The following is a 57,671-nucleotide window of genomic DNA, read 5'->3' on the forward strand; positions in this document are numbered from 1 at the left end:
GTTTTTACTGCTGAATTATTTTAATCTACGCTTAATTTAACAATGTATCAATTAATTTATCCTAAGTTTGGCTAATCCAGATGTTTTTTTCTCGCTCGTGAGAAATCCGGGTCTTAGCGCCTGGCTCACCGCGTTGTCTCCTCTTGGCGTTGAAATTTCCACCCTCAATTCGCTAAGGTTTTACCCAAAGCTGTACAAGCAATTCCAACTTGGCAATTCACTATTTGGAAACTATTAGTTTTTGCTGGCACCTGCTGAAAGTTCTTCTGATTCTTGTGCCTCAGATGTAAATCTTGATGATTGTTCAACTTGTTCAGGTAGAGAAACAATAATATCAGCGCCATTGATAATTGTTCCTAATAACCCCAGTTCCGATTCAACCAATTGATCAATAGCCTCATTTAGCATGTTCTCTTCTGTAAAATGTGGTCGCGCCACTAGTACGATCCCATCGCTGTAGGGTTGGATTAACAAAGGGTCATTGGATATGCTCAGAGGACTAGTGTCTAAAATAATTAAATCAAAACGTTCGCGGACATCTTCGATCAGCCGCCGCATTTCGCTAGATTCAAGAATAGCAGCTGATTGCCGCACAGGGCCAGGGCTGGGAAGAATGTATAAATTTTCCACATCAGGAACTAAACGAATACATTCACTTAAGTTAGCGTAATAACGCAAGGGTTCAATAGTGGCGTAGGGGTCAGGAATTACTTTCAGGGATGTACAACGGGAAGGCGATCGCAAATCTGTTTCGATAATCAAGGTTCTTTTACCAGCACGGGCTGAAGCTATACCCAAGTTATATGCACTTGCCGTTTTCCCCTCTAGTCTACTGGTGCTAGTAATCAACACCACCTTTAAGTTTTTACCACCAATCCGGCGCAGATTACTACGGAATTTCTCATAAAATTCTAAATAAGGAGAATCGGCAGAAAGTAGCACAGGCACAGCTTCAAGATCCAAATCATCAACTGGCATTAAAGGCAATTCTCCCAACAGTGCCACTTCCCGTTGCTTGAGGCTATCGCGGATATCTTCCCTGGTTTTGAAAGTACTTTCCATCGCTCCCAACAAAAATATCACCCCGCCACCAATCAACACACCTAAGAAACCACCCACAGCAAGTGTAATAGGCACACTCTTAGGAGGTTTGAGATCGGCAACGACTGTGGGGCGTCTGGCAATGCTGAGGCTGCTAGTAGTTTCTGCCTCTGCGGTTTTAGCATCGGTTAGCTTCGCCTGCATTTGGTCATAGATGGCTTTTTTGAGTATAACCTCCTGTTCTAAACGCGATCGCTCTAATTGCTTATTCGGTATCAGAGAATACTCTCGCCGGAGTCGCGCTTCTTGTTGAATTTCTTGGGCTAGTTGTTGTTGCAGCGTCTCCCCTTGGGTTTGCAACGTCACCATTTGGTTTGCCAGCTGCTGACGTGCTGGATCTAAGCTACTTTGGGCGCGAATACCTGCAATCCTACCCGGAAGCGGAGCCGCCGTACCTTCACCGCCTAACACCTCACCTGCACGTTGTTGCAGCAATTCCTCAGCAGCTTCTTTCTGACGCTGCAACTGAACCATCGTTGGATGTTCCGGTCGCAAATCTTTTTTGAGTACGGCGATTTGCGACTCACTTTGATAAATTTGCGTTCGCAAGCTACCAATAATTGGATCGGCACTCAAAGCAGAAGAAGTATAAGCCTGTCCGACTGTCAAGCCTAACTTATTTTGTAAACTGCGAACTTGACCATCAACCCCAGAAATAGTTAATTGAATTTGCCGTTGCAGATTTTGGCTGGCAGTAATGGCGCTTAACAAGCTGCCATTCTCTGCTGCCAATATTGCTGTTCGCTCTATGCGATCGTACTGTTCCAACTTCTTTTCAGCAATTTGCAATTCCCGTTTAGCTTGTGGTGTGCGATCGTTAATCTTTTGAATAATTGCCTGTAATCGCCCAGTATTGAGATCGCTGCTCAACTTGATCATTGCTTGCATCAATTCCGCCAAGACCTGTATAGCTCGTTTGGCGTCAGTATCTACATATTTCAAATCCAAGATACTAGATTCATATTCTCCAGTCCTGGGGTTTTTTTTAGGTAAAGTAAGGGCAATACTGCTAGCGAGCTTTTTCGGTTGGACACCAGCTTTTTCTGCCACTCCTGCAATTATCTGGTTTGATAGTAAAGCTTCCTCATTCAGTTCCTTTCCTTGCTGTTGGATTTGAGTACCAGTTGTAGAGAAAGAAACTGGTGGGCCACTATAGGTAAGTGCAGCAGATCCTATATAACTAGTAGGTGGCTCTGGTTGCATAGCCACCACAGTTGACCCTGCTATAACTAAAGCAAAACTAGCTAGTCCAATCCACTTGTACTTCTCAAAAGCAATAAGATAGCGCTTAACAATTGGTGGGGTCATGGTCGCTTCGCTCCAATTCAAAATTCAAAATGACGCTCTTTACAAGACGCGCTCTCTACGCGGACTCGCTAACGCCGGGCTAACAAAATTCAAAATTAGGAAGCACCAAACTAAAGATAGTGGCTTTGATACAAGAACGCTCTCAACTTCCTACTGTATTTATCGGTTGATATCTTTAATATTTTTCCATTAATCAATTCAAACAGAAATTCGAGATGTACCTTTCTCCTACTCACAACTATTTCCAGATTGTATCCTTATTTTATAATTACTAATTTGATCCATTGCCACCGACGTTTCTAAAAAATTGGAGAAAGGATTGGACATTGAAGAAGGGTTGGGTAATCGTAGTCAGTAAGTTAGTAATCTTACCGATGAGGTTCCGACCAACAACAATAACATCATTATCTTGAAGCGACACATTTTGAGATGCATCACCGCCTAGAGCTTTTTTAGCATCAAGTTTCTGGGTAACAGCTTTACCTTGTTCAGAATCAAAGCGAACCAGAGCGATATCCCGGAGGTTAGCAGCGTCGAGATTTACTCCTCCCAAAGCATCTACAAATGTACTGCCGTTAGGCAACGCTTGAGTGGAAAGACCTCCCCCAGCGTAGTTTAAAACTCGGACTCTAATCTGTGGTGTAGCTAAGGATGAACGTGCTACTAAATTGCGGTCATAAGCATCATCATTACCGACTTCACGACGCGGCACGAGTATTGCATCTCCATCTTGTAAGCGTAAATTAGGGATTGAACCGCCATTTTGCAATGCTGCATATAAGTCAATAGTTTGTGAAATCACCGAACCATCGATTAACTTCCGGCGTACTTGCACTTGTCGTAGGTCTGCATTCAACGTTGAACCACCAGATATTAGCAGGGCATCAGCAACGCGGGGTGTTGATGAATTAATCGGATAAATTCCTGGTTTAAATATTTCCCCGCTAATGGTAACTTGAACTGGTCGTGTCCCTGCCAAGGATACTACCACGATTGGATCTGGTAAAACGCGACTCAAACCCAAGCGAATTTTTTCTTGAGCTTCTTCCAAGGTTAAACCTTGTAATGACACGGTTCCCACTTGCGGCACCACAATATTACCTTCTGGACTAATTACAGCTTGAAAACTGATGTCTTGACGCTGCGTTGCTAAGGCTAAAACTATTACTGGGTCAACGACATAACGATTTAAACCCAAGCGGATTTTTTCTTGAGCTTCTTGCAAAGTTAAACCTTGTAAGGAAACTGTTCCTAGTAACGGCACCACAATGTTACCTTCTGGGTTGATTAAAGCTTGAAAGCTCAAATCTGGAAAGCGCTGAACCGAAACGCTAATTCCATCTCCTATTCCTAATCGGTATGGCCCAGGAGGACGCTGAAGCACAACGCCAATTGCATCTCCTGGCCCCAAGAGGTAACGGCTGAGTTGGGGGGAAATTTCGTCATTTGCACCTGGAGGCACAACCTCAGTACCTGGCAGAGGCGAGGGGGGTTGCCCTGGTGATTGTCCTTGAGATGGAAAAGGCAGGGCAACGACAAGTTGGATAGGTGTTGTTAAGAAAACTCCTACTTGAAGACTGACAAAACACAGGGCGCTGAATCCACGCATATAATAACTGGAATCCATGAACATCGGTGCAGGAAATACTGATATAGAAATTAGTCGCGCGGAATGGTTATTTTACTCTATCAATGTCCTAAATATGTCTTTTATCTGCAAGTATTTACCAAGAAGAACAGGAGAGTTTACCAAAATTTTATTTCTAACTTCATAATTAATATTGTTAACATCTTTTAGCTCAGTTTCAGCCTGAAGGCAATTTATTGAGATCCTGTTGATGAATCTCTGCACAAAGCTATCTATAACAGACTCTACAAAGGGCCTGCCATCAATACTGCTTGCACTGTTTCCCCAATAGACTGGGCTAAAGACCAAGATGTTTCTACCTGCCCCAAAGGTTCCATTGGAATCAGAATACTGACGGCTACCCAAGGAGTGCGTTGCTTGTGCCACTGTGCCAATTGATCCGCCAAGAACCAGTGTAAAGGTGATGGATTTCCACCGTCTGGCATAGCGTACCATTGCAAGACAGCGAAGGTTTGCTGTGGTGTGGAGGCGCGAAAGAACCTAGCTTCTACTTTGGTTTCGACATTAGAAGTCAACTTTGCAGGCGGTTTGACAGTAAATTCAGCAGAGCGAGATTGAGCTATATCCCACTTTCCCCAGCGTGACCTTCCCCAGCCGTTAACCTCTGTCCACTCTACCTCTGGTTGATCCATAGGCCCATTTTGCGGCAGCAAAAGCAGGATTGCCTGGGATTGGGAACCTTCTTTTTTAATTACCTGCAAAGACCATTTATGTTCGCCAATTTCCTGTTCTGCTTGTTCAGTCGTTTGCCAACCAGGAAGAGTTAACCCAGTGTTGCGGATCTGTTTTAATTCCTTGAGGGTAGTAACAGGTGGCGGTTGTTTCCATTGCCAGTGTCCTGTCAGGTATCCGGGAACCCCTCCTATTGCTAGCAGCAGTAGTAATAACAAAAGTGCTGCTATCTGACTCAATTGGTTTTCCTTGAAAAACTTGGAGAAGGAAATCATCAGTAAAAATTGTAATACTTAGGCAAAATTTTACTTTATAAAATCACACTATGAGTTCAGTAATATTTATGACTAACGGATCAGCGACGAAAAATTAAGGGAGTGGGGAGTGGGGAGTGGGGAAGGTGGGGTCCCCTCTGGGGATAAGGGGTAATGGGGAGTTAGGAGTTAGGAGTTAGGAGTTAGGAGTTGTTTATTGGAAAGAATTCAGTCCCAATACCCAATGCTCAATGCCCAACACTTCTCTACGAGAGGCTGCGCCAACGACTTCTCTACGAGACGCTCTGCGCGTTCGCTCAGTACAAGTGCCCAATGCCCAGTGATTCTAACTTTCTCCTTCTTGGTGTGTTTCTAGAGATGCTGAAAAATAGCTATTAATCCAATTCAGTAAGGGCACTAATGACACCAGCATACAAGCAGAGTAGAGATCACCACCCCAACCCTCATGCAGCCATTTAAAAGCCGCTTCTTGACCTGTGCCGTGAAAGAAAGTCAGTAAAGTATTACGGATGATATTGGCAGTAGTACTAACGATCGCAGCAATACATAAAAATGATATAGTTGTGCGACGTGAAGACAAAGCATCTGTCCAATAAAGCAGCATCAAGCCTACGTAGAGAGTAGTAAACAACATTTTCAGCCCTGCACAATAGGGGGCAACTTCCACAATCCGTCCTCCCACGTAGAGATTTGTCTCATACACGGTTACTTCCATACCAAATTGATTCAGTATGAAGCCTGCTGTGCCAGCAATGAAGCTTTGGAGAGGGAAGGTATAGGGAGCAATCAGATAGGGTACTGCTGTTGGGGTTGCCAAAAATACTAGTAGCAGGGGGAATCCTTGCGATCGCAAACCTGATATTCCCTTAAACCACAAGCATAATCCTGCCAGTATAACGGGCAAGGAAAGGTTAACCCACTCTGTAACACCGCTAAGATAAAACACTGCCCCTAATAACAAGAAAACAGCGCCCAAAGGATGGCTGGTGTCTGGCAAACGTTTCCATTTTTTCCGGTTCATCCAGCCCAGATAAGCAGCAAATGGTAAACCGATAATCCCGTGGCTGAAATATTCGTGTTCTGTACTGATATTTTTGTTTAGCCAACCATCCAACCAGTGCAGCAATATTGGAGCATAAAGCAGCAGCAAAACGCCTAAAATAGCTAGATTTAATAAGCCTGATGCGTCTCTGTTTTTAATCTGTTGCTGGAGTGCCATGATTTTAGGTAATTCAAAAACTTAGGTCATTTGTCATTTGTCATTTGTCATTTGTGATTAGCAAAGAATAAAGAACAAATGACACTGTTAACAAAAAAATGTGTAATTTAGACGCACATTAGGTATGAATTTATTTCAGACTACCACGCTGCTAAGGTCAGCAGGAGAGGGTTCATCTGTTTTATAACTCGTTGAGACTGCATGAGCGATCGCTGCTACAACTTCTTTGATTTGACTACTGCTCAAACCAGGATACATCGGTAATGATAATATCTGCTTTGACAGTTTTTCGGCTTGGGGAAAATCTCCAAGCTGATAGCCTAAGTTGGTGAATGCTGGCTGGAGATGACAAGGAATTGGGTAGTGAATGCCAGTTTGAATTCCCACTGCTGTGAGTTTTCCCTCAAGTTGCTGGCGCCCTATTGGGCAAGAATCATCAACTTTAATTACATAAAGATGATAAACGTGTCCTGTACCGCTTTGATTTTCCATCGGAATAATCCCAGCAGTTGCTAAGGGCGCTAGTTCACTATCATACTGCTGGGCAATAGCCAAGCGATCGCGATTCCATTCTGGCAAATATGGTAGTTTCTTGTGCAAGATTGCTGCTTGCAAAGTATCCAAGCGGCTATTCGTACCTGCTTCAGTATGAAAATACTTTTGCGATGCCCCATAATTTCGCAAGCGCCTCATCTTCTGAGCTACATCTGAATCTCGTGTGAGTAACATTCCTCCATCCCCAAATGCGCCCAAATTTTTGCTGGGATAGAAACTAAAAGCTGCTGCTATTCCGACTGAACCAGCGTGATATCCATCTCTTTGGGCGAGGTGTGCTTGTGCCGCATCTTCAAAAATTAGTAGTTTGTAGGTATCGGCAAAGTTCAATAACTGGCGTGGTGATACCATTTGACCATAGAGATGCACAGGGATAATTGCTTTGGTATGAGGCGTAATTGCCTTTGCTGCGGACTCTAAATCAATTAAAGCTGTTTGGCGATCGCAATCTACCAGAATTGGCTTGGCACCAGCGCGTAGCACCCCAATTAAGGTTGCTACAAATGTGTTTGCTGGTAAAATTACTTCATCACCAGCACCAATATTACACGCTTGCAATCCCAGAGCGATCGCATCTGTTCCTGATGCCACACCAACTCCATATTCTGCCCCAGACACTGCCGCAAATGCTGCTTCAAAATCTGAGAGTGCTTGCCCTAAAATAAAATCTCCCCGTTCCAATACAGATTGGATTGCATCTTGTAATTGCGTTTGAATTGGTTCGTGTTGTAACTTCAAGTCTACAAAAGGAACTCTAATAGTCATTTTATTCATTACCAGTTGTCCTCAAAAAGAGATTTACAAAGTATGCAAAAAAGAGAAAAGCCTGCACAATTTTCAGCGTTAAATTGTAATAGGTTCAATCTATCCGATCAAGAGTTATATAAACTATCTAGGATTGTCAGCGATCGGTCTAGCTGCCATCAGCAAAATTAGCTCTAAAGTTTACATAACTATACTAATTCTAAGTAAATTTACGCTGAATATGTCCAGAGGATTTTCCCTTCTGTACATAAAGAATGACAGACTTTTAGTCTTGTATCCTTAGCATTAGCTTACCCTGACTGAATCAAAATCTAACGCAGCCTGATGGCAAAATCTCAAGCAAGAGAAACTACACTCATGCTAAATAGAGAACATTCAGCACCAGTAAATACTAAGTGGTAAAGAGCGCGTTGCCGACTGAATCGAAGGGGTAAAAAATTTTTGTCCCAAACTTGTTTGTCAGAGGCAAAATTAGGGAATGCTTAAAGATAGGAATTGATAACCTAGAAATTAGGACTTGTATCAATTACAGGATCGAGAAATTATTAAGGTAGCAGTGGCAATGTTAGAGCCTGAAAACAAATTATTTGCCCTAAAGGATGGTTGGGATTCTCCTGAATCAAGAGAACAACAACGCCTCAAAGCTTTGTCAGATTTAGGTTTGCGGCAACCAGAAACGATTCCGGTTTTTGAAGAAGCCACGCAGACTGCTGCCCACTTTTTGGAAGCACCAATTTCCATATTGGGATTTGTGGATCAAGAACGCCACTGGTTTAAGTCGGCGGTGGGTTTATCTAGGCTGGGACTAATGAATCATTTGGCACAAAGCCGCCAACTGTCACGCCGGGAATCCTTTTGTACTCAGGTAGTAGAGAGTTTTCAAGTATTTGTAATTAATGATACACATAAGCTTACAGATCCAGTCCTTGCTAGCAGCAAGTTGGTGCAGGATTATGGTATTCGTGCTTACTTAGGAGCGCCACTGATTGATGCTGAGGGACATTGTTTGGGTGCATTGGCGGTGATGGATTTGATGCCGCGCAATTTTACACCGCGAGACATTGAATTTTTACAAATCATCGCCCGTTGGAGCATGAGTGAATTTGAGCGTAACCGACTCCTGCAAGGGAAACTCAAATCAAGGACTCCGGCGATCGCTCCTCTATTTTCACTCAATGAGGAACGTAACGCTGAGATTAAAATCACCCCACCCACTAAAGATAGCCAATCTGTTTCTACCAAGCAAGTGAAACTGGAACTTTTGGGTCAGCTAACTCAGGAGTTACGTACACCCTTAACATCTGTACTCGGTATGGCTAGTGTTTTAGGACGTGAGATTTATGGCCCTTTGACGAGTAAGCAGAGAGAATATTTGGAAATTATCCAACACAGTGGTCGGTACTTACTTTCCCTAGTAAACGAAATTACCGAACTAGGAGCTACGGATGAAAACTCCACTGTGCTGAATGTAGTTCCTGTGGATATCGAAATGCTGTGTCAACAAGCTATCAATACCCTAGAAGAAGTGGCTAATCGCCGCGAGCAAGATATTCGCCTCTCTATAGAACCGGGACGCAATCGCATTTTACCTTTAGATAAAGAGAAGGTGCGGCAAATGCTCTATCACCTGGTTTTCAGTGTGATTCAACTTGCGGCTACAGGTAGCATTGTTCGCATTCATGTCTCTTACAAGGAAGATACGCTCAACATTACTATTTGGGTTTCCCATCCTTGGCTAGGGGACGGCATAACTGAGGTTGATCCGTATTTCCGTCTTAATTCTTTATCGCTGCTGGAGCTAACAGGTGAGGTAGCAACTTACAATAGTCATGCAGAAAGCCAAGAGCAAGCAGATATTTCATCAGTAACAGTGAACAATTCAAAAAATTTGAGTGATTCCCACTCCAAATCCTTTGCTGCTAGTTCAGGTATAAATTTAGCTAAATCACATGGAAGTCTTTCTCGTGAAAGCTTGGGTCTATTACTAAGTTGTCAACTGGCAGAGTTGCATAGTGGACAAATTTTGATTCAAGGTTCGCCAGAATCAGGATATCGTTATGTGCTTTCTTTGCCACTGCAACTGACGACTCCCTCACAACTAATTAGCGATGTTTGATCACAATATATAAAGAACAGGTGACAGTTGATAGTCTATGGTAACTGGGAAGTAGGGATTGGGAAAAAGGTAATTTCCATCTATTTGTTGTGTACTAAGTACTTGAAGGGCTATCTTAACTTAGTATTGGCTAAAGTGGTTTCGGATTAAAGTAGTGGCTGATGGCTAGGAATAAGGGTGGATTACAGGATGTGCAATCTCTGTTATTACCTTTTTATAGCCATAGGCATTATGATCAATTCCAAGTTCTGCGTCGGCAGACTAATTGATCGCAATGTTTTTTATGAATTTAGTCTGGCAACGATTTACTTTATCATCTTTACCGCTCAAAGAATATCTTGCTACCAGTTACGTACATCGTTCTCTGGTCGGACTGTTAAGTTCTTGGCGGCAAACCAGCATCTTACTCCAGTGGGGAGATGCGATCGCAGCTGCTTTACTCAGCTTAATATATGCCCTTGCACCTTTTGCTTCGAGTACATTGGTGGGCTTGTTGCTGGTGGCTTGTGTGGGATTTTGGCTGTTGTTGACTTTATCTGATCAAGTCACACCAGCAAATGTCTCGTCAGTCACTCCCATTCACCTGCTGGTATTGCTTTACTGGGGAATTGCCGCAGTCGCAACAGCATTATCACCAGTGAAAAAGGCGGCGCTTAACGACTTGGGAACGTTGACCTTGTATTTGCTACTATTTGCCCTTTGTGCCAGGGTATTGAGGTCGCCTCGCCTCCGGTCTTGGATTATCATCCTTTACCTGCACGTATCGTTAATTGTCAGTGTATATGGATTGCGGCAATGGTTTTTTGGAGCCACAGCACTGGCAACTTGGGTTGATCCAGAATCTCCGATGTCTAAGACTACAAGAGTCTACAGTTATTTAGGTAATCCCAACTTATTGGCTGGATACCTTTTACCAGCAGTAATTTTTAGCCTAGTGGCAATTTTTGCATGGCAAAGCTGGCCTAAAAAAGCCTTAGCATTAACGATGTTGATTGTCAATACTTCTTGTCTGATCCTAACTTTTAGCCGTGGCGGTTGGATTGGACTAGTGGTGGCATTTTTGGCTGTGATGGCCTTGCTAGTTTATTGGAAAAGCGTGGAAATGCCTCGTTTTTGGCGTACTTGGTCGCTACCGATTGTCTTGGGAGGTTTGATTGGAGTATTACTGCTAGCAGTGATATTTGTAGAGCCAGTCCGCCTGCGGGTGTTGAGCATTTTTGCTAACCGTCAAGATAGCAGTAATAATTTTCGCCGAAATGTGTGGGATGCTGTTTTTCAGATGATTCGCGATCGCCCGATTTTCGGCATTGGCCCCGGCCACGGCTCTTTTAATAAAGTTTATCCCCTCTACCAACACCCTCGTTACACTGCTTTGAGTGCCTATTCAATTTTATTTGAAGTGACTGTAGAAACTGGCTTTGTTGGTTTAGCCTGCTTTCTCTGGCTGATAATTGTCACATTTAATACGGCATTTTTGCAAGTGCGACGATTGCGAAAATTGAGAAGTGTAGAGGGATTTTGGTTAATTGGAGCGATCGCTATTTTGTTGGGTATGCTAGCTCACGGCACCGTAGATACTGTTTGGTATCGTCCTGAAGTCAATACCCTCTGGTGGCTTATCGTTGCCTTAATTGCCAGCTACTGGACACCTTTAGCTCAAAACCAGACAAATTCATCTAACTCAGAACCAGCACTCAACTAAGATCAATAAGTTGTCAGTTGTTTTTCTACTGAACAACTGACAACTGACAAATGAGTGAATTTTGAATCGTCTAGTCTTTATAGGTGCTGGTACCTGGGGCGTTAGGGTCGCGATAAGCGGTCGGTTCCTGATCACGCTTTTTGCCTGTCAAACCAGCTAGACCAGCTAGACCAATTAATCCTAGCCAACCCCAATCAAAACCGTTGCGATCATCGGAAGTGGAAGTGGAAGTGGTCGTTCTTGGAGCAGTAGTGGCTCCGGGGTCAGCAGTCGTCTGAGCTTGTGCGGATAGAGTTAAGGGTAAAATTCCCATACTCAAGCTGAGAACGCCAGCGCCAACAGTTGTAATGAAATTACTTTTCATAAGTTGTGACAATTCTTTATGCCATCCGAAGTTACTCACTACTATATCGAGTTTCAACGTTAGCAAAATCAATCTATGGCTATAAACTAGGCATTCTCAGAACTCATGCTGTGGATATACAACATGCTTTTGGCAGCAATCCGCTTCTCACTCTCGTATGTAGTTTCGCTACACTAACCCTTAATAGTTTTTCATTGCCCGTTGAATGTCACGCTGGTCTTGGCGTCGTTTCAGGTCTTCTCGCTTATCGTGGAGCTTTTTACCTTTGCCAAGGGCTATACTCACTTTTACCCAGCCGCGTTTGAGATACATTTTCAAAGGGATTAAAGTTAAACCCTGCTGTTCTACTGTGCCAATTAGCTTGCGGAGTTCTTTGCGATGCAACAGCAGCTTGCGTGTACGCCGTGGTTCATGATTAAAATATTGTCCACTAGCGTTATAAGGCGAGATATGCACATTGATCAACCATGCTTCACCATTGCGAAGCAAAGCATAGCCATCTTGGAGATTGACTTTACCCGCACGAATTGACTTCACCTCGGTTCCTGTCAACTCAATTCCAGCTTCGTAAGTTTCTAGAATTTCATACAAATAACGGGCTTGGCGGTTGTCGCTAATAACTTTGTAACTGTCGCTCTTGTCGCTCATTGATAATTTTGTGTGCTTTAAATGTACCTAAAAAATTATTTCGATTGCCTTGTGAATTATAGGCTGTATCTTATAACCGCTATAAATGCTGAACTGTATATCACTAATTTAACTTTTCTAAGTTCGTAATTAAAACTTTTCTGGCAACTTTAAGTTAGCTGACACCAATAATAAGCGTGTCCAATGGTTTTGATTATCTAAGAATCAAGTAGCAATAGATACCATTGTTGATTGCAGCTAGCTGGCCTTGATTTTAATTTCCTTAGTTAATTTAGCAATATCATAGCGTAGGCGTAGCCAGCCGTAGGCATCGCTGCTGCAATGTCTTTTAACTCAAATCAACGTCCTCTTAGCTGCTAATATAACCATTTGTTATCTCTATTTACAAGAGAAGGCAGTTATTGCTGAGGGCAGTTCGAGCTTGCAGAAAGAAATATAAATTTAGGAATTACGCATCATACATATGTACTATACGAAATTTGGGCTTTTGAGGCATATTTAACACCCAACACAGTCAATATGTGATCAAATCATGGTTGTATTCAGCGCCTGAAACGTTGATTTTGCGTAATACAGATTATGGTTAATTTGTACAGTGCATAAGCCCTAAAATTATCCAATCTTTTCGGACTACCCCACAAGAAGTAAGTTAAGTAGTCGAAAAATTAATTACACAATGTCATTGTGATCGTCACGTACTACTACGGAGAAGCAATGATTGTAAATATTTTTGTCCAGCTACTTAGTTGAATATTTTTTTATTTGGAAGTCCCTAACCGTGTTTTATTACTCTGATCAGATAAAAAATAAACCAAAATAATTGTCCCAAATGCAACCCCTCTGTTACCCGGATTTAGTCGAGTTAACTTACAAATACACCTCTTTACAATCACTTCTTGAGAAGTTAACATTGTGTCGTTCGTTTAAAGAGAAGTTCAAGATCAGTTTTCTCTCATCTGTTTGAGGGTAAACAGATGGATGTTTGAGTTTTTGCGTCAAACCATAGACTGCAACTATGGAATCGTCTGTGAAGTTTATCTTACCTAAGGCTGGTTTAGATTGATTCTGGGTGATTCATTCATAAGCTAATTTTATGATTAATCCCAGGTAATCAGCTTTTGTGCAGCCTCCAAAAAACGGGATCGTAAACTAATATTTTTGAGTGTAGGCGTAGCCAAGCTAGACATCGCAGAACTCTTTGGTCTACTGACAATGAGATTTAATCTGTTTTCAGATTGCCGTAATTATCTACATACATATATCATCATGAGAAACAAATTAGTTGTTTTTAGCGTTGGATTGACCATGCTACTGACAGGGAACCGCAGTATGGCTGGAGTAATTACTCTTTATGATGGCGCATCAGGTGTCACGCCCAATCAATATAATCCACCATCCCCGTGGCTAAATTTTGGCTCTCCCAATGGTGGAACACAAAGTGTTAGTAGTGGGTTAACAAATTTAGATAGCAGTTCTAGCAACAATATATATGCTGGCTATAGCAACTATAATGTCGCTAACCCGCCAGTTTCTTCTTCTGTCATTACCCCTACTACCCTGGTTAACTCATCATTTCCTTCTCTAGATCGAAATGCCGATTATAACCTGAATTTTACTGTGAGGATTAACTCTCAAGTCAACGATGGAACTAATGGCTCTTTTCGTGCTGGCTTCAGCGTCATAGCTCTCAGTAGTGACAAAAAAGGAATAGAAATAGGTTTTAGAAATAATGATATTTTTACTCAGGTTAACTCCTCTTTTAATTCTATTTCCACTGCTGAACAAAAAACTGGCGTTTCCAGTTTGCTATCAAGCCTCACTGCTTATAATTTAAACATTTCTGGTAACAACTATACGTTAACTAATGGTGCGACTACTCTCTTGAGTGGTTTGCTACGCGACTACACCACAGCTACTGGATTTGGAAATGATGTTTATAGAACTTCTAACTTTCTTTTTTTCGGAGATGATACTACGTCTGCACGAGCTAACATCGACCTTCAATCTATAACTCTTACCACTAACACTGCTGGCGTACCCTACGAATTTTCACCCACTGTTGGTATTTTGGCATTAGCGGCTGTGAGTACTATAAATCATTTGTTGAAAAATAAAAAGTCATGAAAATATCTGGCTTTGATATTATAGAACAGCTAAAAAAATCAAACTTTTGGCTATCTGCGATCGCACTTGGTTTAACAATCATTCAACTCGATTTAAATTGGAAATTTATTGGTAGTATTGATGCTTTAACTCTCAGAGGTTTATTTTTGACAGCTATACTATATTTAATTTGGAAAAAAAAGCATAACCTTAATCTAAGAAGCGATTTATTTTCTACTTTAATTGGCTTACTCTTAATTAGCTTTATCTTAATCAAAAGTCTATCGTTGTTCTGGTTTGAATCTTTTTTTCTCAAAATATTTGCTTTATTTTCATTTTTAGGGCTGGCTTTAATAGCATCAGGAATTAAAGGATTAAAGCAATACTGGCAAGAATTTATAATTTTGGTTATGTCCTTATCTGATGGATTACTCATATCGTTAGTTGCAGCCAAGGTAGATGTTAGTTTATTAGCTGCTAAGGTTTCAAACTTTGTGCTTTGGTATCTAGGTTTTGCCGTATATCGTCAAGGCGTGAACGTCATTCTTCCCACAGGAGGCATCGAGATATATCCTGGTTGTTCTGGCTTAAATGCCATATTATTATTGTTACAATTATCACTGGTTTTTATTCTAGTATTTCCTATTAATATATTTCAGAAAATTATGTTACCAATTTTGGCTGTATCCCTAGCATTTATTATTAACATTTTCCGATTAGTATTGATGACATTGCTAGTGGCATCCAATCATCAAGGATTTGAATACTGGCATGGAGAATCTGGAAGTCAAATATTTTCTACAATTTCGATTTTAGCTTTCGGGTTTGTCTGCCATTGGATACTAAGAGAAAACAAACCAGCATGATTAAATTTTCTCAATGGAAAAAAGAAATGAGATTTTGGGTAAATATCCGAATCTCATTGCTGGCTATCACTTGTATTGGGGTTTTTTTTACCTTAGGCAAGTTAATATTTGATGCTGATGCTGCTAGCCATAAAGTTAGCAACTTTGTATTTCCACCCAATGTATTATTAACAGACGGGAAAATCTTAGAAAGTCAATTATTAATTGATAAAGTGGTACAAGAATCAAGAAAATATGATGCTGTCATTGCTGGTAGGCGCTATCAATATCGTTATAACAGCATTCCTCTGGATATAGAGATGCGTTATGTGGTAGGTACATCAGGGAACGTCGAAGGACTAATAAAAAATAATACGACTATAAATTTGCCTCCTGGTAAGGTATTTAAAACAGTACGCCAGCAGCTAGGGATAGGATATTATGGCTTGTTTACCTATCAAAATAAGGCTTATCTAAGTAGCTGTATAAATCCCCAAGGTGATAGTACAGTGACTACAGAACAATTTCTTCACAATAGGCAGATTTACAATATTCGCTTCAATCGTTTTTTCCCTTGGTTACTTGGCAAACAAAGCTTTTTAGATAGACGTTGTTTATGGGCACATTTATCCATTCCTGTAAATAATGCTGACTCTCAAAGTGCCTATCAATTCTTGGAAAAAGCTTGGCTATCTTGTTATCGTTGGTGGAGTCCTCGCTTTCCTAAACATTAAATTTCAACAAACATAACTAGTTAAGTATGAATAAATTATGAATAAATTAGGAAAAGATTACTGGTCTTCTATTTTTAATTTGCGCTTCATTGGTTACATATTATTAATATTGTCTTTTATTGATGTTGTCAATATTTTTATTCCCTTTCAGTTTACTAATGCTGTCTGGGAATTTCAAATGATTGGAGCGCTAGTAGAACATGCACCTTTACCTTTAATAGGATCAATACTTGTATTTTTTGGAGAAATAAATTATCGCAGAGAAATAGAAATATATCTATTAAATTTTATTTCATGGGCTGCTCTATTAGCTGGCATTTTATTTTTATTGCTGTTGCCTTTAGGAATTAATAATACCTTCCGTATCGATCATCAAAATCGGGTGCAAATTACAAATCATTCATCACAACAAATTACCCAAATCCAACAAATTAAGAAAGTGTTGAATAAGGCGACAACAAACCAAGATATCAATCAAATCATAAAATCTTTAAACCCCCAAGAGAATACGCCAAAGTTTAAAAATCCTCAAGAGGTGAAAAGTCAACTTTTATTAGAAATTGGGCAATTAGAAAAAAACACTAATAATCAATCTCAAGTAGTACAAAATAATACACACAAAGAACTCATTAGAAATTCTATAAAATGGAATTTAGGTGCTTTAATTTGTTCATTTGCTTTTATTTCGATTTGGCGTGTTACACACTGGGCACGTTCATCGTAGTCATGTACCTATTTATGGTGGCTGCACATTAGGGATTGGAAGGGGGACAAGGCAGACAAGAGAGTTGGTATCGGGAGTCTAAGTACACAATGAAAAGAAATTCGTGGCGACGAATTGAGGATTGAAATTTAAACGCATAGGCGCTTCTCTACGAGACGCTACGCGAACGCCTTCCCCCAGGTAGGAGCGCAAAGTTTGTTTGATTTCATTCGCTACAAACTTAGGCAAAGCTGTACTTAGCTTTTGGAAAATTATTGATTAACTTAATAAAAATTCACAGTATAGTGATATAATGAACATTTAGTCTGCCTGTATTGATGAGTTGTTCAAAATTACAAAGCTCTCTATGTCTCCCAAGCAGAGGGAGTCAAAGGTGAGTTAGACTTCTTTAACTAAACCTAAAGATTTAAGATTTTCTTTATAAATTAGCCTTGAGGCATTTATTAGCTGGTCATCCTGTCATAGTATGAAACATAACAAGACTATTCTTACCTGTGTTCATTGATGGAGCGCGTAAAAGCAAATTTTTGATTTCAAAAATGCTAGGGGTGTATTGTCCATGCCCTTGACGATTCTTATAGTGGATGATGATTTGGGCACTCGTCTGTCTGTTAGCGACTATCTTGAACTGTCTGGCTACTCGGTGATCACGGCTAATGACGGTCAAGAGGCTTTGGTTATGGTGGATGAGTATCATCCTGATTTGATTGTCACGGATATTGTCATGCCACAAATGAATGGCTATGAACTAGTGCGCCGGGTGCGTCAACAACCAGTGTTTCGTTTATTGCCTGTAATTTTATTAACAGCACGCACTAAGACCCAGGAAAGAATTCTGGGCTACCAGTCAGGGTGCGATTTATACTTACCCAAGCCTTTTGAACTCGAAGAGTTAGCAGCAGCAATCCGCAATCTTTTGGAGCGATCGCAAATCATTCAATCGGAGTATCGGTTTTCTCATAAAGAGAGTTTGGGCATTTCCGCCTCGACAAAAGCAGTGGATGCCCATAATTCTTTGTCCACTCAAATTCAGAAATCTCACTTGCACTCACCCCTAACTCATAGAGAACAGGAAGTCTTAGAGTTATTGACTCATGGTCTTTCTAATGCCGAAATGGGTCATCAGCTACACCTGAGTCCTCGAACAGTGGAAAAGTACGTTAGCAGTTTATTGAGAAAAACCTCAACCAGCAACCGAGCCGAATTAGTGCGTTTTGCGATTAAGCATGGTCTGGTGGATTGACATCCTCCTCGGCGTAAACGCACGAGGATTCCTAAACCTCACGATTTAGGTTTCTGCTTCTTTCCCTTACGAGAGTTTTGCAACTGCCCAATAGACTTATGCCCATCAGGTCTTACGTTCGCTCCACAGACTAAGACCGCAAGCCCTGCGGCGAGAATATTTTGTGCGGCATTAATGTCTCGGTCGTGGTGAGTTCCACATTCTGGGCAATCCCAATCCCGAACATTAAGCGGCAATTTATCTACAGCATGACCACAGTTTCCACAGCGTTTAGAACTGGGGAACCAACGGTCAATTTTAACCAGCGTTCGACCGTACCACGCTGCTTTGTACTCCAACTGACGAATCAACTCAGCCCAACTGGCATCAGCAATCGCAATCGCGAATTTATGGTTCTTGATCATGTTGCAACAAGCCAAATCCTCGACAGCAATCGTTTGGTTTTCGCGTACCAATCGAGTCGTCAGCTTGTGAAGGAAATCTTTTCGAGCGTCGGCAATAGCTGCTTGAATCCGGGCAACCTCACGTCTGGCTTTTTCTCTATTGTTGGAACCTTTGACTCTACGGCTCAAGGTTTTTTGAACTTGTCGCAGCTTAAGCCTAAGACGCTTGAAATGCTTGGGATTGGCAATCTTCTCCCCGTCGCTGGTAGCAATTAAGGAGGAGATTCCCGCATCAATCCCTACAACAAAAAAAGTGAGGAGTTAAAAGTCAAGAGTGAGGAGTTAAGAAGAGAAAAGGTAACTCCTAACTCCTAACTCATACTCATAACTCATAACTCATAACTTTAGCTTATTGGTTGTTGACTGGTAACGTATGTGAGCAGACCTTCACAAGCATCGATCAGTAAATCAATAACCTGATTAAACCCCTCTTGACCACCGTAATAGGGATCTGGAACTTCCTTCAGGGTGTGTCGAGAGCAAAACTCGGACATCAAACGCACTTTTTGCTGATATTGCTTAGTTTGATCAAGAGTGAGGATGTTCTGATAATTTTCTTGATCCATCGCCAAAATCAAATCAAAGTCTTGAAAGTCTGACTTTTGAAACTGACGTGCTCGACCACGCAGTTTAATTCCCAACTTTGTAGCAGCCGCAGCACTCATGCGTCTGTCAGGTGGGCTACCAATGTGATAACTAGATGTACCAGCAGAGTCACAGAGGATGCCATGGCTGAAGCCAGCCTGCTCAATTAGATGATTCATGATGTTTTCTGCCGATGGCGATCGGCAGATGTTACCTAAGCAGACAAACAGCAACTTGTAAGGCATAGATATTTTTTGTCCTTTGTCAATAGTCATTTGTCACTTGTCCTTCGACCAATGACCAAGCGCAAAGTCTGAGCGGAGGTTTCCTCCGCTCAGAACTTTGTAAGAATGACCAATGACTCTTGACTAAAATCCAGGAAGTTCCAGTCCACTGGTTAATTCTTCCATACGTTCCCGCATTGTTGCAGTGGACTTGGTATAGGCTTCTTTCATTGCCACTGTCACGAGATCGGAAAGCACTTCTGCACCTTCCCCGAAAGCCTCTGGAGAAATTTCCACCCGCTTGGGTTCTTGGTTCCCACTGACTATCACCTTCACCAGACCACCGCCAGATTCTCCTTGAATCTCCATTTGCTCCAATTCTTCTTGAAGTCGCTTTGCGCCTTCTTGAACTTGCTGCGCTTTCTTAAAAGCTTCAGCCAGTTCCTTCATTTTCCCTAAGCCAAAGCCGAATCCTTGTCCTTTTCCTGTCATAATTATTTGTACGCGTGTGCGTTGAATAACAAATCAAATTCAATTATAGATGCGGTAAGTAATTTGCCTCTTTTTTTACCAATAATAAATGCATTCTTGAATAGGGAGTAGGGAATTGGCCAAACAGGGCATTGGGCAAAACAGTTCCTCTTTTTTGAGTTCCGATTCCTGAATAAAGAAGTAAGATTCTCCACTCAGCACGGTCTAAACCCTAGCTATCCGCTAACAGTACTTCTTTACTCAGCACTACTACTCCCCCACTCACTACCCACAAGCAGCTTGAAACTCTCCGAGCATTTTGACTTCTGGCTCTAAATTAATAGACCAACGTTCTTGTACCTGATGTTGGATATGGCGAATCAGACAGAAGATGTCACTAGCTTTTGCACCACCACGGTTAACGATAAAATTAGCATGGAGTAGTGCTACTTGTGCCCCACCAATTTGGTAGCCTTTCAGCCCAGTTTGTTCAATTAACCAGCCAGCAGTATAAGGTTTGGGATTGCGGAACACACTGCCACAACTGGGAAAGTTGTATGGTTGGGTACTCAACCGATGCTTTTTGTGTTGTTTGGTGATCGCCACAACTTTTGCTGGGTCGGCACCTGGCGCAAGTTGTAAGGTGGCTTGGGTGACTATGCGATCGCCACCTTGCAATAATGAAGTCCGGTAGCTATAACCTAACTGTTCCGGGGTGAGAGTTTCCAGTGTACCGTCGGGTGAAAGTACCTGGGCACTAACTAACATATCTGCGATACAGCTATTGTGTGCCCCGGCATTCATCACCACGGCACCTCCTGCTGTTCCAGGGATGCCAACAGCCCACTCCAATCCTTGCCAACCTAATTCTGCTGCTGCCCATGCCAAGCTGGGAATTGATTCTCCCGCAGCAACGGTTAATTGACCTGTATCTGGGTCAAAGTTGCTGAACCGCAGATGACGAGTCGCAATGACTAAACCTGTTATACCGCGATCGCTCACCAGCAAGTTAGAACCGGCTCCCAGTGTTGTCACCTTTAAATCACGTTCTTTTGCGTATTTAAGACTTGCTTGCAGTGCTTCTAAGTTTCGGGGGGCAACGTACAAATCAGCTGCTCCCCCAACTCTATAGGAAGTAAACGCTGACAAGCAAGCCTGGGGCTTGATCGCACAATCAGTATTGGGTAAGCAAATTACTTCACTCTCCACCGGATTAGTTGTTTGGTGTTTCTTTGTATTCAAAGCAGAAGCTGTGCAGACGTTTCCAGCTGCCTGGGAAATTGTCATTTTTACTTTATATTGGTAAAATTTTTACATTTATTTACCGCAAAGATACGGTAATAGAGTTAAACTACCGAACCGTTGCTAGACGGGCGCTTTGCTCAGAAATAAAACTTCGCAAAGCCTCCACTTAAGATGTGGCTTTAGCCGGTTCGCAAAGTGTCGTAATTACTTCAGGAATCACCTGATTCAAGTTCCCAGCCCCCAAAAACAGCGCCAAGTCTCCTGGGCGTAGCGTTTGTAGCAAGTACTCATACACTGAGGGTAAAGTTGGCTGATAAACTACTTGCGAATGGTGTTTAGCAATTTCCGCCGCTAGATGTTCACCACTAATTTGCCCTAAATTAGGTTCACCTGCACTGTAAATATCAGTCAGGACAACCAAATCAGCATGGGTAAAGGACTCGGCAAATTCTTCTAAAAAGGTCAGTGTCCGGCTATAGCGATGGGGTTGGAAGATGGCAACCACTCTTTGCCCTGGTCTTGCTTGTAAACGGGCTGCGGCGAGAGTCACGCGAATCTCGCTGGGGTGATGAGCATAGTCATCAATGAAGGTAATACCATCAACTTCACCCCGGAACTCAAAGCGGCGTCTTGCTCCTTCAAAGGTGGCGATACCTTTGGCAATTGCTCCAAATTCTAAGCCCAAGGCGCGACCAACAGCCACTGCTGCTAGGGCATTGCTGAGATTGTGCCGACTGAGCAGCCGCAACTTCAACACGCCCAAAGCTTTGCCTCTTTCCCAAACTAAAGCCGTGGTGCCATCAGCACGATAATCAATATTGGTGACGGTGTAATCAGCGTCTGTATCTGAGTGTAAGCTGTAGCTGATTGTCGGTTGCAAGCGATCGCGCACTGTCGCACAATCAATACTACCTATTAAGGTTTTACAACCCTTAGCAAATGTCTGGAAGATGTCAATGACTTCTTCTAATGTATCGTAGTGGTCAGGATGATCGAGTTCAATATTGGTGATGATGCCAATCTCTGGAGCGTGTTTTACCAAGGAACCGTCAGATTCATCTGCTTCGGCTACCAAATATTGGCTTTGTCCCAACCGAGCATTACCTTCCCAAGCATTGACTTCGCCACCTACTAAAATCGTTGGGTCTAGACCTGCTTGCAGAAGCATATAGCCAATCATGCTACTGGTTGTAGTTTTGCCGTGTGTTCCTGCCACTGCAATACTATAGTAATCGGCAATTAAAGCTGCCAGTACATCTGAACGATGTAAAATTGGACAACCTAATTCTAGCGCTGCTTTGTATTCTAAATTATTCGTGTTAATTGCTGTTGAACAAATGACTTGAGGCAGTTTTGACTTAGTATCAGTAGGTAATTGTTCTTGTGAATTTAATACTACTGCATTCGCCAATACCTGAGGGTGAAAGAATTCGAGATTGCTTGCCTCTTGTCTATCAAAAATATGAGCACCGATAGATTCCAACTTGTGCGTAATGTGGTTAGGACGAAGATCCGAACCTGATACTGGAAATTGACGCTTGGCGAGAACGTATGCCAGAGCAGACATACCTATACCACCGATGCCAATGAAATGAAATGGTCTACCACTAAAATCTACAGAATTAGTCATTTATTGCTCCTCTTACACCACATCACACCATAATCACAAATGACACGCGTATCATAACAGGAATTTGATTTTTACCGTAACTGCTTCTATATCATGTTCATGTTTGATGTCCGAATCATATTTGTGCTCTGGTTTTCCTTGTTCAGAATGATTTTACCTTGGTTGGAGGTTTTTGCTATTTTTGAACTGTTCTTAAGATTATTCTGAAAATTTTGGTCACATCGGGAAAAAAATTCTTGTAATGTCAAATACATATTTTTGGCTACCTTACTGGAATTGGCTACATAATACATTGTTTAGTGAAACTGATTTGAAATTGCATCAAGTCTAGGCGTGAATTCAGTACAATAGTACATTGGTAATGAAACTATTTTTCAATTGCATAAAACCCAGGCATAACTGGATGCAACAACTTGCAATTTTTGGTGGCACATTTGATCCAATTCATTGGGGACACCTGCTCGTAGCCGAGACAGCTTTGCATCAAGTATCCCTTGAAAAGGTAATTTGGGTGCCATCCCTAAATCCTCCTCATAAAGAAGCAGCTTTGTTTGAGCATCGTCTGGAAATGCTGCAATTAGGCATAAAAGATAACCCAGCGTTTACTACCTCACTAGTGGAGGCAAATCGCTCTGGGACTTCTTATGCCATTAACACCCTGTTCGACTTATCTGCTTGTTATCCAAATACTCACTGGTACTGGATTGTCGGCTTGGATACTTTCCAAACCTTACCCCGTTGGTATCGTGGACACGAACTAGCACAAATGTGTGATTGGTTAATCGCACCCCGACTACTAGGTGGTGAGACTATAACTCAAAGCAAATTAATCTGCAAGCAAGTGGAGAAAGAAATCAGGGAGGAGTCATATACCATACACTGGCAACTCTTAGATATACCTTTAGTAGGAGTTTCGTCAAGTCTAATTCGCAAATTTTGCCGCGAACACCAGTCAATTCGTTATTTAGTCCCGGAATCGGTTAGATCATATATCACTAACAACAATCTTTATTCCCACAAATCTGAATAAATTATGTGTTTTTTTGTTGATCTAACAGTTTATGGTTATAAGTGCCCCCCCCCTTTGCGATATGATTGGGGTCAACGATATGAACATATAAGCATAAATACAGAGGGCAAGACACTGTGATTAGAGTTGCAATCAACGGTTTCGGGCGGATTGGACGTAACTTTGCACGCTGCTGGGTGGGTAGAGAGAATAGTAAAATCGAGCTTGTCGCTATTAATGACACATCAGACCCTAGAACCAATGCCCATCTGCTAAAGTATGACTCAATGCTAGGGAAGATCAAGGGTGCTGAGATTAGTGCCGATGATAACTCGATCATCGTTAACGGTAAGACGATTAAGTGCGTATCCGATCGCAACCCAGAAAAGTTGCCCTGGAAAGATTGGGGAATTGACCTAATTATCGAAGCAACGGGGGTGTTTACTAGCAAAGAAGGAGCGCTCAAGCATGTGAATGCTGGAGCCAAGAAAGTTCTGATTACCGCTCCTGGTAAAAACGAGGATGGCACTTTTGTGATTGGTGTGAATCATCACGACTATGACCACAACAAACACCACATTATCAGTAACGCTAGCTGTACTACCAACTGCTTGGCACCGATCGCCAAGGTGTTGAACGATAGATTCGGCATTATTAAAGGCACGATGACCACCACCCATAGTTATACAGGTGACCAGCGTTTGCTAGACGCTTCTCACCGGGATTTGCGACGGGCGAGGGCAGCAGCGATCAATATTGTACCCACTTCCACTGGTGCGGCAAAAGCAGTAGCGCTGGTAATCCCAGAGCTTAAAGGCAAGCTAAATGGCGTTGCCCTGCGTGTACCTACCCCGAACGTCTCAATGGTAGATTTCGTAGTTCAAGTTGAGAAGCGTACTATTACTGAAGAAGTTAACCAAGCTCTTAAAGATGCTGCTGAAGGGCCACTCAAAGGCATTTTGGACTATAGCGAACTAGAATTGGTATCTTCCGATTATCAAGGTAGTGATGCTTCTTCGATTGTGGATGCCAACTTGACTTTCGTGTTAGGTAATGACCTAGTGAAAGTTATGGCGTGGTATGACAACGAGTGGGGTTACAGCCAACGAGTTTTGGATTTGGCTGAATTAGTAGCCGAGAAGTGGCAATAATTAGTCATTAGTCATTGGTCATTAGAAAAATGACAAAGGACTATTGACCAAAATGTTGAAATCCCTGGCTAAGACTCAGAACTTGGTCAGGAAATTTTTTTTGTTCGTCGTGCAATAGTACTGTTGATCCCGATGTAATGCTGCCGACGATCGCAGTACCTTCACCAAGATGTTGTACGAAGGCTGATGCTAAGGAATATGGCAAGCACAGCACTAATTCAAAGTCTTCGCCACCGTATAAAGCATATTCTAGGGCTTGGTCTTCTGTCAGCCAATGCTTAAAAGTTTTTGGTAAGGGAATTTGTCTGCGTTCTAGGACAGCGCCAACGCCACTGGCGCGGCAAATTTGGAGAATCGCGTCTGCCAAACCATCACTGCTATCCATACCAGCTACAGAAATTTTGGATTTTAGATTTGGGATTTTGGATTGGGAATCGAAGATTTTCCAGAGGATTGGTAAGACATCTAATCGTGGTTGTGGGCGTTGGTGTGCGCGGATTAGAGCCGTCTTTTCCACGTCGTTGAGTTGTTCTCCTAATTCGGGATGTAAGAGCAGTTCTAAGCCAGCGCGGGAGGCTCCATGAACACCTGTAACGACGATCGCATCTCCGACAACAGCAGCAGAACGGCGGATAATTTGACTAGGGTTAACTTGACCAAAAGCGGTAATTGCTAGAGTCGTCACAGGCGATCGCACAATATCACCCCCGACAATTGGGGTATTGTATTTTTGCAGGCATTCTGTCATTCCCTGGTATAGTCGCTCAACCCAACTCACCTTAACTTCACCGGGGAGTCCCAACCCGACGGTGATTCCCAATGGGGAAGCACCCATTGCTGCTAAATCTGATAAATTGGCAGCCGCAGCTCGCCAACCAGCATCTTCTGGGGAAGTGGTGAGTTTACTAAAATGTACGTCTTCAACCAGCACATCTGTAGTCACCACCAAAGATTGCCCTGGTGCAGTTTCAAGTACTGCGGCATCATCACCGATAATTTCTGGAGGACAGAAGCGCTGTAATCTTTCTAAAAGACCTTGTTCGCCAATGTCTTTTACTTGTTGAGAAGATAACTCACTGTTCACAATCGGTTTTCCCTGTTGCAAAATTACGAAGAAAACTGATGATTTACTTTACTGTTTAAGATAAGGGTATCGTTTAGGAGACAGTTGGGATGGTCAGTACACCAGTAACCAGCATCACCTTTGAGGAGTACTTAGCCTATGATGATGGTAACGGTTCCCATTATGAACTGGTGGATGGCAAGCTAGAGCTAATGAACCCACCTACTATTCAACATTTCTTGATTGTCGATTTTTTGGATACTGCCTTGAAAGCAGAAATCAAACGTTGTAACTCTACTTGGCTGTGTTTTCGGGAAAGTGGGGTGAGAACGGGGAGAAATAAATCTAGGTTGACTGATCTGTGTGTAGTGACAGTGGAACAAGCCAGAGAATTATTAAATTCCTCAGCAGTATTTGAGTCACCCCCGTTACTAATTGTCGAGGTGGTCAGTCCAGAATCGGTGAAACGGGACTATCGCCATAAGCGATCTGAATATGCGGCCTTAGAGGTTCCTGAATATTGGATTGTAGATCCACTCGAAGCGAAAATTTCAGTGTTACTACTGGAAGATGGATTATACGAAGAAACAGTTTTTACAACCAATCAGCAAATTGGATCACGGACTTTTCCAGAATTAACGATTACAGTTGATCAGATATTCACCGCCGGGAATCTGAGTTAGGGGAGACGCGATTAATCGCGTCTGTACAGGAGTTAAAAGTTAGTAATTATTCTCCCTCATCTCCCTCATCTCCCCCTGCTCCCTTCTTATGCAGCTTGCGGCTCAACCAGATTTTCTATTCCCTGAACGACTTTTGCTGATTCAATTTTGTCACCAGCCTTCAGTTTATCCAAAACTTCTTTGCCTTCGGTGAGATAGCCAAAAACGGCATAGCGACCATCTAATAGGTTGCGTCCGGCGGGGGTGAGTTCTGGTTCAAAGAGGAAGAAGAAGAATTGCGAAGATCCACCATTCACTTCACTTTCGGGACGAGCCATCACCACTGCACCAAAGGCAGAGAAAGGCAGAACTGGCATATCAACGTAACGACCGGCTTCTTCTAAAGTAATGCCATAGGTAGGTGCTTTATCGCCCTTAACTAAAACTTCTAAAGGAATGGCGCGATATTTGCCCGTTGTTGGGTCAATGAAACCGACCTCTTTACCTTCTGGATCTCCAGTTTGGAGAAAGTAAGATTCTTCAGAACGGGTAAATTCTAAACCATTATAAAAACCCCTCTGTACCAAATCTACAAAATTCCCAGCAGTGACAGGGGCGCTGTAACCGTCTACTACAAGGGTCAAATCGCCTTTGTTAGTTTTGAATTCTACAGTGGCACGACCTTTAAGTTGCGGCAGGTTACTATACTGGGGAGGCACTTCAAAGGGGAATTGTCTCACCATAGACTCTTCTAGCTGAGTAACGAGATTCAGCAGTTTACCTCTATCTTGCAGAATTTGTTCTTTATCTTTGCTGTTCGCCAATTCTTGCAATTTATCCACCCCAGATTTCAACTCGGTAATCCAAGCTTCGGCTTGGGGTTGGCGTTCTTCGGGAACGCTTGTTAAGATTTGGGAGGGTTTATCGAGAATGCGGGATGCTTTGCTGATGTCTTTGGAAATAGCACTCCAGCGCCGATTCGCCCGCAGTTGGGCAGAAATGTCCTCTAAACTGGCTTGTAGTTGCCGCACAGGTTTGTTGTCTATCGGGAGTGCATACCGCAACAAAGCTTTGCCGTCGGTAATTGCATTGCCGGCTGGTAGTGCGGCACTACTGGAGGGAGTCCACCCAGCTGTAGTTATGCCTAAAAATATTGTTACCAGCAGTATTGCCATTAGGCTGTTCTTCAGCCAGGATTTTAATAAGTTAAGCATGGGATAACTCAAATGCAGCATTGAATTGTTGACTGGACGTAACCCATCAATAATCTTCCCATGTTAGGTGCTGAGTAGAACAAAGAGGCAGAGGGGTGAAGGACAAATGACTAATGATAAATGACAACTAACTAATGACTTATGCCCAATGACGACCCTAGAAGGGTACAATAAATGCCGATTGTCTTCCAAAATTTGAAAGTTTCATGATCTCCAGTAACGACTTTCGACCCGGTGTTTCAATTGTATTAGATGGGTCTGTATGGCGAGTGATCGAATTCCTCCACGTTAAGCCAGGCAAAGGTTCCGCCTTTGTCAGAACCAAACTGAGAAATGTCCAAAGTGGGAGCGTGATTGAAAAAACGTTCCGAGCAGGGGAAACGCTACCGCAAGCCACCTTAGAAAAAAGCACGATGCAACATACCTATAAAGAGGGCGATGAGTTTGTCTTTATGGATATGGAAACATACGAAGAAGGCAGATTAACCCGCGCACAAATTGGCGATCGCGTCAAATACCTCAAGGAAGGTATGGAAGCGGAAGTTATCCGGTGGGGCGAACAGGTGCTGGGAGTAGAATTGCCTAAGTCTGTGACTCTGGAAGTTATCCAAACAGATCCAGGTGTAAAAGGTGACACTGCCACGGGTGGCTCAAAACCAGCAACTGTGGAAACTGGTGCAATTGTGATGGTTCCTTTGTTTATCACCCAAGGAGAACGCATCCGAATTGATACTCAGGAAGATAAATATATCAGCAGGGAATAACTTTCATCTCTACGGAGATGCTTGCTCCCGATTTAAATCCCTACATAGGGATTAAATCCCTGCCACACTTAAAATGCTAATTTACGGATAGGTCGAGGTAATAAAAACTGTGCCATTGGACTTTAATGAAATCCGCCAACTACTGGCAACTATCGCCCAAACAGATATTGCAGAAGTTACGCTCAAAAGCAATGACTTTGAACTAACAGTCCGTAAGGCTGTGAGCATCAGCAATCAGGTGTTGTCGGTAGGTCAAGCGACCTTGGGCGGTGTGGTAGGTTCGGGCTTGACATCGGGTTCATCTTTGGGAAACCAGGGGGCCCCAAGTCAGGTAACGGAGGTGTCCACAGGTCGCGCGTTTGATAATGCTGGAACTGGCACACAATTGCAGTTGTCAGTAAATGCCCCCTCAATCATTGACCAGAGATTAGTAGAAGTGCCTTCCCCAATGGTAGGGACGTTTTATCGCGCTCCTGCGCCGGGGGAAGTGGCATTTGTGGAAGTGGGCGATCGCGTCCGCAAGGGTCAAACAGTCTGTATCATTGAGGCGATGAAGCTGATGAATGAAATTGAAGCCGAAGTCTCTGGACAGGTGATGGAAATTCTCCTCCAAAATGGTGACGCTGTAGAATATGGTCAACCTTTGATGCGAATTAACCCTGATTAAGTATTAATGTATATATGAAATGAGTCATCGTTAAAACTTTCAGTCCTTGCGGGTTAATCCTGATGAAACAAACGTTGCCTTTACCACCAGAAGTGGTGCAACAAGTAGCTGAATACTTCAGCCTGTTAAGTGAGCCGATGCGCTTGCGGCTGCTACACTTATTACGGGATGAAGAAAAATGCGTGCAAGAGTTGGTAGAGGCAACACAGACTTCTCAGGCAAATGTGTCAAAGCACCTGAAGGTAATGTGGCAAGCAGGCATCCTTAGCCGCCGCAGTGAAGGAACTTGCGCCTATTACCGGGTGGAAGATGAAATGATTTTTGATTTGTGTAATCGGGTTTGCGATCGTCTCGCCACAAGGTTAGAACAGCAAGCCCGTAACTTTCGTGTGTTAAATAGTAATCGCTAATTCTAAGAGAGTTATGAGTTATGAGTTATGAGTTATGAATTAAAACTCCTCACTCCTGCACAGACGCGATTAATCGCGTCTCTACTCCTAACTTTTTTAAAGCGGATAATCTTTCTGAAACTGTTCACGAGTTAGCGGTTGTTGTAACTCTACACCCTCACCGCCTAAAACATCCAACGGTTTGCCGTTCACGTCAATGTACACCTTGGCTTTTGGATTTAAAGTTGTCGCAGTATAAACAACTTGTCCCACGCGACCCATCATTGAGGTGCTACCACCCCCACTGGTAAAATCTTCAGATAAATTAACGTGAACCTCATCATTTTCCGCTTTCAACCCCAACAGTTTGGTTGCTTTGGGGATGGTCGTAGTAGAATCTGTCCCTGCTTTTGGGCCTGCTAATAAACTTTGGAAAGCTGCTTCTAAAGCCTGGTTGGGCTGTACAGAAGCTACTTTAACAGGCTGGGGAACTAAAGCAACATTTTTGTCTTTTGGTGTGAGCCAATAAACGTTAGCAGTTTGCTCATTACCTGGCTGCTTAGTTGATGGCTGTGCTGGCTGAACGATTCGCGCAGAAGAATTTGACGGCGTGGGAGTATTGCTGGAGTGTGAAGTAAACAAAGCTACACCGCCACCCACCGCTACAACCGCTGCTGAGACGGCTGCAATTACGCCTGAAGAAATACGATTAGATCCTTGTTGGTCTTTCATGTTCAAAACCTTCCTGACTGAGGGCTGATATGGTAGTTATGTGAGGAGCAGCCTGGTTAAAGACGATACTTACAAGTAGAGAGTTTCCCACAACCTGGAGGAGACTTTATGCCTTAAAATGCATTATTCGTGTAAGTCGCTGACTTCAATTTTAGAATTTTTATTTCTAGTCCGTCACCTACCAAATTATGTAAATCTCTTTCTTTGTGGAGATGACTGAAGATTAAATTTACAACGCAGAGGAACGCGGAGTAAAGTATTTATTCCTCTGCGTAAATGTTTGCGTTTAATTTTTTACCTGAATGGCGGCGGTAATCCACTTATGAAGTGTAGTTGTAACTTCATCAATGACAATTTCTTGCGATTTCCGAGTTGCTCTTTCTACAACTTCAACTTTGCCATTAGCGATCGCACGTCCGGTTACAATTCGATAAGGTATGCCAATCAAGTCAGCATCTTTAAATTTGACTCCAGCACGTTCATCGCGGTCATCTAGTAGGGTTTCAATTCCCGCTTGATTGAGTTCTGTGTAAAGTTTTTGGGCGATTTCGACTTGTTGAGCATCCTTTATGTTAGGAATTGTGACGATCGCGTGATAGGGTGCGATCGCAACTGGCCAAATAATCCCATCTTTATCGTAAGATTGCTCTACGGCAGCTTGTGCCAATCGTGACACGCCTATGCCAAAACAACCCATAACTAGCGGCTTTTCTTCACCCTGTTCATTGGTATAAGTTGCTCCCATCGCTTGGGAATATTTAGTGCCTAATTGGAAGATGTGACCTGCTTCGATTCCACGGGCACTGAAGAGAGTTTGTTCTGGGTTATGGATGGCGCGATCGCCTGGTCTTGCCTTCCGTATATCTACTACTTGCTCTGGTAGTTTAACTTGCTCACCCCAATTAGCACCAACTACGTGATAGCCAGCTTCATTCGCCCCTGTAACAAAGTTTTTTAAATCAACGGCTGTTTGATCCACCAAGCGCAAAAACTTGGGATGGATCTGTTTTTTGGCGGTAATATACTCATCTGCGATGTCTGGCGCAATGTAGCCTAAAGGTAGAGATTTCGCTGTCCATGCAAGCTGGGCTTCTACATTTGGTACATCCAAACTAATAATAGTTTTAGCACCATACTCAGAAGCCAATTTGGTCAATTCATTTTGCAACTTGACTTGATTAACTTCCTGATCGCCTCGGATGCTCACCAAAACTAACACGGTTATACCATTATCATAAACTGTCTGATAAAGGACATTTTTTACTAATTGAGTCGGAGAACAGTTGAGGAGTTGACAGACCTTTTCAATCGTTTCTGTTCCAGGTGTAGCGCGTTTTTCATAGGTTGTAAACCGTGAGGTTTCAGCGTCGATTGGTAAAGAAACAGCCTTTTCTACGTTAGCCGCGTAATTACCATCCTCAGTGTAGAGAACTTCATCTTCACCAGCTTCCGCCAAAACCATAAATTCTGTGGAACCAGAACCACCAATTGCACCAGAATCAGCTTCTACCGCCCGAAAAGCTAAACCAGAACGCCGCAAGATATTGCTGTAGGCTTTATACATATCCTGGTAAGTTTCTTTGAGGCTGGCTTCATCGGCATGGAAGGAGTAGCCATCCTTCATGATAAACTCCCGTCCGCGCATTAAACCAAAGCGGGGACGAATTTCATCGCGGAATTTGGTTTGAATTTGGTAGAGATGCTGTGGTAGCTGGCGATAAGAGCGAATCATATCACGAGCGATCGTTGTAATTACTTCTTCATGAGTTGGGCCTAATCCTAATTGTTGCTCACGGCGGTCAATTAGGGAAAACATAATCCCTTCAGCTTTGGTGTAAGTGTCCCAGCGTCCCGATTCCTTCCATAAATCAGCCGGTTGTAATTGTGGTAGGAGACATTCTTGTGCGCCTGTAGCGTTCATTTCTTCCCGCACAATCTGGGAAACTTTTTGTAGTACCCGCCACATTAGCGGTAGATAAGCATAAATACCGCTACCGATGCGACGAATGTAACCCGCACGGAGTAATAATTTATGGCTGGGAATCTCAGCATCAGCTGGATCATCCCGGAGTGTAACGAATAACATTTGTGACAGTCGCATCGTTTATAGCCTTTCTTTGATCACTAATTTCTATGTCAACTAAAGTATGAAGTATTAAGGATGAAGTACAAAGTACACAGTGTTATTTCTTTTTCATTTTTACTTGTAAGCATAGGGCATTGGTTATTCTCCCTCATCTTCCTCATCCCCCATTCCCCACTCCCTACTCCCCACTCCCCATTCCCTTTAGGAGAAAACTACTTTGGCAGATGTAATTTATCAAGCACAGCCACCCTTAGAATTTATTCCTCCGGCGTTTAACCCCTTATTTCTACGAGTTGTTCAGCTTTTACTACCAACTTACATTAACTGGCAAACACCTATTACCCAAATTGAAGCAGACAACGTAGAAGTTCTGGTGGATCTCTATCGCCAGTTTCAGGAAGGTAATATCCGTTTTATGTTGGCATTTCGTCATCCTAAAACAGATGATCCATTTTGTTTAAGCTACTTGTTTTCTCAACTTGTGCCAAAGGTAGCGCGATCGCAAGGTACAGCACTACAACTTCCCATTCACGCTCATTTTATCTACGATCGCGGCATTCCTCTATGGGCAGGTTCCTACGTCGGCTGGATTGCTTCTCGTTTAGGTGGTACTCCGATTCAGCGCGGTAAAGCTGACTGGACAGGGTTACGTTCGGCGCGTGACTTGTTCGCCAATGGTAAATTCCCGATGGCAGCTGCGCCAGAGGGTGCTACCAATGGTTTATCGGAGAATATTAGCCCCCTAGAACCTGGTATCGCCCAATTAGGCTTTTGGTGTGCTGAAGATTTGCACAAAGCTGGACGCGACCAACAGGTTCTAATTGTACCAGTTGGGATTAAATATAGTTACGTTGATGCTCCTTGGAATGCGATCGCAAATCTTTTAAGTGAATTGGAAGCGGCTAGTGGTTTACCTGTGAATGCACCAGAACAGGCTTCTATAGAGTCGCTTTATCCCCGGTTGTTGACTTTGGCAGAACATTTGCTTTCGTTGATGGAAAAATTTTACACTCGCTTTTATCATCTAAAGCTGCCAGATATCAAAACAGCAGTAGGAGAAATCGAAGATAGAAATGAAGCGTTAGCAGTTCGTTTGCAAGCTTTATTGAATGCGGCGCTACTAATATCCGAACAGTATTTTGATTTGCAGTCAAAAGGTAGTTTAAGGGATCGATGTCAGCGAGTAGAACAAGCTGGCTGGAATTATATATTTAGAGAAGATTTTAAGGATGCAAAAGGAATATCTGCTGTAGAGAAAGCTTTAGGCGATCGCGTTGCTGAAGAAGCGAATGCCCGGATGTGGCACATGCGTTTAGTAGAAAGTTTTGTGGCAGTTTCTGGTAATTATATTCGTGAAAATCCAACGGTAGAAAGGTTTGCAGAGACGACTTTAATTTTATGGCAAATGATCGCTAAAATCAAAGGTGAGAAAGCTGTGCGGCGTCCGCAATTAGGCAAGCAAAAAGTCAAAATAACTGTGGGTGAACCCATATCTATTTCTGAGCGCTACCCGGCGTATCAAGGGAATCGTTTGGCTGCTAGGCAGTCTGTTGCTGATGTAACGAATGATTTGCAACACGCGATGGAAGGTTTGATTTGATTAGGAGGGTTGCATCTTTATAGCTAAGAAGCAGAATAAAGGTGTCAGTCGTCAGCAGGCTTATTGATTTCGACCCCTGACTCTTGACTGCCTTAACTAGCAAGAGTGCAATGTAAATGCCCAAGTGTTCATCAGAATCAAATATTATTTTATAAAGTAGATCAATGCAGAGAAAAAACTTCTAGCGATCGCGGGTTTAGATGCCCTGTACGGAGATGCTGTCCGGATATGGTTTATTAAGCTTACACAAACCCAAAAATGTTTCAAAACTATCTAAGTAAATGGGTGCAGAAAATCGTAGACTCCTAGACCTACATGGTTTTGCTCCTATTTCACCTTGAATATAATTGGGTTAGATAAAAGCAATTTTAACTAAATATGTAACTTGTTTTTTGAGGGTTATAAAATTCCCGTTAAGTTATCCAAATTATATTTAAGAAGAATCACGCTTCTCTATTTTTGTAATTCAAATTAAAAATAGAAAAGTCCAGAAAATTGTGATTCTCTGAATCAATTTATAAAACATGAAAACTCACGGCTTATTCAATTTACTCAAGGTTGGCGTTACCACTTTTGGAATCTTCTTTGTGGCTGGTCAAGGAGCATATGCATCCGACTTAAAGGGAACAGCATTTAGCATATCTTTGGAGTGTTTGAACGACACTACCGGTCTTTTGGTGGGCCAAAACCCCAATGATGCTAACGGCTGGCAGTATGCATTTGATTCAAACAAAGATGGGATGAACGGAAACTACGGGGTTGTTGGTGCACCTGGGACAGTAAATCCCTACGATATTTCTGGTATGGCTATCAAAGAAACTGCTACCAGCATCATTGTAGCCATCAATGGCAATATGAAGTTAACAGGACAGGCTGAACAGGGTGCTACAGGCGGTCAGATTGGATATGGTGATTTGTTCTTCAACATGGCCGGTAAGACCTTTGATAATGCTATGAGCAGTGGGGATTTGTTTGGTATTCACTTCTCTTCAGTGAATGCTTCAGGGGTACAACAAGTAGGTGTTTATAGTGGTGTTCAGGCAAAGACAGTTACTGATGTCAAAGAGGGCTACACTGTTGCTACATATGGTGGTTTGGCAGGTGGAGGAAATTCTTACGAAAGTCAGGTAAGTAAAGCTAATGGTGTTGCCACTTATGGTGATTTGACCAGTAGTTACTTTACTAATAATGGCAAGGACAATACATTTAATCTTAATGTAATCCAATCTGGAAATTATCTTAATGGAATCTCGTTTCTAGCACAGGGTAATGTAACGCAGCAGTTGCTAACCACTGGCTACGATGCCAACAAATTCAACGGTACACAAACCATTGCATTTGAATTCAGTAAATCTACTATTCTCAAATCGACTCCTGAGCCTGCTGCTCTTACTGGTTTAGGAATCGTCGGTCTAGCCTTGGCTGGTAGCAAGCGACGCAAGAAATCAATCATCGTAGCAATTGGGTAGAGACTATTGGCAATAGGCTTTGATTTATCTTCAGTGATTATGGACACGATAAAAGACTACATTTTTATCAAAAAAAATGATCGCTGGAGTAATGGAATTTTCGATAAAGCTTAAGCGAAAGTATCCCAAGCTTTATAGATTTCCCTACTAAAGATTAAATAACTAAATTTCAATGCCCTTACTTTCTAGTAAGGGCATTTTTTCTCTCAGTGAGTTATCAAATACAAAAACTACTCAGGTAATTCTCTAAACAATCTCGGTAACGCTCATAACATTTTTAAAATCCAAGCAGACAAGTCGCTAGTTATTCTGCAAACTCTAGATACATCTGTGTTATACTGATGACTTTGATGAGCCATTAGAAGATTTCCAGGATTATATATGGAAACTACAACTAAAAGACAAGAGTTGTTAAAAGCAATCAATCAAAGACTAGAACAAGCTTATGAAGACACTTTAGAAGATGTTCTAGAACTGTTAGATATTTGGTCATCTGAGGATCAAGAGGATATTAAAGCCTTTGAAGAAGCTGAAAATGAACCTACTATTACTTGGGAACAGTACAAACAAGAATTAGAATCGTGACTTATCAAATAGAAATTTCTAATAGGGCTGCGAAACAATTAAAAAAATTATCTGCCATCATCTCTATTTTTTGCAATTACTCTATCTGGTTCAGGCTCACTGTTGTTAGACAAAGTAATTGGTTGTTGTCCTCGCAGGGTTGCGCGATCGCCTACTAGCTTATATAATTCTCGATCTAGGCGTGTTTGACAAACAGAGTGCGGTTTACCTTTTGCTGCCATCTGGATTATTTCACCCTTAATTAGCTCAACTCGCTGATTCTCCTCAAAGAAGCCGAGTTCAGCTAGACGGTGATATTCAGCTATAGTAAAGCGTTTAGCAGTTGTAAGGCTCATAACAACTACGAGAATGCAGAGTTATTTTTATCTTAATATAGTCGTAACTGATTCAACTCCACCGATAGAAGATGATAAAATATCTAGCTCTTCTTCTTCATCAGGTTCTGTAGCTGCTTCTATACCTACACTCTTCCAAGGAAAGTCAAAATATTGTTCTTGAACCGTTTTTAATTCTTTTATTGAATCTTTGAAAAATAATTTAATAGCAGATAACTGGTCTTTTTCAGATAAAAACTCTTGTAGGCTTTTTTGATAAAAAATAGCTGACCATGCTGGCAAAATTGCTAAATCAACAGGAGTCCATATATTGGGTTTATCGTTAATTACTTTCTGCATGGATTTAATAATTTTTGAGTGTTCTCCAAAACTATGAGAAACTTCTAAACATATACCTAAATATGGATATTCCGTTAAATTATCTGGATTTAAATTAAAGTATCCAAGACCACACCAAAAATTATCGCCTGAAAACTTAGTATAGATAATATATCTACTTTTCCATCTCCATTGAGTCATGCTTGCTGCGCCTTTGATGACACCCCCAAAAGCTAGCTTGAATTCGTGTTGTACTTCATCATTGAGAGTTGATTGCATGAGATTGAGAGTTTTGTTGAAATTCACCATTGTCAATAAGTCAACTGATGAAAATTGATTTGTGTGAGACATTCCATTTTCCCTCATAAAAATTAATATTTCTTTGGCTAAGATATCAAATGCGCGTTTTTCTAGGAAGCTATAAAACTGATACCACCTCAGTTGGAAGAAATTTATCTTGGGTGATAACTCAAGGCAATATTCTTTGATTGCTGGTTTTGGCTCAGAAAGTTCATCTTTTGGGTCATAATCACGGGTAATGTAAATTAAAATTCGATGTCTGACATTTGGTAAATTACTCAAAATCTCAGCATATTTTTTTAAAGCATTCTTATCATCCTTAGCGCCAACTTTTGATTCAATAAATATTACATCTGTATTTAAACCAGTTGACAGTTCAACCGCAATATCAAGTCTGCTATCATCTGGATGGCTTTCAAGTCCTTTGTGTTCTTGTTGAGTTGAAATCTTGATGCTGGAATAATTTTCATCACTAATGATTGAATGATGTTTTAGAAAATCAAGTAATATATCATTATTCAAGGATAAAAAATAAGTAACAATCTCAGTAAAAAAATCTTCACGCGGTTTGTTTCCTGAATGCAGATTAAGTAAATTGGTAAACAAAGACATTTATTTTTAAGTATTTAAGGTAATTCCAAAAAATTTATACACAATAACTAGGAGGTGCATCTCGCTTTTGCAAATATACCGGGCGATTAGAAATCGCGGCTACACAAACAAAGTCCACCTCCGTGGACTAAGAAAAAATCAACAGTTTTTAACCTGCGGAGGCAGGTTTTGTCTGTGTAGCCGTGACTTATAGTCGCCTAGCTAGTAATAAATTAGACTTTTCAAACTAACGTTGCAGCAGTTATAACTTAGCCGATCGCAGTTTGACAAGGGTGCTACATAAACAATACTTACAACAAATAGGGGTAAAAATTTTACCCCTACAAACTTGCGTATTATTTTAAGAATAGCTAGAGAAGGTTATGACTCTGTTAAGTGACTTTCTAGCAAAGATGCGATCGCATCAGGATGAATATTCTTGTATTTCTTTTTACCAAGCTGTAAAACACAGTTGGGAGCGCTGCCACAGCATTTTTGGCAACTAGTATGTTCAATGGTAACTTTGTCTAACAAACCGCGATCGCACAAAGTTTTTTCTAATTCTGATAATAACCCTTTACCACCACGCTTGAGGCAACCGCCCTTTTGGCATACCATAATCCTCGCTTTGGTTTCAGGTGGTAAATCCTGATTTTGACACGCATCAATTGGTGTCACCCGATAGGCTTTAATTTTAATTTTACTTGTGCGCGAGTCTAGTTTACTATGACCACAAACGCGAATTTGCTGACCAGGAACTAAGGATAAACTTAGAGAATGACGCAACTCTTTAGGCAGTTTAATTTCCACATTTCCAGATGGAACTGCCAATTGCATGTATTTATATTTTCCTGGTTCACCACCAACAAAACCTAGTAACTGTCCCTCAAGGTTCAATTCTGATAAGGTCAAATACTTGTCACCCATGATTGATAAAAAGTTAGGAATAGGGAATAGGGAATGGGGAGTAGGGAGTAGGGAATTGGGAATTAGGAATTAGGAATTAGGAATTGGGCATTAGTTATTTCTCCCTCATCTCCCTCACTCCCCACTCCCCACTATTTTTACGCGAGGCGTTTAGCTTCTACAGTTTGGGGTAAATTGGCTCTCTCTGGCAAATCACGAAATTCCAATTCCCAACCATTTGCTAGGGTGAGAATCTTGCCATCATTTCCATCGGTTTGTTTGACTACTTCTTCTTCAAGGTCTTTTTTAGCAACGTAGACTACTAAAGTGCCGGCGTCATTCATGCGTAGCATTACTTTCATGAGATTCCTCAACAGATTCTAGTTCTTTTTTCATACAGCCGACGACGAACCCTGTTTCTAAGAAATGCACAGCATAGATATAGGAAGTCTGCAAATATGTGCCGATACTCGCTATGTAGCCGATATCTCCCTTGTTTACTAAAACTTGGCCAACTTCCTTACCAGGAAAAGTACCATCGTTTTTCAACAGTTTACGAACTCTTACTTTTTCACCAATTTCAAAAGCAGGTGGCAAGTTTAGCTCTAATTCATCACGTCGCATGAGAGTACCTCTGTTCTCTGACCAAATTCAATAGTTCTTCTGTCGTCAAGCTGCGTTTTTTCTGTACCGATTGATGGCGCACTGCGTCTAAAACAGATTGGGTTTCTTGGGAGTTCAAGAAAATTCCATGCTGCTCTAGCAAGTTTGAAACCAAATGCCGTCCAGAATGTTTACCTAATACTAAACGCCGTTCCCAACCCACCTCTTCAGGAGCAAATGGTTCGTAGGTAATGGGGTTTTGCAATACTCCGTGAGCATGAATGCCAGATTCGTGAGCAAAGGTATTTTCGCCAACGATCGCTTTCCACGGTGGTACACTAGCTCCTGATGCGGCTGCAACTAGTTGAGACAGTTCCAGTAAACTCGGAGTGTCAATGCCTAAATCAACGCCGTAGATGCGTTTGATAGCCATGACAACTTCTTCTAATGCTGCATTCCCCGCCCTTTCACCCAATCCGTTGACTGTGGTATTTACCGATAAGGCTCCGGCTTTGATACCCGCAAGAGCGTTAGCAGTTGCTAGACCAAAATCATTGTGGGTGTGGATTTCTAAGGGAATCATCAAAGCTGAAACCAGCCGTTTGACCTTGGTGTAGGTGGTGAAGGGGTCGAGAACTCCTACGGTGTCGCAGAAGCGGAACCGCGATGCACCCCATTCTTGAGCATAAAGCGCTACATCTAAGAGGAAGTTTTCATCAGCCCTGGAAGAATCTTCTCCGCCGACTGCTACCCAAAGACCTTGATCGACTGCGAAGCTGATACAGTCTTTGAGTTTTTGCAAACTTACTCGCCATTGACCGTGAAATTTGGCGGCAATTTGGATACCGGAAACGGGAATGGCAATATGCACCCGGTTCAAACCGCAAGCGATAGAAGCCTTAATATCTGAGATAACAGCGCGGTTCCAACCCAGGAGTTTTGCTTGTAAACCCAAGTCAGAAATTGCGGCGATCGCTCGTGTTTCTTCCTCACCCATTGCCGGTATACCGACTTCTAATTCAGGTATACCAATGGCATCGAGAAATTTAGCGATCGCTACTTTTTCTTCTAGGTTAAAGGCAACACCTGCTGCTTGTTCACCATCACGTAATGTAGTGTCATTAATTATGATTTGATTCATTGCAAATATCCCTCTCTTGGAAGTATTCTTAATATCGTTTCTCTCTACAAACCCTAGTGATGGTAAATGCTAAAAATATCACAATTCATAATGTAGGATACATGATCCTTAATTATTAACCAATTATTAGCATCACATCTGTATGGCAGGGAACTAAAACCATGTATAATTTACTAATCGGTTTTACCGATGTCAGTTGAAGTTTGTTCGACTAGCAAGGAACTAATATAACTATTAGCAAATCCTGAACAAAGTAAAACACAGAATCCAGCAATTAAGGATGTAATCATCTTAGTAACCTCAGATTTTCTAGAGCATTGGGGTGTAATTTAGACAGGTAATGTTACTCAAAGCAATCGGTAAAAATTAGCTAACTTTGTTCTGCTAGCCAATCAAAAATCTTTCCTAGCTGCTCCAAGTCAACTAAACCATACTGCCAGAGGAGCATCGGTAGTGGGCCATTTTCTAATTCACGGTGTCGCAGAGCTACAGCAATATCGGCATTTGAAAGTTCAAGTTCATTGTGCAAAAAATTGAGGAGTTTTATATTTCTGTTACGAGTCGCCATAATCGAACTTTCAATTTCTTAATTTGGAAAATAATTAAAAATCAGAAACTCCAATTTTATTTGGTAATTTCGCCTTCTTAATTGTTGCTATATGTCAGGGGAATTTCAGATTTAGTAGACTAAACAAAATCTAAAACTCGATTAATCCTTCTCAGTCTGCAACAAAATCTGCTAGCGTACAGTAGCTTCAACTTCTAAATCTATTCGAGCTTTGTGCATCTATGAACAAAGGGGGAGTGGGGAGTGGGGAGTGGGGTATGAAAAACTTCAAGACTCATCGCTGTAATGCCAGCAACGCTCTAACCACTCTAATAAATCGTGACGAGAAGCAAAAAATTGCATAATTGTACTGCGAATTAGAATTACTTCTAGCAAATTGTTCACTTGCACTCGTAAAGAACCATCGGGAGGACAAGAGCTATTAATTTTTAACTCTTGCAAACGGTGATAGATTCGCCAGCGATCGCTCAAAGGAATCTGCAAAACTTGATCGCCTAAAGGGTCAGAACTAAGTTGTGAGGCGTTTAATTTTCTCATTTTGGCAGTGGGGAATGGGGTAGATGAGGGAGATCAGGGAGAATAATTACTAACTCCTAACTCTTAACTCCTAACTCTTGTCTTAAAGTTTGCAGTTGTTTTTCGAGTTGTTCAATGCGCCAGAGCAAAGAACGAATCACGGTTGCTTCCACATCCGGTAGCTTTTCATGTTCTAAAGGAGAAAGGCTGGCGCTTTCATTCCGAGAAATAATTCGGCCAGGAATTCCCACGACTGTGCGATCGCTCTTTACATTCTGCAAGACAATGGAACCTGCACCAATACGGACGCGATCGCCAATTTGCAGATTACCTAAAACTTTCGCACCCGCCCCGATGACTGCATTTTTGCCCACTGTCGGATGACGCTTACCACTTTCTTTACCAGTTCCGCCAAGGGTGACATCCTGATAAATCAGTGTGTAGTCGCCGACGATCGCAGTTTCGCCAATGACAACACCCATTCCGTGGTCGATAAACACACCCTGACCAATCTCTGCACCTGGGTGAATTTCAATTCCGGTCAAAAATCGCCCCAAATGAGAAATTAATCGGGGGATAAAACCCACTCCTCGGCAATGTAACCAGTGAGCAAGACGATGCAAACATAGTGCGTGCAATCCAGGGTAGCAAAACACCACTTCTAGCCAATTACGTGCTGCTGGATCGCGCTCAAAAATAATCCGAAAATCACTCAATAATGGCTCAAAAAAAACGCCTGTGAGTAAATTTTTCAGCAAAGATGTTTGTGCAGAATCCTGCGTTTTGATATTCTGGCGTAGGCGCAGCCCGTCGTAGACATCGCTAATACTGTCTAAAAACTCTTGCATCGGTAATGTCTGTCTGGTAAAAGAGCAATGTGCTATTTTTATGCTTATATCAGGCGACTTCCAACTGGACAGTTACCCCAATGCTGATTGGATTTATTGGATTGATTAAGGCTGTACTCAAACGCCCAAACCCCGACTTAACATAAGTTTAAAATTGGTCTTGGGGTAGGGGCGCTAGTATTTAATGATCGGGGTACTAGTATTTTTGGGGCAGGGTTTAAGAATTTATGTACTCGCTACAAGAAACTTTACCTGTAAGCCTTTGCAAACATTCCATCAATATATTTGGCAATATATTAAGCTGTACTCAGATGCACTCAAATATGAGTTAGATGAGAATAAAAATCGTTTTTTTGTATCCGCTATTACTATTAGTATCCTATTATTTGGTTGAGCGAAAGATAGGTTTCTTTATTTTCTTTTAGGATTTGGTGTCTGTATGCACATATACGTTTCAAAATATAGTTATCGCTCATAGTGACTATTTTATTATATAGATGTGTTGGAGTTGCGATCGCCAAAACTGAGCATTTACAGCAATTTTCAGGTAATTGAACCACAAAAAACGGTAAGCTAAACAGATACTGATTATCAAATTCAATGCCAGTATCTTCGCTCTTGCTAGCTTACTTCTTTGCAGGAGTATGCGGACTCCTGCGTGCTACGAAGACAGTAATTCGTAATTTAAAATTGAAGAGATTTCTTTAAAACCGCGTTTGATACTCTACTACTGCACGATTATCATCAGATAAATTAGTGGAAGCACGCACACGAAATTCGTTGTTTATCCGGTAATTAAGACCCCATTGGAAGGGATCATTTGTTGTCAAAATTTTGATACTGGAAACGGATATTTTGGAAGAAATATCAACCCCAGCCTCCGCAGCTAATTCTAAAGTGGAAGTGCTCCTTCCTGCTTCAGGATTATCAGAAATAACGGTAGGAAATATCCGCAATTCACTTAAGCCAAAGGTACTCCCAATCTGATTAAAAGCTGACTGAAAATTGTTGAACACAGCCGAACCTGCGATGTTAATCAGTCCCAAAGTACTGTCACCACGTCCTTGGGTGTCTACAAACCCACCTCCTAAAAGAGCAACAATTTCGGTTTGACTACGTGACGGACTGCTTGTTAGTTCTAGATTTTCATTTAGTTTGCTGGCCAGACCCTTGATAGTGGCTTCGACTCGAACACTCTCTAAGGCTGATAAACCTGTGGAATTTACCCGGCTGAAGTCATTATTTTGAGTTACGTCTAGTACCTTGGCAAATAGCCGAATATCTAAGTCGGGGTCGCGGGGTCGAGAGGGACTAAAAGTTGCAGTATGTTTATAGCCACGAGCAAGGTTAAATTGGGTAGTAAATAAATTCACCCCACCTTGTTCTAACTCGATAGTACCATCGGGTATGGGCTGATTGATTGAGCCGTTAACTATGAGATTACCAGTTGCGCGGAAACTGAGAATAGGGGGACGGGTAATTTGGACGTTTTTGCCTAGTTCCAAATCTAGATTATTAAATTTGGCGATCGCATTTCCTATGCCATTCCCAATTTCAGGTTTACTCTGCTTATTGGCTTTCGTGGGTGATACGCCAATACTACTATTTCCAGATGAAGCGTTGCCGGTAGATTCTGCCAGCAATACCTGACCATCAAATAAATTCACTTTACCGCCAATCATCGGGTTAAGGGCAGAACCAGTAATCTGCAATTTGCCGCTAGCGCCTCCTTGGTAAAGTCCCTTGAGATTCAACGCCAGCGGTTCAAGATTAACAGTCAGGGGATTGTTGATAATCACGTTCTGATTGTTGAAAATGGGAATTTCTCCAGCAGCTTCTACCTGACCACGGCTAAATCTACCCTGAAGATTTTCTACTAAGATGCTGTCAAAATTAAACAGCACTCTACCTGTGACACCTCTCACCTTACGTGGCAAAGCCTGGGCTGAAAAAGTAGCATTATTAATAGTAGCAATTCCATTTACTTCGGGTTTTTTGAGTGTTCCGCGTACCTTCAGGTCTACTTCTCCTTTACCTTCCTCAAATACGACTTGATTAGTGAATGCGTTTAACAGTGCCAATCCCTCGTTTTCCAACTTCATATCCAGAGTTATTTGCTCACTGTCGGGTGCCACGGAAGCAAAAGGCAATTTATAAGGTATGCTGCCAGTAATATCAACAGGTTTTGGCCCGGCAACTGCTACAGTACTACCAAAGTTTAAGCGTCCATTGGCATAGCTGAAACTTGCCCTCGCTGACTCTATTTTGCTCTGATTTAGTATTCCTTCTGTGATTTGCAATTCGCCTATAGCTTGGGGATTAGCAATGCTGCCTGCTAAAGCTGCTGTACCGTTAAGATTACCTGTGATTCCAACTGGCAGTTTGACAAAATTATTCAGTATTTGTACCGGAAAATTATTCACCCGCAGCTGACCAGATTGTTCATCACCGCCAACGTTACCTGTGAAGGCAATCAGCCTGTTTTGAGACTGGATTCGTAAAGGTCGCAAATTTAAAACACCGTTCTCAAAGTTGCCTTCGGCAATCACGTTGTCGGCAGTATAAAAACGGTTTCGTTCCTCCTTTTTACCCCAGGTAAAGTTTTGTCCATTCAAATTAAATTCCACTGACAATCCATTGGCTGTAGCTGTATTTACAGCCACTTCCCCGTTGAAAGTCCCCTTTAAGTCTGCCAAATCTGGTATGGGAGTGGAATTAAGTCGCTGTTGTTGCTGTTCTGCTACCAAAGCTTCAATTTCAGAAAACCGTTGGATTTGGCTAAATAAGGGCTGATTTAGCGACCCTTGGGGGCTGGTGGTCAGATCCGCTGCTGTGCCGTAAATTTCTGCTGAACCACCTGGCAAATTTTCTAAATCAAATACCTGTGCTACAGCTAGAACATCTTCGATCTTACCCTGGTTGACGTTCAGTTTCCCTTGTAGCTGAGGGCCTTTAGGAGTTTGATCAAAAGTACCGACAAGGGCGTAGCTACTGTTGCCTTTGACAAATTCACTACTGGCGATTGTGCCTTTACCATTACCGTAGCGGAATTGAGCAGCTAAACGATCGCCTTTAACTCGGCCAATTTGCGGGTTGGCGATCGCTAAATTTCCTGTTGCTGCCAATGTCTGCTGATTAAACAGCAAATCTCCAGTTAACAACCCAGCTATCTTACCAGTACCCAAACGAGTAATTGGTGGTGGAGTCAAATTCAATATTTGTAAGGGGAAATTTGCAACTTTGAGTGTCCAATCATTCCCTTCAATATTACCTGTGGCTAATGCTTGCTGCCATTGTACTAAGAAGGATTTAGGGCGATTATTGCCATCTAAATTAAAGGTAAGGCGATCGCGATTTCCTGCCAAGTTCAAATTTAAACCGCGTCCCTGCACTGAATCGATGTTTCCAGTTAACAACGGCTCAAAAGCAATATTTTGAACAACCAAGTCTCGTAAATTAATTTGCCCTACCACATTTGGCAAAGGCAGCTTACCAGTTATTTGACCATTAAAATCTACTCTCCCCGCCACAGCAACCTGATTAGGAAGATTGATCGGTAACTGTTTGAGGTTGTAATTCTGGGCTTGGACGTTGAGATTTAAGGCAGTAATTTCCGGTATACCCGCCTTTGTTGCATTGGCTAATATGTTACCAGTAACATTTAAACCGGGAGCAGTTGCTCGCTCAATGGTAAGCCTTTCACCACTCCAAGCGATCGCCGCCGTCAGGGGTTGTTCAAGACCAGGAATACCTTGGGATAATTGCACCTGTCCAGCAGCACGCACATCAGCTAATTTGGATGATCCAAAGGTGCCAACTAATTGCAACTGACCGCCAAATTCACCGCGCAATTGCTGATTTAGCTGATTTAATTCCACACCAGAAGCATTAACTACAGCTTGATAGCGACCATTGGACAACTGGATATTAGAGGCTGCGATCGTTCCACCTGCAACATTCAGCCGTCCCTGACCACTGGCTTGAATAGTTTGCGGTTTAAAAGAATCAACAGAACCCGCCACGTTCACTTGACCAGTTAACCTCCCTCGTAACTGCGGTGGTACTGCTACCAACTGCTGCAACGGGACATTATTTGCTTGAACTTGCGCCTGATATAGACGATTAGCCACTTGGATATTAGAGGCTGCGATCGTTCCACCCCCAACATTAATTAGTGCCTGACCGTTGGCTTGAACAGTTTGTGGTTTAAAAGGATCAACAGAACCCGCGACGTTGAACTGACCATTTAACGTTCCTTGGAACTGCTTTGGTACTGTTGCCAACTGCTGTACAGGAACATTCTTAGCCTGAACTTGTGCCTGATATAGACCATTAGCAATTTGAATATTAGAGGCTGCGATCGCACCGCCGCCAATAGCAAGGCGACCCTCACCACTGCCACGGAGGGTTTTCAGGCTGAAATTCTCTCTGTTACCTGCTATTTGGAACGTGCCCGCCAATGGATTATTTAAAGCTGGAGGAGACTGTTTTAATATTTGTCCCAACCGCACATTATTAGCTACGAGTTCAGCAGAGAAGCTTTGGTCTTGCAGTTGGATATTAGAAACTGCAACTGTGCCGCCACCAATTTGAACTCCTCCACCATCACTGCGAATCGTGGCAATTTTAAATGGTGCTGTGCTACCTGAGAGGATGAGACGACCATTGAAATCTACTCCAGCCAAAGAGACATTTTGCAGTTGACTTTTGTTTACAAAGGGTTCCAATTTCACCCCAGAGGCAACAGCCACAGCTTGCCAACGCTGATTGGCATAACTACCAGTTGCCCGTACTGTACCACCGCTTACATTCAGAGCCACATTGCGGAAAGATACATTGCGATTTGGAGCGATCGCAACTTCACCAGTTCCGGGGTAAGTTCCGTTAGGAGCTTGGAATTGTACCACAGTTTGGGCATTGGTAGGAGCGCCAGTTAGTTGGGCTGTCGCTGAGACATTGCCGATTTGAAAATTGGGTGTTGTTTCGTAAACTTTGGCGATCGCATCCCCTGGAACATTTTTGGCAGCGAAATTTAAATCCAGTCGCGGACTTTTGCCAAGTTGAATTGTACCAGCGCCGATGATTTCACCACCAACTTTGGCGAACCCTTGAATATCTTTTAGGGTAATTAAAGAGGAACTAGTAGCAAGCTCAAATTTACTAGTGATGTTATTAAAATCAACTTTGTCAATCCGGGCAGTTTGGATTGTGGCAACTGTACCTGAGAGAATTGGCTCTTTTGTTGATCCGGTAATCTGCAAAGAAGCTTGTACTTGTCCAGCGATCGGCACAGGTAATTTTACCTTGAGAGTCTCCTGGGCATTAGCTAAACTCACCGCATTTACACGCCCTGCCAACTTAAAGCCTGCTTTAGAGTCGATGATTCCCGTCGCCACTAAGGGAATTTTGCCGTAGTTGGTGGTAACATCATTTAACTGCAACTCCGTTCCCTGGAAGTGGAGGTTTCCTTGGGTATTGCTCAACAGTTGCGGCACTTTAGGTACTTGAACTGTTACGCCTTGCACAGTAGCGTTGCCAAACAATAAAGTCCGTTGTCCGGGTGTTAACTTAACTAACAAGTCACCATTGGCTCGACCCGCCTGTAAATTCACTGGTAACTTAATCAATCGCGTAATATCCGCAGCCAGAAAATCTTGCGATCGCACCTGGAAGTTCCCTGCTAGCACCCTAGAACGTGTCTCTCCCTGAATGGAAATACTGCCACCACTATCTGCTTGACCCCCCACATCAAACCTGATGAACTGGTTATTTGCGAAAAGTTGGGCAGAACCATTCAGTTGAGAAAAGGTTACAGGAGATGAGGGGGATGTTACTCCCCCTGCTCTCTTCTGCGGCATCAACGCCAGCTTGGCATTGCGAAACCGCAGGTTGTCCAGATCGGTTTTAATTGCGCTACCTTGACCAGACGGCGCTATTTTAGTGGAAACCCAGCGCCCTTGGTCATCCTGTTCAATGTAAATATCTGGGTTAACTAAGGTGACATCTAGCTTTAGGTGGCGGTTAAAGATTAGTTGTAATAGGTCAAAACCCACCTCCACAGATTCGATTGCCGCCCGATCTGGATCTGTGGGTGTCGCTGGGATAGCTGAAGCCCCAAACTGCACTCCCGTCAACGAAAATTGTGTGACTCTTCCCAGTTTTACCGGACGGTTGAGTGTAGTCGTGAGACTTTCTTGTGCTAAGGGTGTTAACTCTGTTTGCACAAAAGTCCACAACCGCCAAATACCGACGACAATTGCTAACAGTAAAAGTCCGCCCAAGGCAATGCTACCCCGACTCAACACCAGCAACCACAGACGCTTGCGAATAGGGGAAAGGGAGTGATGATCTTGATTGGAAGGGTTAGTCATTTGCTTTCACTGTATTAATTGCCGGATATCGCTGGCACACACAAGCATTAACTGGCAGATTGATTCACTATGCCATTTCCAGGATACGCCAACTAAATCCAAGACTCATTGGTTGAGTTACGGAATTTGCTTCGAGCGATCGCCAAACATAATTTACTATTAGCGATCGCTTCTTAGCCGGATTATATTAGGACTCGTATTTGATTTTTGAAAAAAATCAGTACACCCTGAAAAGGCTTCTTCCTTACTCCCTACTCCCCACTCCCTGTCTACGCAAATAATTATGGCTACGCCACGCTGCGCGAACAAAAATCAAAGCAGACTGCTATATGGCTTAGGCGACATTGAAGAAGATATGCCTTTGATTCAACAGCTTGGAATTTTTTCCACCTTCCAAGCTGACTGATTGCCAATTCTCCCAGACCTTACAAAGCAGAACGAACCACCAGTAAACTGTTGTTCCATCTTCTTCACGCTTGGCTTACACCCAAAATCAGCTAACACACCGTTACTTGGTTTGCTGAGTATTAAAACTCACCAAAATTAGCTAGCTGTATAAAAGCGATAAACGGCTGACCGCAAGCATTTGTAGTCGCCAATGTTGTACACCTTTCTTAGGCGATCGCCGCTATCTTCATGAAGACTCTTCAAGATAACCAGACGACCTTATACATTTCAATATTTCTGCAACAAACTAAATGTATCCTTAATGCTCGGCTTTATTTTTATTTTTTTATTTAAACTCTTTGATTACCATTTACTTGAGATTAACTTCATGAAGTTTCGTCTTCTAAGTCAGTAGAGGCTGTTTTAATAATTAAGTAAATCTGGGTTTATGATCTACCCCAAAATGAGCCTACATTTATCTTAATGTTTTCTGATTGATAAACTGTACCGCCGAAACCAAGCGTGAAAGCAAAACTATTTTAGGTTTTAAGGAAGTCAAAATATAAGTTATGCAGCTACCGGAACAGACTCGACTTCAATATCCACTTCATCCATTGGTGGTGACAACGTTGCCCAGTATCGTAATTTGGTAATCTGGCTCAATAATAAACCACTAGCACCGTTTCAATTTTTCTTACCTAAATCAGCCTTGATTGAAACTCGCTTGGGTGTAACTTTCATCAGTTACGAAAAGACATGGCTGGCGTTAACACCAATTAATTTGCACCTCGAAGGGATTAATTTAACAGCAACACAGAAAATTCAGTCACGATATCCTGATGACCAAATTCTCACTGCTGCGGGTACTGGGAGAACATTAACCGGATTTGCCATCGAAGTTGGTGAACAGGAAAAGTCAAAGAAAATCACTCCTAACAGAAATCGTTAATTACTACTGTGGGACTACATATCAACTACAAACCAGATATTTAGTTCATAATTCCAAATCCGGTTCTTGGCGTTTTCAGGAAAATCTGAATAGAGTGAAAATTGTTCCTGTGACTTTGCCTGAGGCACAATCTAGAACTTTAATGTAAATAGACCTTAAAAAAGACAGATGATTACACCAATGCGTGTTTTTGTGTTAATGTTCAATGCTCGAACGGAAAATGAGGGGATTCACACGATTCGAGAGGGCGATCGCAATAAAATTCTGATGTTCGAGTCAGAAGACGACGCCACGCGCTTTGCCCTAATGTTGGAAGCTCAAGACTTCCCCTCACCTACACCAGAACCGATCGATGCTGAGGAAATCAAGGAATTTTGCCAAAGCGCTGGATATGAATGGGAAATCATCCCGGAAAACAGCAATTTAGTTGTCACTCCCCCAGAACTTAACGTCGAAGAAACTGACTGGCAAGCAGATGCCCGGAAAGAGGATACTATTGAAGACACCTTCCCTCTCAATCAACAGCCAGTAGAAGAACCAGGATTGTCTGATTCTGAACTAGAGAAGATTCGTCGCAAATTGGAAGGATTGTTGTAATTTGTCATTAGTCATTGGTAAGCCAGTGGGGTCTTCTCCCTCAGGCGCGTGGCTAACGCCAACGCCAAGGAGCGTCTTTTGGAGTTGGGGGTTTCCACGCTACTTGCTTCACTTGGGGAGACCCCTGTCCCCGCAGTGGCTCCCCATGAGCAACTGGTGCTAGCGTAGCGGTAGCAAGGTACGAGCGTCACCCGAAGGGTCATTGGTCATTAGCCATTGGTCGCTTGACTAATGACATAGACGCCCTTTGGGCGGCTGACCGTAGGGTAGGACAAAAGACTAGGACAAATGACAGAGGACAAATGACAAATTTGCAGGAACGCGGGCATCTTTTAACGGAGTTGGTAAATCCTAACAGTTTTAACTTAGACCAGCTCAGTTCTCTGGAATTGGTGGAACTGTTTAATAACGAAGACCAAAAGGCAGTTGCGGCGGTTGCGGCGGCGAAAATTCAGTTGGCACAAGCAATTGAGCGTACCGCAGAGCGTTTGCGCCACGGAGGACGGCTATTTTATATCGGTGCGGGCACAAGTGGTCGTTTAGGGGTGTTAGATGCTGCTGAGTGTCCACCTACTTTTTGTACACCCCCAGAGTTGGTACAGGGGATTATTGCTGGTGGTGCGGGTGCGCTGGTACGCAGTTCTGAGGATTTAGAAGACAGCATTGAAGATGGTGAGGCTGCGATCGCTGGGCGACACATTACCCAACTAGATGTAGTAGTTGGGATTACGGCTGGTGGGACAACGCCATTTGTCCACGGTGCACTTCATGCTGCACGTCAACGAGGAGCCACTACTATTTTTATCGCTTGTGTTCCAGCTGAACAAGTTAGCTTTGATGCCGATATTGATATTCGGCTATTGACAGGGCCAGAAATAATCGCCGGCTCAACTCGCCTGAAAGCTGGTACAGCTACGAAGTTAGCTTTAAATATGCTTTCTACTGGGGTGATGGTGAAGCTAGGCAAAGTTTATGGCAATCGCATGGTGGATGTGGCGGTAACAAATCAAAAGTTACGCGATCGCGCTTTGCGAATTTTGCAAGACCTCACAGGTTTAAGTCGGGAAGCTGCTGGTTTTTTACTAGAACGTAGTGGCAAGTGGGTTAAGCTAGCGCTATTAATGCACTGGACTGGTTTAGAAAAAGACGAGGGCGATCGGCTTCTTTCAGAACACCAAAGTAATCTCAGAGCAGCTGTTATTAGCTATCAAAACCACAACCAACCTTAAAGAAATTTTCCTAAATAAACCACATCTATTTTGAGAACCATCGTTTTTAAAAGTAGTCGGAGCATCTTGCTAAGATGCTGGTGGTAGCGGGCAAAATACTCACACTACTCCAGGTTTAAAAAAATGGCTGCTACTTATCTTAGTAGCACGCCTTTTTTTTCAGGATAATATTCCCTAGAAAAGTTAACTAAAACTGATATAAATTAAGAAATGTAAATTTATATCAATATTTTTATGATTTATTGCCAATCTGAATAACTAAAGCAAAAATATCTGGAGACTGCTAATTATTTTTTAAACAAAACTTCAGGACTTATACGGATATAATTCAGGATAAAAGTTATTAAAATAATATGTTAATACTGAATTAATCATCATGTGGACTATAGCAACCTACTGGAGTGATGAAATATTAGCAGAAAAGTAAAGTCTTGCCAATAATAAAGCCTGTAGTAGATGACTTATTTACTAGCAAGATTTTTTATATCCTTCCCATGTCCCTTGCTTTTAATAATCTTGATTTAGGCTGCTATGTACCAAATGTATTTGCACTGATTGATATGTCTGCTAACCACTATATAGCTAGCGTGGGTTTTTCATGCACTGGCTTTTAATAAAAGGAAGAAACTATGTCCCACGGGGAAGTTATTTCAAATAATCTAGTAAATCAATTTCAAAGTTGTACTCAGCTGCAATATAATGGCAAATTAAATATTAAGAGTTCAAAGGGGAGCCAATGGACTTTTTACTATCGGCTGGGACGTATAGTTTGGGCAACGGGGGGAACTCATCCCTTCCGACGCTGGCGTAGACATTTAGCTCAAAATTGTCCCCAGATTGATGTTGATAAGTTGCAGTTGTCTTTGCAAGACCTATCAATCGATTACTGGGATTATCGCCTTTTAGAAATATTTTATAAAAAACAGAAAATCCAACGCGAACAGATTAACTCTATTGTCGATAACACGATAGCAGAACTATTATTTGACGTAGCTATGCAAGGAAATTTTGCTTCTATAAGTTGCAGTCGCAGTCAAGAAGTTATCTTAGAAGCACCAATGAGTTTCACGAGCGCAGAAATGTCTGTAAAGCATATGCAAGACTCGTGGAAAATTTGGTCAGAAGCTGGTTTAGCAAATTTTTCTCCTGACTTAGCACCATTTCTGCGGCGACCAGAAATACTCCAGCAGATGGTAAGTCCATCTGTCTACAAAAACTTTGCCAATTTCATCAACGGCAAATTCACTCTGCGAGATTTAGCCGTGAAAATGAAGCAGAGTGTACTGCCACTCACGCGTTCATTGGTTCCCTATATCCTTAAAGGAATCATCGAATTGGTGGAAGTACCTGACTTGCCCTTAGGAGTTACTGAAGTCAACAATAACTCTACCATCACACAATTAAAGAAGCGGACTGCTCCACTAGTGGCTTGCGTCGATGATAGCCCTCAGGTATGTAAAATGCTAGAGGATATTATCACTTCCAATGGATTAAGGTTTGTCAAGATTCAAGATGCTGTACAAGCTCTACCAACCCTCATTCAAGATAAACCAGACCTGATTTTCTTGGATTTGATTATGCCAGTTGCCAGTGGTTACGAAATTTGCACTCAGTTGCGACGAATATCTGCCTTTAGCAACACACCAATCATTATATTAACAGGCAATGATGGTTTTTTAGATAGAGTTCGTGCCAAGGTTGTCGGTTCTACAGATTTTCTCACTAAACCCGTAGTCGCTGATAAGGTGATGGCTATAATACGTAAATATTTAGCTACATCGAGTGTATCCATCGACAAAAATAAATCTAATTTAGAGGTTTGGAATTAGGGGGAATTAGAGGCTAAGTAAGTGGGGAAGAGTAAATCAAACTAGGTTACGCAATATAAAACTAATTAAATTAGCTTGTAGTCAAGGTCTTAGTCCTTACTATAAACCTCTAATTATTCATGTCTACTTACTTATTTATAAACAAAATATAAAGTGTAAGGTGTTAGACGAGAGTATGGCACTAAAAGCCTGGAATAGTGCCGTACTCTTGTCTAACAAACCCTACAAGACTACTTAGATTTTTTCAAAAACAATTTACAATTCCTATATTAAGTTATGTTTAGTACGTATTTTTGCTGAGGTTGATACGTAAAATTTGAATCAATATTAGACAAATACAAATTTTTGTATTTTATAGCAGTCCTGTTTGAGTTGTGAAATAGTGGTTAGGGCAAAGGGGTTAGGGGCTAGTCCCTTGCATGTCTTTGTTGAGGAATCATTTAGGATTTGTATGTCTAATTTGTTTACATTCTGAGAAAGGTTTAACGAGTAATTGCCATGAATACTGTTTTAGTTGTTGAAGATGGCTTAACCGATATGGAAATAATCAGCCGTTACTTACAACAGGCAGGTTATTCTGTGATTAGCGCCACAAGCAGTGAAGAAGCTCAAGACAAAATAGATAAAAAGAAGCCAGACCTAATATTACTCGACGTAATTTTACCAGGAAAAAGTGGCTTTGAAATTTGCCGAGAATTGAAAAGCAATCCCAACACTAGTAAAATACCTGTGGTTTTTTGCTCTACCAAAAATACTGATGTAGATAAAATTTGGGGTAATATGTTGGGCGCTGATGGTTATCTCTCAAAACCGATTGAACGTGAGGAATTACTATTAATTTTGAACCGATTGATTCAATAAGTAAGAATGCAATAAATAAACAGTCAATCAAAGTCACTACTTTTAAATTAAAAAATAACTCAAATAGTGGCTAAAGATAAATTATCAAGTAGAAAGGATTAATAACTTTGGAAACCAAGGAAAAGTTTTTAAGTTTTAATTTAGGAATAAGGGATACAGCCGTAATTTCGTTACAACACATCACAGAAGTTTTGCAAGTATCATTACCAGAAATATGTGGCGTTCCTGAGATGCCGAGTAGCGTCTTGGGTATTTATAACTGGCGCGGTGAGATGCTTTGGTTGGTCGATTTAGAGGCAATGTTAGGTTATCCTCCAATTTCGCAAGGCTCAAATTTACTTTCAATAATGATGGGGATTGTTCTGGAAAACAAGGGTAAGTATTTGGGACTATTGGTGCGACAGCTTATCGATATTGAATGGCTGGATACTAAGCAAATGAAACCCGCAATTACTGAATTATTTTATCCTAAAATATCACCTTTTTTACAGGGATACTTTATTAATGATTCCGAGGAGATGATTTTTAATTTGGATGCGATAACGATTATCCAAGCTCCCATGTGGGGGGTTCATAATTGAAGCTTTAGTAATGGGTGATTAGGCATAGTATTTTGAAAATTACTAATCCTTAATGGCCACATACCAGTTCATTCTTGCCTGCCAAATATCAAATTCTTACCAACTACAAATTTTGAGGGAAATCAAATGACGTTTTTGTATAAAAATAGCCAAGAAAATGAGAATATAATCTCGGAATTAGAAAATATTAATGGTGACGCGAATATAGCGAATATTGCTAGTAATGAAATATCTTTATTAAATGCGATCGCTGAGGAATTTAAAACTTGGCGGCGACAGTTGCAAGACATCGCAACTCATATGCGCCAAGCGTCAGACCTTGATGGATTACTCAAAATCACTGTAGCGCAAATTAGAGAAAAGATTGGCTGCGATCGCGCTTTGATTTATCAGTTTACTTCCCTAGAATCAGGTAATGTTTTAGCAGAATCTAGAACACTAGGTTGGACACCGACTTTAGGCGAAAATATTCCCGTAATTATTTTTGGCTTATATAGCAATAAAGACTATATAGAACCTGTAGTTATTGACGATATCAATCAGATTCAACTTACCCCTTATCAAAAGCAACTGCTAGATAAATTTCAAATTAAAGCTAGTTTGAGTTTACCGATTGTAGTAGAAGGTAAAGTATGGGGTTTACTAGCAGTAAATAATTGCCAGACAACGCGGCAGTGGCAAGAGGTAGAAATTAGTCTACTATCTCAAATTACAACAGAATTCACCTACAAATTACAGAGCTTTGAATTTCACAAAGAACTACAAAATCAAACACAGGCAAAAAAATCAGTAGCTAAAGTCATCGATAAAATTCTCCACGTATCAAATATTGATAAGATTTTCCAAACAACTACTCAAGAAGTACGTCAATTACTAAAATGCGATCGCGTAGGTGTTTATCGCTTCAAACCTGACTGGAGTGGCGAGTTTATCGCAGAGACAGTGGGTAATGGTTGGATAAAAATGGTTGGCCCTGATTTTAAAATGGTCTGGGAAGATAGCCACTTACAAGAGACTCAAGGAGGACGTTATGCCAAGGGTGAAACCTTTGTGGTCAAGGACATTTATCAAATGGGTCATGCTCAATGTCACATTGATATTTTAGAGCAGTTTGAAATGAAGGCTTACATCATTGCGCCGATATTCAGTGGAGAGAAATTATGGGGCTTGCTGGGAGCTTATCAAAATTCTGGGCCGCGTGATTGGCAATCTTGGGAAGAAAGCTTTTTAACTCAGATTGGCTTGCAATTTGGTGTGGCCATATCACAAAGAGAATATATCGAGGAAGTGCAGAGGAAATCTGATCAACTAGCTCAGATACTTGAACAAGAGAAAGCTTTAACGAAGATAGTCGATCGCATCCGACAAACCTTAGATGTAGATAGCGTCTTCAAAATAACCACTCAAGAAGTACGGCAATTACTAAAATGCGATCGCGTTGTAGTTTTTCGCTTCAATCCCGACTGGAGTGGTGAATTTGTCGCTGAGTCAGTGGTTAGTAATTCTATCAAACTGGTAGGCCCTGATATTAAAACCGTCTGGGCAGATACCTACATACAAGAAAATAAAGGTGGTCGATATGTCCAAGGTGAAAGCTTTATCGCTAATGACATCCATGAGGTAGGTCATTCTCCCTGCCATGTTGAGATGCTAGAGCAGTTGGAAATTAGAGCCTATGTGATTGTACCTGTATTTTCTGGGGAAAAATTGTGGGGATTATTAGCAATTTATCAAAACTTTGTATCTCGTGATTGGCAACCTTGGGAAGTCAGCTTTTTGATTCAAATTGGCTCTCAATTTGGTGTAGCTGTATCACAGGCAGAATATCTTGAACAAGTGCGAATTAGAAATACACAACTAGCTCAGTTAGCAGATCAAGAGAAAGCTTTCACTAAGATAGTCAACCGCATCCGCCAATCTGTAGATGTAGATAGTGTCTTCAGAACAACCACTCATGAAGTGCGTCAATCACTCCGATGCGATCGCGTCGCAGTCTATCGCTTTAACCCTGACTGGGGTGGTGAATTTGTCTCTGAGTCTGTGGGTAATAATTGGACAAAACTGGTAGGCCCTGATCTTAGAACCTTTTTAGACGATACCTATTTGCAAGAAACTCAGGGAGGTAGGTATGTCAAAGGTGAAAACTTTATCGTTAATGACATCTATAAAGCAGGGCTTGCTCCCTGCCACATTGAGATTTTAGAGCAGTTTGAAGCCAAAGCTTACATAATTGTTCCTATATTCTTCGGGGAAAAATTGTGGGGCTTGTTGGCAGCGTATCAAAATTCTAGCACCCGTGAATGGCAAAGCTGGGAACTTAACTTTTTGGTTCAGACTAGCTTACAATTTAGCCTAGCTAAATCACAGATAGACTATTTGGAATTAGTTCGGGTAAAATCTGAGAAACTAGCTCAGTTAGCGGAACAAGAGAAAGCTGTCACAAAGATCAGCAACCGCATCCGACAATCTTTGAATGTAGAAGATATTTTCAAGATAACCACTCAAGAAGTGCGACAATTATTGCGATGCGATCGCGTCTCTGTCTATCGCTTTAATCCTGACTGGAGTGGCGAATTTGTGTCTGAGTCAGTAGCTCATGGTTGGGTAAGACTAGTAGGCCCCGATGTCAGAACTGTCTGGGAAGATACCCACTTACAAGAAACTCAGGGAGGTCGATATGCCCAAGGTGAAAACTTTGTTGTAAATGACATCTATCAGATGGGTCATTTA

Annotated in this window: 50 protein-coding genes and 1 pseudogene (1 of these 51 running past the window's edge); 24 read left to right on the forward strand and 27 right to left on the reverse strand. The window is 41.9% G+C overall.

All coding sequences use genetic code 11. From position 1 onward, the window contains the following. Nucleotides 1-234: 234 nt before the first annotated feature. From HWQ23_RS05940 to HWQ23_RS05960, 5 genes are all read right to left on the reverse strand, one after another. Nucleotides 235-2,409: a GumC family protein gene (locus HWQ23_RS05940; RefSeq protein ID WP_292824923.1), complete on the reverse strand. Its 2,175-nt coding sequence runs from the start codon at nucleotides 2,407-2,409 to the stop codon at nucleotides 235-237. A gap of 271 nt (nucleotides 2,410-2,680) precedes the next feature. After that, entirely contained in the window at nucleotides 2,681-4,018 is a 1,338-nt protein-coding gene (locus HWQ23_RS05945; RefSeq protein ID WP_375466529.1) for a polysaccharide biosynthesis/export family protein, read from the reverse strand. A gap of 263 nt (nucleotides 4,019-4,281) precedes the next feature. Beyond that, complete coding sequence (locus HWQ23_RS05950; protein ID WP_292824930.1) at nucleotides 4,282-5,004, reverse strand: cyanoexosortase B system-associated protein; 723 nt, start codon at nucleotides 5,002-5,004, stop codon at nucleotides 4,282-4,284. Nucleotides 5,005-5,329: 325 nt separating this feature from the next. Next, nucleotides 5,330-6,223, reverse strand: a complete 894-nt coding sequence (gene crtB / locus HWQ23_RS05955; RefSeq protein WP_292824935.1) for a cyanoexosortase B — start codon at nucleotides 6,221-6,223, stop codon at nucleotides 5,330-5,332. A 135-nt stretch (nucleotides 6,224-6,358) separates the two neighbouring features. Beyond that, a complete protein-coding gene (locus HWQ23_RS05960) occupies nucleotides 6,359-7,543 on the reverse strand; it encodes a DegT/DnrJ/EryC1/StrS family aminotransferase (RefSeq protein ID WP_292825281.1) in 1,185 nt (394 codons plus the stop codon). Nucleotides 7,544-8,105: 562 nt separating this feature from the next. Here HWQ23_RS05960 and HWQ23_RS05965 point away from each other — a divergent pair. Further along, nucleotides 8,106-9,659 (forward strand): GAF domain-containing sensor histidine kinase, encoded by a 1,554-nt coding sequence (locus HWQ23_RS05965; protein ID WP_292825284.1) that lies wholly within the window; start codon nucleotides 8,106-8,108, stop codon nucleotides 9,657-9,659. Nucleotides 9,660-9,942: 283 nt separating this feature from the next. Continuing rightward, entirely contained in the window at nucleotides 9,943-11,361 is a 1,419-nt protein-coding gene (locus HWQ23_RS05970; protein ID WP_292824938.1) for an IctB family putative bicarbonate transporter, read from the forward strand. 70 nt (nucleotides 11,362-11,431) lie between these two features. Here HWQ23_RS05970 and HWQ23_RS05975 read toward each other — a convergent pair whose 3' ends face one another. Then, entirely contained in the window at nucleotides 11,432-11,725 is a 294-nt protein-coding gene (locus tag HWQ23_RS05975) for a WGxxGxxG family protein (protein ID WP_292824941.1), read from the reverse strand. Nucleotides 11,726-11,905: 180 nt separating this feature from the next. After that, on the reverse strand, nucleotides 11,906-12,373 hold the full coding sequence (gene smpB, locus HWQ23_RS05980) for an SsrA-binding protein SmpB (RefSeq protein ID WP_100900463.1): 468 nt from the start codon (nucleotides 12,371-12,373) through the stop codon (nucleotides 11,906-11,908). Nucleotides 12,374-13,639: 1,266 nt separating this feature from the next. Here smpB and HWQ23_RS05985 point away from each other — a divergent pair. The 5 genes from HWQ23_RS05985 (at nucleotide 13,640) to HWQ23_RS06005 (ending at nucleotide 18,022) form a co-directional block, all read left to right on the forward strand. Continuing rightward, nucleotides 13,640-14,497, forward strand: a complete 858-nt coding sequence (locus tag HWQ23_RS05985; protein ID WP_292824945.1) for a PFE-CTERM domain-containing protein — start codon at nucleotides 13,640-13,642, stop codon at nucleotides 14,495-14,497. After that, a complete protein-coding gene (gene crtA, locus HWQ23_RS05990) occupies nucleotides 14,494-15,342 on the forward strand; it encodes a cyanoexosortase A (RefSeq protein WP_292824948.1) in 849 nt (282 codons plus the stop codon). Before HWQ23_RS05985 ends, crtA begins: the two co-directional genes overlap by 4 nt. Then, nucleotides 15,339-16,055 (forward strand): cyanoexosortase A system-associated protein, encoded by a 717-nt coding sequence (locus HWQ23_RS05995; RefSeq protein ID WP_292824951.1) that lies wholly within the window; start codon nucleotides 15,339-15,341, stop codon nucleotides 16,053-16,055. The genes crtA and HWQ23_RS05995 overlap by 4 nt, the downstream gene beginning before the upstream one ends. Before the next feature lie 37 nt (nucleotides 16,056-16,092). Beyond that, nucleotides 16,093-16,779, forward strand: coding sequence for an HpsJ-like protein, cyanoexosortase A-associated (hpsJ-A, locus tag HWQ23_RS06000; protein WP_292824954.1), 687 nt, complete (start codon nucleotides 16,093-16,095; stop codon nucleotides 16,777-16,779). 559 nt (nucleotides 16,780-17,338) lie between these two features. Then, the gene (locus HWQ23_RS06005) at nucleotides 17,339-18,022 is read left to right on the forward strand and encodes a response regulator transcription factor (protein WP_292824957.1); all 684 of its coding nucleotides are present in this window, start codon (nucleotides 17,339-17,341) and stop codon (nucleotides 18,020-18,022) included. 38 nt (nucleotides 18,023-18,060) lie between these two features. Here HWQ23_RS06005 and HWQ23_RS06010 read toward each other — a convergent pair whose 3' ends face one another. The 5 genes from HWQ23_RS06010 to murC all read right to left on the reverse strand — a co-directional run bounded on the left by HWQ23_RS06010 (nucleotide 18,061) and on the right by murC (nucleotide 22,620). Next, a complete protein-coding gene (locus HWQ23_RS06010) occupies nucleotides 18,061-18,702 on the reverse strand; it encodes an RNA-guided endonuclease TnpB family protein (RefSeq protein ID WP_292825287.1) in 642 nt (213 codons plus the stop codon). 107 nt (nucleotides 18,703-18,809) lie between these two features. After that, a complete protein-coding gene (locus HWQ23_RS06015) occupies nucleotides 18,810-19,295 on the reverse strand; it encodes a low molecular weight protein-tyrosine-phosphatase (RefSeq protein WP_292825290.1) in 486 nt (161 codons plus the stop codon). A gap of 123 nt (nucleotides 19,296-19,418) precedes the next feature. Then, entirely contained in the window at nucleotides 19,419-19,766 is a 348-nt protein-coding gene (locus tag HWQ23_RS06020) for a YbaB/EbfC family nucleoid-associated protein (RefSeq protein ID WP_292824960.1), read from the reverse strand. Between the two features lie 264 nt (nucleotides 19,767-20,030). Further along, complete coding sequence (gene murB, locus HWQ23_RS06025; protein ID WP_292824963.1) at nucleotides 20,031-21,032, reverse strand: UDP-N-acetylmuramate dehydrogenase; 1,002 nt, start codon at nucleotides 21,030-21,032, stop codon at nucleotides 20,031-20,033. A 124-nt stretch (nucleotides 21,033-21,156) separates the two neighbouring features. After that, the gene (gene murC / locus HWQ23_RS06030; RefSeq protein WP_292824966.1) at nucleotides 21,157-22,620 is read right to left on the reverse strand and encodes a UDP-N-acetylmuramate--L-alanine ligase; all 1,464 of its coding nucleotides are present in this window, start codon (nucleotides 22,618-22,620) and stop codon (nucleotides 21,157-21,159) included. 403 nt (nucleotides 22,621-23,023) lie between these two features. Between murC and nadD the strand changes: the two genes are divergently transcribed. Together nadD and HWQ23_RS06040 are read left to right on the forward strand one after the other, a co-directional pair. Further along, nucleotides 23,024-23,650: a nicotinate (nicotinamide) nucleotide adenylyltransferase gene (gene nadD, locus HWQ23_RS06035; RefSeq protein ID WP_292824970.1), complete on the forward strand. Its 627-nt coding sequence runs from the start codon at nucleotides 23,024-23,026 to the stop codon at nucleotides 23,648-23,650. Nucleotides 23,651-23,766: 116 nt separating this feature from the next. After that, nucleotides 23,767-24,780 carry a type I glyceraldehyde-3-phosphate dehydrogenase gene (locus tag HWQ23_RS06040; RefSeq protein WP_292824973.1) on the forward strand — a complete coding sequence of 338 codons (1,014 nt, stop codon included), beginning with the start codon at nucleotides 23,767-23,769 and terminating at the stop codon, nucleotides 24,778-24,780. 40 nt (nucleotides 24,781-24,820) lie between these two features. Here the strand turns inward: HWQ23_RS06040 and thiL are convergent, their stop codons facing one another. Continuing rightward, the gene (thiL, locus tag HWQ23_RS06045; RefSeq protein ID WP_292824976.1) at nucleotides 24,821-25,864 is read right to left on the reverse strand and encodes a thiamine-phosphate kinase; all 1,044 of its coding nucleotides are present in this window, start codon (nucleotides 25,862-25,864) and stop codon (nucleotides 24,821-24,823) included. 89 nt (nucleotides 25,865-25,953) lie between these two features. On the opposite strand from thiL, the gene HWQ23_RS06050 reads away from it, so the two are divergent. Then, nucleotides 25,954-26,526 (forward strand): Uma2 family endonuclease, encoded by a 573-nt coding sequence (locus HWQ23_RS06050; protein WP_292824979.1) that lies wholly within the window; start codon nucleotides 25,954-25,956, stop codon nucleotides 26,524-26,526. Nucleotides 26,527-26,612: 86 nt separating this feature from the next. Here the strand turns inward: HWQ23_RS06050 and HWQ23_RS06055 are convergent, their stop codons facing one another. After that, the gene (locus HWQ23_RS06055; protein WP_292824982.1) at nucleotides 26,613-27,719 is read right to left on the reverse strand and encodes a peptidylprolyl isomerase; all 1,107 of its coding nucleotides are present in this window, start codon (nucleotides 27,717-27,719) and stop codon (nucleotides 26,613-26,615) included. Between the two features lie 206 nt (nucleotides 27,720-27,925). On the opposite strand from HWQ23_RS06055, the gene efp reads away from it, so the two are divergent. From efp to HWQ23_RS06070, 3 genes are all read left to right on the forward strand, one after another. Beyond that, nucleotides 27,926-28,483 carry an elongation factor P gene (gene efp, locus HWQ23_RS06060; RefSeq protein ID WP_292824985.1) on the forward strand — a complete coding sequence of 186 codons (558 nt, stop codon included), beginning with the start codon at nucleotides 27,926-27,928 and terminating at the stop codon, nucleotides 28,481-28,483. Between the two features lie 109 nt (nucleotides 28,484-28,592). Next, a complete protein-coding gene (gene accB / locus HWQ23_RS06065; protein WP_292824988.1) occupies nucleotides 28,593-29,150 on the forward strand; it encodes an acetyl-CoA carboxylase biotin carboxyl carrier protein in 558 nt (185 codons plus the stop codon). 62 nt (nucleotides 29,151-29,212) lie between these two features. After that, the gene (locus tag HWQ23_RS06070; RefSeq protein WP_292824991.1) at nucleotides 29,213-29,560 is read left to right on the forward strand and encodes an ArsR/SmtB family transcription factor; all 348 of its coding nucleotides are present in this window, start codon (nucleotides 29,213-29,215) and stop codon (nucleotides 29,558-29,560) included. A 96-nt stretch (nucleotides 29,561-29,656) separates the two neighbouring features. Here the strand turns inward: HWQ23_RS06070 and HWQ23_RS06075 are convergent, their stop codons facing one another. After that, a complete protein-coding gene (locus HWQ23_RS06075; protein WP_292824994.1) occupies nucleotides 29,657-30,271 on the reverse strand; it encodes a GerMN domain-containing protein in 615 nt (204 codons plus the stop codon). 286 nt (nucleotides 30,272-30,557) lie between these two features. Then, nucleotides 30,558-32,372 carry a proline--tRNA ligase gene (locus HWQ23_RS06080; RefSeq protein ID WP_292824997.1) on the reverse strand — a complete coding sequence of 605 codons (1,815 nt, stop codon included), beginning with the start codon at nucleotides 32,370-32,372 and terminating at the stop codon, nucleotides 30,558-30,560. Between the two features lie 202 nt (nucleotides 32,373-32,574). Between HWQ23_RS06080 and HWQ23_RS06085 the strand changes: the two genes are divergently transcribed. The 3 genes from HWQ23_RS06085 (at nucleotide 32,575) to HWQ23_RS06095 (ending at nucleotide 36,011) form a co-directional block, all read left to right on the forward strand. Then, nucleotides 32,575-33,957 (forward strand): lysophospholipid acyltransferase family protein, encoded by a 1,383-nt coding sequence (locus HWQ23_RS06085; RefSeq protein ID WP_292825000.1) that lies wholly within the window; start codon nucleotides 32,575-32,577, stop codon nucleotides 33,955-33,957. A 524-nt stretch (nucleotides 33,958-34,481) separates the two neighbouring features. Continuing rightward, nucleotides 34,482-35,426 (forward strand): XDD3 family exosortase-dependent surface protein, encoded by a 945-nt coding sequence (locus tag HWQ23_RS06090; protein ID WP_292825002.1) that lies wholly within the window; start codon nucleotides 34,482-34,484, stop codon nucleotides 35,424-35,426. Nucleotides 35,427-35,807: 381 nt separating this feature from the next. Further along, complete coding sequence (locus HWQ23_RS06095; protein WP_292825005.1) at nucleotides 35,808-36,011, forward strand: hypothetical protein; 204 nt, start codon at nucleotides 35,808-35,810, stop codon at nucleotides 36,009-36,011. 56 nt (nucleotides 36,012-36,067) lie between these two features. On the opposite strand, the pseudogene HWQ23_RS06100 reads toward HWQ23_RS06095, so the two are convergent. The 10 genes and pseudogenes from HWQ23_RS06100 to HWQ23_RS06145 form a co-directional block, all read right to left on the reverse strand. Further along, nucleotides 36,068-36,346, reverse strand: a pseudogene (locus tag HWQ23_RS06100) (Uma2 family endonuclease); the annotation flags it as partial. 27 nt (nucleotides 36,347-36,373) lie between these two features. After that, nucleotides 36,374-37,576 (reverse strand): PD-(D/E)XK nuclease family protein, encoded by a 1,203-nt coding sequence (locus HWQ23_RS06105; RefSeq protein ID WP_292825008.1) that lies wholly within the window; start codon nucleotides 37,574-37,576, stop codon nucleotides 36,374-36,376. A gap of 360 nt (nucleotides 37,577-37,936) precedes the next feature. Next, nucleotides 37,937-38,482 carry a (2Fe-2S) ferredoxin domain-containing protein gene (locus HWQ23_RS06110; RefSeq protein WP_292825010.1) on the reverse strand — a complete coding sequence of 182 codons (546 nt, stop codon included), beginning with the start codon at nucleotides 38,480-38,482 and terminating at the stop codon, nucleotides 37,937-37,939. 137 nt (nucleotides 38,483-38,619) lie between these two features. Beyond that, nucleotides 38,620-38,823 (reverse strand): putative nitrogen fixation protein NifT, encoded by a 204-nt coding sequence (gene nifT / locus HWQ23_RS06115; RefSeq protein WP_292825012.1) that lies wholly within the window; start codon nucleotides 38,821-38,823, stop codon nucleotides 38,620-38,622. Next, the gene (locus HWQ23_RS06120) at nucleotides 38,798-39,085 is read right to left on the reverse strand and encodes a nitrogen fixation protein NifZ (protein WP_292825015.1); all 288 of its coding nucleotides are present in this window, start codon (nucleotides 39,083-39,085) and stop codon (nucleotides 38,798-38,800) included. Before HWQ23_RS06120 ends, nifT begins: the two co-directional genes overlap by 26 nt. Then, nucleotides 39,075-40,205, reverse strand: coding sequence for a homocitrate synthase (nifV, locus tag HWQ23_RS06125; protein WP_292825018.1), 1,131 nt, complete (start codon nucleotides 40,203-40,205; stop codon nucleotides 39,075-39,077). The genes HWQ23_RS06120 and nifV overlap by 11 nt, the downstream gene beginning before the upstream one ends. Before the next feature lie 370 nt (nucleotides 40,206-40,575). After that, nucleotides 40,576-40,773: a DUF2949 domain-containing protein gene (locus HWQ23_RS06130; RefSeq protein ID WP_292795422.1), complete on the reverse strand. Its 198-nt coding sequence runs from the start codon at nucleotides 40,771-40,773 to the stop codon at nucleotides 40,576-40,578. Between the two features lie 267 nt (nucleotides 40,774-41,040). Further along, nucleotides 41,041-41,310: an Asr1405/Asl0597 family protein gene (locus HWQ23_RS06135; RefSeq protein WP_292825020.1), complete on the reverse strand. Its 270-nt coding sequence runs from the start codon at nucleotides 41,308-41,310 to the stop codon at nucleotides 41,041-41,043. 56 nt (nucleotides 41,311-41,366) lie between these two features. Then, nucleotides 41,367-42,137: a serine O-acetyltransferase gene (gene cysE / locus HWQ23_RS06140; protein WP_292825022.1), complete on the reverse strand. Its 771-nt coding sequence runs from the start codon at nucleotides 42,135-42,137 to the stop codon at nucleotides 41,367-41,369. Between the two features lie 704 nt (nucleotides 42,138-42,841). Next, nucleotides 42,842-48,508 (reverse strand): translocation/assembly module TamB domain-containing protein, encoded by a 5,667-nt coding sequence (locus tag HWQ23_RS06145; protein ID WP_292825024.1) that lies wholly within the window; start codon nucleotides 48,506-48,508, stop codon nucleotides 42,842-42,844. Nucleotides 48,509-48,791: 283 nt separating this feature from the next. On the opposite strand from HWQ23_RS06145, the gene HWQ23_RS06150 reads away from it, so the two are divergent. The 3 genes from HWQ23_RS06150 (at nucleotide 48,792) to HWQ23_RS06160 (ending at nucleotide 50,441) form a co-directional block, all read left to right on the forward strand. Further along, nucleotides 48,792-48,914 carry a hypothetical protein gene (locus HWQ23_RS06150; RefSeq protein WP_292825027.1) on the forward strand — a complete coding sequence of 41 codons (123 nt, stop codon included), beginning with the start codon at nucleotides 48,792-48,794 and terminating at the stop codon, nucleotides 48,912-48,914. A gap of 627 nt (nucleotides 48,915-49,541) precedes the next feature. Further along, entirely contained in the window at nucleotides 49,542-49,844 is a 303-nt protein-coding gene (locus tag HWQ23_RS06155) for a hypothetical protein (protein WP_292825030.1), read from the forward strand. Nucleotides 49,845-50,012: 168 nt separating this feature from the next. Further along, a complete protein-coding gene (locus tag HWQ23_RS06160) occupies nucleotides 50,013-50,441 on the forward strand; it encodes a DUF3110 domain-containing protein (protein WP_292825033.1) in 429 nt (142 codons plus the stop codon). A gap of 11 nt (nucleotides 50,442-50,452) precedes the next feature. On the opposite strand, the gene HWQ23_RS06165 is transcribed toward HWQ23_RS06160, so the two are convergent. Beyond that, entirely contained in the window at nucleotides 50,453-50,644 is a 192-nt protein-coding gene (locus HWQ23_RS06165) for a hypothetical protein (RefSeq protein ID WP_292825036.1), read from the reverse strand. Between the two features lie 99 nt (nucleotides 50,645-50,743). Between HWQ23_RS06165 and murQ the strand changes: the two genes are divergently transcribed. From murQ to HWQ23_RS06190, 5 genes are all read left to right on the forward strand, one after another. Then, a complete protein-coding gene (gene murQ / locus HWQ23_RS06170; RefSeq protein WP_292825039.1) occupies nucleotides 50,744-51,670 on the forward strand; it encodes an N-acetylmuramic acid 6-phosphate etherase in 927 nt (308 codons plus the stop codon). Between the two features lie 629 nt (nucleotides 51,671-52,299). Beyond that, nucleotides 52,300-53,499: a response regulator gene (locus HWQ23_RS06175; protein WP_292825042.1), complete on the forward strand. Its 1,200-nt coding sequence runs from the start codon at nucleotides 52,300-52,302 to the stop codon at nucleotides 53,497-53,499. Nucleotides 53,500-53,997: 498 nt separating this feature from the next. Then, nucleotides 53,998-54,360, forward strand: coding sequence for a response regulator transcription factor (locus HWQ23_RS06180; protein WP_292825045.1), 363 nt, complete (start codon nucleotides 53,998-54,000; stop codon nucleotides 54,358-54,360). Nucleotides 54,361-54,467: 107 nt separating this feature from the next. Beyond that, nucleotides 54,468-54,941: a chemotaxis protein CheW gene (locus HWQ23_RS06185; RefSeq protein WP_292825048.1), complete on the forward strand. Its 474-nt coding sequence runs from the start codon at nucleotides 54,468-54,470 to the stop codon at nucleotides 54,939-54,941. A gap of 126 nt (nucleotides 54,942-55,067) precedes the next feature. Then, a protein-coding gene (locus HWQ23_RS06190) for a GAF domain-containing protein (protein ID WP_292825051.1) crosses the window boundary here: on the forward strand, nucleotides 55,068-57,671 show its 5' portion. It continues 1,254 nt past the right edge of the window; the window shows 2,604 of its 3,858 coding nt (coding positions 1-2,604); its start codon is at nucleotides 55,068-55,070; its stop codon lies beyond the right edge, outside the window.

This window comes from Nostoc sp. JL33 (genome assembly GCF_017114985.1).
GTDB lineage: Bacteria > Cyanobacteriota > Cyanobacteriia > Cyanobacteriales > Nostocaceae > Nostoc.

Coding starts and splice junctions, on each gene's coding strand:
- HWQ23_RS06005 (WP_292824957.1), top strand. CDS start 17,339: ATGCCCTTGACGATTCTTATAGTGGATGATGATTTGGGCACTCGTCTG.
- HWQ23_RS06150 (WP_292825027.1), top strand. CDS start 48,792: ATGGCTACGCCACGCTGCGCGAACAAAAATCAAAGCAGACTGCTATAT.
- HWQ23_RS05960 (WP_292825281.1), bottom strand. CDS start 7,543: ATGACTATTAGAGTTCCTTTTGTAGACTTGAAGTTACAACACGAACCA.
- cysE (WP_292825022.1), bottom strand. CDS start 42,137: ATGCAAGAGTTTTTAGACAGTATTAGCGATGTCTACGACGGGCTGCGC.
- nadD (WP_292824970.1), top strand. CDS start 23,024: ATGCAACAACTTGCAATTTTTGGTGGCACATTTGATCCAATTCATTGG.
- murQ (WP_292825039.1), top strand. CDS start 50,744: ATGACAAATTTGCAGGAACGCGGGCATCTTTTAACGGAGTTGGTAAAT.
- HWQ23_RS05940 (WP_292824923.1), bottom strand. CDS start 2,409: ATGACCCCACCAATTGTTAAGCGCTATCTTATTGCTTTTGAGAAGTAC.
- HWQ23_RS05975 (WP_292824941.1), bottom strand. CDS start 11,725: ATGAAAAGTAATTTCATTACAACTGTTGGCGCTGGCGTTCTCAGCTTG.
- HWQ23_RS06145 (WP_292825024.1), bottom strand. CDS start 48,508: ATGACTAACCCTTCCAATCAAGATCATCACTCCCTTTCCCCTATTCGC.
- HWQ23_RS06070 (WP_292824991.1), top strand. CDS start 29,213: ATGAAACAAACGTTGCCTTTACCACCAGAAGTGGTGCAACAAGTAGCT.
- HWQ23_RS05945 (WP_375466529.1), bottom strand. CDS start 4,018: ATGCGTGGATTCAGCGCCCTGTGTTTTGTCAGTCTTCAAGTAGGAGTT.
- HWQ23_RS06080 (WP_292824997.1), bottom strand. CDS start 32,372: ATGCGACTGTCACAAATGTTATTCGTTACACTCCGGGATGATCCAGCT.
- HWQ23_RS05995 (WP_292824951.1), top strand. CDS start 15,339: ATGATTAAATTTTCTCAATGGAAAAAAGAAATGAGATTTTGGGTAAAT.
- smpB (WP_100900463.1), bottom strand. CDS start 12,373: ATGAGCGACAAGAGCGACAGTTACAAAGTTATTAGCGACAACCGCCAA.
- nifT (WP_292825012.1), bottom strand. CDS start 38,823: ATGAAAGTAATGCTACGCATGAATGACGCCGGCACTTTAGTAGTCTAC.
- crtB (WP_292824935.1), bottom strand. CDS start 6,223: ATGGCACTCCAGCAACAGATTAAAAACAGAGACGCATCAGGCTTATTA.
- efp (WP_292824985.1), top strand. CDS start 27,926: ATGATCTCCAGTAACGACTTTCGACCCGGTGTTTCAATTGTATTAGAT.
- HWQ23_RS06130 (WP_292795422.1), bottom strand. CDS start 40,773: ATGGCGACTCGTAACAGAAATATAAAACTCCTCAATTTTTTGCACAAT.
- HWQ23_RS06120 (WP_292825015.1), bottom strand. CDS start 39,085: ATGCGACGTGATGAATTAGAGCTAAACTTGCCACCTGCTTTTGAAATT.
- HWQ23_RS06050 (WP_292824979.1), top strand. CDS start 25,954: ATGGTCAGTACACCAGTAACCAGCATCACCTTTGAGGAGTACTTAGCC.
- crtA (WP_292824948.1), top strand. CDS start 14,494: ATGAAAATATCTGGCTTTGATATTATAGAACAGCTAAAAAAATCAAAC.
- murC (WP_292824966.1), bottom strand. CDS start 22,620: ATGACTAATTCTGTAGATTTTAGTGGTAGACCATTTCATTTCATTGGC.
- hpsJ-A (WP_292824954.1), top strand. CDS start 16,093: ATGAATAAATTAGGAAAAGATTACTGGTCTTCTATTTTTAATTTGCGC.
- HWQ23_RS06160 (WP_292825033.1), top strand. CDS start 50,013: ATGATTACACCAATGCGTGTTTTTGTGTTAATGTTCAATGCTCGAACG.
- HWQ23_RS06105 (WP_292825008.1), bottom strand. CDS start 37,576: ATGTCTTTGTTTACCAATTTACTTAATCTGCATTCAGGAAACAAACCG.
- HWQ23_RS05985 (WP_292824945.1), top strand. CDS start 13,640: ATGAGAAACAAATTAGTTGTTTTTAGCGTTGGATTGACCATGCTACTG.
- HWQ23_RS06020 (WP_292824960.1), bottom strand. CDS start 19,766: ATGACAGGAAAAGGACAAGGATTCGGCTTTGGCTTAGGGAAAATGAAG.
- HWQ23_RS06055 (WP_292824982.1), bottom strand. CDS start 27,719: ATGCTTAACTTATTAAAATCCTGGCTGAAGAACAGCCTAATGGCAATA.
- HWQ23_RS06015 (WP_292825290.1), bottom strand. CDS start 19,295: ATGCCTTACAAGTTGCTGTTTGTCTGCTTAGGTAACATCTGCCGATCG.
- HWQ23_RS06090 (WP_292825002.1), top strand. CDS start 34,482: ATGAAAACTCACGGCTTATTCAATTTACTCAAGGTTGGCGTTACCACT.
- HWQ23_RS06180 (WP_292825045.1), top strand. CDS start 53,998: ATGAATACTGTTTTAGTTGTTGAAGATGGCTTAACCGATATGGAAATA.
- murB (WP_292824963.1), bottom strand. CDS start 21,032: ATGACAATTTCCCAGGCAGCTGGAAACGTCTGCACAGCTTCTGCTTTG.
- HWQ23_RS05970 (WP_292824938.1), top strand. CDS start 9,943: ATGAATTTAGTCTGGCAACGATTTACTTTATCATCTTTACCGCTCAAA.
- HWQ23_RS05950 (WP_292824930.1), bottom strand. CDS start 5,004: ATGATTTCCTTCTCCAAGTTTTTCAAGGAAAACCAATTGAGTCAGATA.
- HWQ23_RS06110 (WP_292825010.1), bottom strand. CDS start 38,482: ATGGGTGACAAGTATTTGACCTTATCAGAATTGAACCTTGAGGGACAG.
- HWQ23_RS06075 (WP_292824994.1), bottom strand. CDS start 30,271: ATGAAAGACCAACAAGGATCTAATCGTATTTCTTCAGGCGTAATTGCA.
- HWQ23_RS05965 (WP_292825284.1), top strand. CDS start 8,106: ATGTTAGAGCCTGAAAACAAATTATTTGCCCTAAAGGATGGTTGGGAT.
- HWQ23_RS06175 (WP_292825042.1), top strand. CDS start 52,300: ATGTCCCACGGGGAAGTTATTTCAAATAATCTAGTAAATCAATTTCAA.
- HWQ23_RS06095 (WP_292825005.1), top strand. CDS start 35,808: ATGGAAACTACAACTAAAAGACAAGAGTTGTTAAAAGCAATCAATCAA.
- HWQ23_RS06165 (WP_292825036.1), bottom strand. CDS start 50,644: ATGACCCTTCGGGTGACGCTCGTACCTTGCTACCGCTACGCTAGCACC.
- HWQ23_RS06135 (WP_292825020.1), bottom strand. CDS start 41,310: ATGAGAAAATTAAACGCCTCACAACTTAGTTCTGACCCTTTAGGCGAT.
- nifV (WP_292825018.1), bottom strand. CDS start 40,205: ATGAATCAAATCATAATTAATGACACTACATTACGTGATGGTGAACAA.